The organism is Bacillus testis (assembly GCF_001243895.1).
Lineage (GTDB): Bacteria > Bacillota > Bacilli > Bacillales > DSM-1321 > Bacillus_AD > Bacillus_AD testis.
Genome location: NZ_LN851186.1, coordinates 215,316 through 272,986, shown reverse-complemented (window position 1 = coordinate 272,986; position 57,671 = coordinate 215,316). Strand labels below are relative to the sequence as shown.

At 43.4% G+C, this 57,671-nt stretch carries 56 protein-coding genes, 2 tRNA genes, 2 rRNA genes and 1 pseudogene (1 of these 61 only partly in view); 5 read left to right on the top strand and 56 right to left on the bottom strand.

The features are described 5' to 3' along the window. From BN1765_RS01825 to spoIIE, 20 genes are all read right to left on the bottom strand, one after another. A 16S ribosomal RNA gene (locus BN1765_RS01825) occupies positions 1-1,166 on the bottom strand (it extends 384 nt beyond the left edge of the window). 445 nt (positions 1,167-1,611) lie between these two features. Then, positions 1,612-3,096, bottom strand: coding sequence for a lysine--tRNA ligase (gene lysS / locus BN1765_RS01820; RefSeq protein ID WP_050613600.1), 1,485 nt, complete (start codon positions 3,094-3,096; stop codon positions 1,612-1,614). 228 nt (positions 3,097-3,324) lie between these two features. Then, complete coding sequence (gene dusB / locus BN1765_RS01815) at positions 3,325-4,320, bottom strand: tRNA dihydrouridine synthase DusB (RefSeq protein WP_050613599.1); 996 nt, start codon at positions 4,318-4,320, stop codon at positions 3,325-3,327. A 50-nt stretch (positions 4,321-4,370) separates the two neighbouring features. Then, positions 4,371-4,592 (bottom strand): helix-turn-helix domain-containing protein, encoded by a 222-nt coding sequence (locus tag BN1765_RS01810; protein WP_050613598.1) that lies wholly within the window; start codon positions 4,590-4,592, stop codon positions 4,371-4,373. Beyond that, positions 4,544-5,071 carry a 2-amino-4-hydroxy-6-hydroxymethyldihydropteridine diphosphokinase gene (gene folK / locus BN1765_RS01805; RefSeq protein ID WP_050613597.1) on the bottom strand — a complete coding sequence of 176 codons (528 nt, stop codon included), beginning with the start codon at positions 5,069-5,071 and terminating at the stop codon, positions 4,544-4,546. The genes BN1765_RS01810 and folK overlap by 49 nt, the downstream gene beginning before the upstream one ends. After that, positions 5,071-5,433: a dihydroneopterin aldolase gene (gene folB, locus BN1765_RS01800; RefSeq protein ID WP_050613596.1), complete on the bottom strand. Its 363-nt coding sequence runs from the start codon at positions 5,431-5,433 to the stop codon at positions 5,071-5,073. The genes folK and folB overlap by 1 nt, the downstream gene beginning before the upstream one ends. A 1-nt stretch (position 5,434) precedes the next feature. Beyond that, entirely contained in the window at positions 5,435-6,265 is an 831-nt protein-coding gene (gene folP, locus BN1765_RS01795) for a dihydropteroate synthase (protein ID WP_050616653.1), read from the bottom strand. A 22-nt stretch (positions 6,266-6,287) separates the two neighbouring features. Next, positions 6,288-7,145, bottom strand: a complete 858-nt coding sequence (gene pabC, locus BN1765_RS01790) for an aminodeoxychorismate lyase (RefSeq protein WP_050613595.1) — start codon at positions 7,143-7,145, stop codon at positions 6,288-6,290. After that, entirely contained in the window at positions 7,142-7,738 is a 597-nt protein-coding gene (pabA, locus tag BN1765_RS01785; protein ID WP_050613594.1) for an aminodeoxychorismate/anthranilate synthase component II, read from the bottom strand. The genes pabC and pabA overlap by 4 nt, the downstream gene beginning before the upstream one ends. Beyond that, entirely contained in the window at positions 7,722-9,161 is a 1,440-nt protein-coding gene (locus tag BN1765_RS01780; protein WP_050613593.1) for an anthranilate synthase component I family protein, read from the bottom strand. The genes pabA and BN1765_RS01780 overlap by 17 nt, the downstream gene beginning before the upstream one ends. A 267-nt stretch (positions 9,162-9,428) precedes the next feature. Then, a complete protein-coding gene (gene cysK, locus BN1765_RS01770) occupies positions 9,429-10,355 on the bottom strand; it encodes a cysteine synthase A (RefSeq protein WP_050613591.1) in 927 nt (308 codons plus the stop codon). 270 nt (positions 10,356-10,625) lie between these two features. Then, on the bottom strand, positions 10,626-11,501 hold the full coding sequence (locus BN1765_RS01765; protein ID WP_050613590.1) for a peptidyl-prolyl cis-trans isomerase: 876 nt from the start codon (positions 11,499-11,501) through the stop codon (positions 10,626-10,628). A 17-nt stretch (positions 11,502-11,518) separates the two neighbouring features. Then, a complete protein-coding gene (gene hslO, locus BN1765_RS01760) occupies positions 11,519-12,397 on the bottom strand; it encodes an Hsp33 family molecular chaperone HslO (RefSeq protein ID WP_050613589.1) in 879 nt (292 codons plus the stop codon). Between the two features lie 15 nt (positions 12,398-12,412). Then, on the bottom strand, positions 12,413-13,198 hold the full coding sequence (locus BN1765_RS01755; protein ID WP_050613588.1) for a type III pantothenate kinase: 786 nt from the start codon (positions 13,196-13,198) through the stop codon (positions 12,413-12,415). 216 nt (positions 13,199-13,414) lie between these two features. Beyond that, on the bottom strand, positions 13,415-15,466 hold the full coding sequence (ftsH, locus tag BN1765_RS01750) for an ATP-dependent zinc metalloprotease FtsH (RefSeq protein ID WP_082195393.1): 2,052 nt from the start codon (positions 15,464-15,466) through the stop codon (positions 13,415-13,417). A 112-nt stretch (positions 15,467-15,578) separates the two neighbouring features. Beyond that, entirely contained in the window at positions 15,579-16,124 is a 546-nt protein-coding gene (gene hpt, locus BN1765_RS01745) for a hypoxanthine phosphoribosyltransferase (protein ID WP_050613587.1), read from the bottom strand. 30 nt (positions 16,125-16,154) lie between these two features. After that, positions 16,155-17,528: a tRNA lysidine(34) synthetase TilS gene (gene tilS / locus BN1765_RS01740; protein WP_050613586.1), complete on the bottom strand. Its 1,374-nt coding sequence runs from the start codon at positions 17,526-17,528 to the stop codon at positions 16,155-16,157. 255 nt (positions 17,529-17,783) lie between these two features. Beyond that, positions 17,784-18,752: a protein kinase domain-containing protein gene (locus BN1765_RS01735; protein ID WP_315969823.1), complete on the bottom strand. Its 969-nt coding sequence runs from the start codon at positions 18,750-18,752 to the stop codon at positions 17,784-17,786. After that, positions 18,718-19,455 (bottom strand): vWA domain-containing protein, encoded by a 738-nt coding sequence (locus BN1765_RS01730; RefSeq protein ID WP_050613585.1) that lies wholly within the window; start codon positions 19,453-19,455, stop codon positions 18,718-18,720. The genes BN1765_RS01735 and BN1765_RS01730 overlap by 35 nt, the downstream gene beginning before the upstream one ends. Positions 19,456-19,522: 67 nt before the next feature. Beyond that, positions 19,523-22,000 carry a stage II sporulation protein E gene (spoIIE, locus tag BN1765_RS01725; protein ID WP_050613584.1) on the bottom strand — a complete coding sequence of 826 codons (2,478 nt, stop codon included), beginning with the start codon at positions 21,998-22,000 and terminating at the stop codon, positions 19,523-19,525. 354 nt (positions 22,001-22,354) lie between these two features. On the opposite strand from spoIIE, the gene BN1765_RS01720 reads away from it, so the two are divergent. The 3 genes from BN1765_RS01720 (at position 22,355) to BN1765_RS01710 (ending at position 23,085) form a co-directional block, all read left to right on the top strand. Then, positions 22,355-22,431, top strand: a tRNA-Met gene (locus BN1765_RS01720). A gap of 8 nt (positions 22,432-22,439) precedes the next feature. Next, positions 22,440-22,511 (top strand) — tRNA-Glu (locus BN1765_RS01715). A 151-nt stretch (positions 22,512-22,662) separates the two neighbouring features. Beyond that, positions 22,663-23,085: an organic hydroperoxide resistance protein gene (locus BN1765_RS01710; protein ID WP_050613583.1), complete on the top strand. Its 423-nt coding sequence runs from the start codon at positions 22,663-22,665 to the stop codon at positions 23,083-23,085. A gap of 239 nt (positions 23,086-23,324) precedes the next feature. Here the strand turns inward: BN1765_RS01710 and BN1765_RS01705 are convergent, their stop codons facing one another. From BN1765_RS01705 to metG, 25 genes and pseudogenes are all read right to left on the bottom strand, one after another. Continuing rightward, positions 23,325-23,780, bottom strand: coding sequence for a S1 domain-containing RNA-binding protein (locus tag BN1765_RS01705; RefSeq protein ID WP_050613582.1), 456 nt, complete (start codon positions 23,778-23,780; stop codon positions 23,325-23,327). A gap of 80 nt (positions 23,781-23,860) precedes the next feature. Further along, positions 23,861-24,247: an FtsB family cell division protein gene (locus BN1765_RS01700; protein WP_050613581.1), complete on the bottom strand. Its 387-nt coding sequence runs from the start codon at positions 24,245-24,247 to the stop codon at positions 23,861-23,863. A gap of 5 nt (positions 24,248-24,252) precedes the next feature. Further along, on the bottom strand, positions 24,253-24,897 hold the full coding sequence (yabQ, locus tag BN1765_RS01695) for a spore cortex biosynthesis protein YabQ (protein WP_050613580.1): 645 nt from the start codon (positions 24,895-24,897) through the stop codon (positions 24,253-24,255). Then, entirely contained in the window at positions 24,894-25,208 is a 315-nt protein-coding gene (gene yabP, locus BN1765_RS01690) for a sporulation protein YabP (protein WP_050613579.1), read from the bottom strand. Before yabP ends, yabQ begins: the two co-directional genes overlap by 4 nt. Before the next feature lie 73 nt (positions 25,209-25,281). Then, the gene (locus BN1765_RS01685) at positions 25,282-25,551 is read right to left on the bottom strand and encodes an RNA-binding S4 domain-containing protein (protein ID WP_050613578.1); all 270 of its coding nucleotides are present in this window, start codon (positions 25,549-25,551) and stop codon (positions 25,282-25,284) included. Positions 25,552-25,565: 14 nt separating this feature from the next. Continuing rightward, positions 25,566-27,026 carry a bifunctional methyltransferase/pyrophosphohydrolase YabN gene (gene yabN / locus BN1765_RS01680; protein WP_050613577.1) on the bottom strand — a complete coding sequence of 487 codons (1,461 nt, stop codon included), beginning with the start codon at positions 27,024-27,026 and terminating at the stop codon, positions 25,566-25,568. A gap of 10 nt (positions 27,027-27,036) precedes the next feature. Beyond that, complete coding sequence (locus tag BN1765_RS01675; protein ID WP_050613576.1) at positions 27,037-28,644, bottom strand: putative polysaccharide biosynthesis protein; 1,608 nt, start codon at positions 28,642-28,644, stop codon at positions 27,037-27,039. A 150-nt stretch (positions 28,645-28,794) separates the two neighbouring features. Next, positions 28,795-29,331 carry a stage V sporulation protein T gene (gene spoVT, locus BN1765_RS01670; protein WP_050613575.1) on the bottom strand — a complete coding sequence of 179 codons (537 nt, stop codon included), beginning with the start codon at positions 29,329-29,331 and terminating at the stop codon, positions 28,795-28,797. 193 nt (positions 29,332-29,524) lie between these two features. Next, positions 29,525-33,055 carry a transcription-repair coupling factor gene (mfd, locus tag BN1765_RS01665; protein WP_050613574.1) on the bottom strand — a complete coding sequence of 1,177 codons (3,531 nt, stop codon included), beginning with the start codon at positions 33,053-33,055 and terminating at the stop codon, positions 29,525-29,527. Positions 33,056-33,276: 221 nt separating this feature from the next. After that, positions 33,277-33,507 carry an anti-sigma-F factor Fin gene (locus BN1765_RS01660; protein WP_050613573.1) on the bottom strand — a complete coding sequence of 77 codons (231 nt, stop codon included), beginning with the start codon at positions 33,505-33,507 and terminating at the stop codon, positions 33,277-33,279. Positions 33,508-33,581: 74 nt separating this feature from the next. Then, complete coding sequence (pth, locus tag BN1765_RS01655; RefSeq protein WP_050613572.1) at positions 33,582-34,139, bottom strand: aminoacyl-tRNA hydrolase; 558 nt, start codon at positions 34,137-34,139, stop codon at positions 33,582-33,584. A gap of 183 nt (positions 34,140-34,322) precedes the next feature. Beyond that, a complete protein-coding gene (locus BN1765_RS01650) occupies positions 34,323-34,940 on the bottom strand; it encodes a 50S ribosomal protein L25/general stress protein Ctc (protein ID WP_050613571.1) in 618 nt (205 codons plus the stop codon). Between the two features lie 344 nt (positions 34,941-35,284). Next, positions 35,285-36,238, bottom strand: coding sequence for a ribose-phosphate diphosphokinase (locus BN1765_RS01645; RefSeq protein ID WP_050613570.1), 954 nt, complete (start codon positions 36,236-36,238; stop codon positions 35,285-35,287). A gap of 16 nt (positions 36,239-36,254) precedes the next feature. After that, positions 36,255-37,628 (bottom strand): bifunctional UDP-N-acetylglucosamine diphosphorylase/glucosamine-1-phosphate N-acetyltransferase GlmU, encoded by a 1,374-nt coding sequence (gene glmU / locus BN1765_RS01640; RefSeq protein ID WP_050613569.1) that lies wholly within the window; start codon positions 37,626-37,628, stop codon positions 36,255-36,257. Positions 37,629-37,908: 280 nt separating this feature from the next. Further along, positions 37,909-38,211 (bottom strand): septation regulator SpoVG, encoded by a 303-nt coding sequence (gene spoVG / locus BN1765_RS01635; protein ID WP_050613568.1) that lies wholly within the window; start codon positions 38,209-38,211, stop codon positions 37,909-37,911. Between the two features lie 306 nt (positions 38,212-38,517). Then, positions 38,518-39,342, bottom strand: coding sequence for a pur operon repressor (purR, locus tag BN1765_RS01630; RefSeq protein ID WP_050613567.1), 825 nt, complete (start codon positions 39,340-39,342; stop codon positions 38,518-38,520). A 57-nt stretch (positions 39,343-39,399) separates the two neighbouring features. Then, positions 39,400-40,269 carry a 4-(cytidine 5'-diphospho)-2-C-methyl-D-erythritol kinase gene (gene ispE, locus BN1765_RS01625; RefSeq protein WP_050613566.1) on the bottom strand — a complete coding sequence of 290 codons (870 nt, stop codon included), beginning with the start codon at positions 40,267-40,269 and terminating at the stop codon, positions 39,400-39,402. A gap of 482 nt (positions 40,270-40,751) precedes the next feature. Continuing rightward, positions 40,752-40,925 carry a small, acid-soluble spore protein, alpha/beta type gene (locus BN1765_RS01620; RefSeq protein WP_050613565.1) on the bottom strand — a complete coding sequence of 58 codons (174 nt, stop codon included), beginning with the start codon at positions 40,923-40,925 and terminating at the stop codon, positions 40,752-40,754. A 107-nt stretch (positions 40,926-41,032) separates the two neighbouring features. After that, positions 41,033-41,296, bottom strand: a complete 264-nt coding sequence (gene veg / locus BN1765_RS01615) for a biofilm formation stimulator Veg (protein WP_050613564.1) — start codon at positions 41,294-41,296, stop codon at positions 41,033-41,035. A 205-nt stretch (positions 41,297-41,501) separates the two neighbouring features. Next, positions 41,502-42,386, bottom strand: coding sequence for a sporulation peptidase YabG (gene yabG, locus BN1765_RS01610; protein ID WP_050613563.1), 885 nt, complete (start codon positions 42,384-42,386; stop codon positions 41,502-41,504). A gap of 270 nt (positions 42,387-42,656) precedes the next feature. After that, entirely contained in the window at positions 42,657-43,541 is an 885-nt protein-coding gene (rsmA, locus tag BN1765_RS01605; RefSeq protein WP_050613562.1) for a 16S rRNA (adenine(1518)-N(6)/adenine(1519)-N(6))-dimethyltransferase RsmA, read from the bottom strand. Next, entirely contained in the window at positions 43,534-44,094 is a 561-nt protein-coding gene (rnmV, locus tag BN1765_RS01600; RefSeq protein WP_050613561.1) for a ribonuclease M5, read from the bottom strand. The genes rsmA and rnmV overlap by 8 nt, the downstream gene beginning before the upstream one ends. A gap of 117 nt (positions 44,095-44,211) precedes the next feature. Next, positions 44,212-45,429: a G5 and 3D domain-containing protein gene (locus tag BN1765_RS01595; RefSeq protein WP_230199556.1), complete on the bottom strand. Its 1,218-nt coding sequence runs from the start codon at positions 45,427-45,429 to the stop codon at positions 44,212-44,214. A gap of 228 nt (positions 45,430-45,657) precedes the next feature. Then, on the bottom strand, positions 45,658-46,425 hold the full coding sequence (locus BN1765_RS01590; RefSeq protein WP_050613560.1) for a TatD family hydrolase: 768 nt from the start codon (positions 46,423-46,425) through the stop codon (positions 45,658-45,660). 279 nt (positions 46,426-46,704) lie between these two features. Next, a pseudogene (gene metG, locus BN1765_RS01585) lies at positions 46,705-48,669 on the bottom strand (methionine--tRNA ligase); the annotation flags it as partial. Between the two features lie 630 nt (positions 48,670-49,299). On the opposite strand from metG, the gene BN1765_RS01580 reads away from it, so the two are divergent. Further along, positions 49,300-49,584 carry an AbrB/MazE/SpoVT family DNA-binding domain-containing protein gene (locus BN1765_RS01580; protein WP_050613558.1) on the top strand — a complete coding sequence of 95 codons (285 nt, stop codon included), beginning with the start codon at positions 49,300-49,302 and terminating at the stop codon, positions 49,582-49,584. Positions 49,585-49,636: 52 nt separating this feature from the next. Here the strand turns inward: BN1765_RS01580 and rsmI are convergent, their stop codons facing one another. From rsmI to BN1765_RS01530, 10 genes are all read right to left on the bottom strand, one after another. Beyond that, positions 49,637-50,512, bottom strand: coding sequence for a 16S rRNA (cytidine(1402)-2'-O)-methyltransferase (rsmI, locus tag BN1765_RS01575; RefSeq protein ID WP_050613557.1), 876 nt, complete (start codon positions 50,510-50,512; stop codon positions 49,637-49,639). A gap of 23 nt (positions 50,513-50,535) precedes the next feature. Continuing rightward, entirely contained in the window at positions 50,536-50,802 is a 267-nt protein-coding gene (locus tag BN1765_RS01570; protein ID WP_050613556.1) for a GIY-YIG nuclease family protein, read from the bottom strand. Next, positions 50,792-51,529, bottom strand: coding sequence for a tRNA1(Val) (adenine(37)-N6)-methyltransferase (locus tag BN1765_RS01565; protein WP_050613555.1), 738 nt, complete (start codon positions 51,527-51,529; stop codon positions 50,792-50,794). Before BN1765_RS01565 ends, BN1765_RS01570 begins: the two co-directional genes overlap by 11 nt. Before the next feature lie 130 nt (positions 51,530-51,659). Next, a complete protein-coding gene (gene yabA, locus BN1765_RS01560; protein ID WP_050613554.1) occupies positions 51,660-52,031 on the bottom strand; it encodes a DNA replication initiation control protein YabA in 372 nt (123 codons plus the stop codon). A 14-nt stretch (positions 52,032-52,045) separates the two neighbouring features. Beyond that, positions 52,046-52,876 (bottom strand): competence/sporulation regulator complex protein RicT, encoded by an 831-nt coding sequence (locus tag BN1765_RS01555; protein WP_050613553.1) that lies wholly within the window; start codon positions 52,874-52,876, stop codon positions 52,046-52,048. Further along, positions 52,869-53,876 carry a DNA polymerase III subunit delta' gene (holB, locus tag BN1765_RS01550; protein ID WP_050613552.1) on the bottom strand — a complete coding sequence of 336 codons (1,008 nt, stop codon included), beginning with the start codon at positions 53,874-53,876 and terminating at the stop codon, positions 52,869-52,871. Before holB ends, BN1765_RS01555 begins: the two co-directional genes overlap by 8 nt. 19 nt (positions 53,877-53,895) lie before the next feature. Next, positions 53,896-54,336: a YaaR family protein gene (locus BN1765_RS01545; protein WP_050613551.1), complete on the bottom strand. Its 441-nt coding sequence runs from the start codon at positions 54,334-54,336 to the stop codon at positions 53,896-53,898. Between the two features lie 20 nt (positions 54,337-54,356). Next, complete coding sequence (locus BN1765_RS01540) at positions 54,357-54,686, bottom strand: cyclic-di-AMP receptor (RefSeq protein WP_050613550.1); 330 nt, start codon at positions 54,684-54,686, stop codon at positions 54,357-54,359. Positions 54,687-54,780: 94 nt separating this feature from the next. Then, complete coding sequence (tmk, locus tag BN1765_RS01535) at positions 54,781-55,422, bottom strand: dTMP kinase (protein WP_050613549.1); 642 nt, start codon at positions 55,420-55,422, stop codon at positions 54,781-54,783. A 33-nt stretch (positions 55,423-55,455) separates the two neighbouring features. Further along, positions 55,456-56,901: an aminotransferase class I/II-fold pyridoxal phosphate-dependent enzyme gene (locus BN1765_RS01530; RefSeq protein ID WP_050613548.1), complete on the bottom strand. Its 1,446-nt coding sequence runs from the start codon at positions 56,899-56,901 to the stop codon at positions 55,456-55,458. A 177-nt stretch (positions 56,902-57,078) separates the two neighbouring features. Between BN1765_RS01530 and BN1765_RS01525 the strand changes: the two genes are divergently transcribed. Then, positions 57,079-57,276, top strand: a complete 198-nt coding sequence (locus BN1765_RS01525) for a sigma factor G inhibitor Gin (protein ID WP_315969822.1) — start codon at positions 57,079-57,081, stop codon at positions 57,274-57,276. Between the two features lie 109 nt (positions 57,277-57,385). On the opposite strand, the gene rrf is transcribed toward BN1765_RS01525, so the two are convergent. Then, positions 57,386-57,501: ribosomal RNA gene (gene rrf, locus BN1765_RS01520) — 5S ribosomal RNA — on the bottom strand. Between the last annotated feature and the right edge of the window lie 170 nt (positions 57,502-57,671).

Sequence of the window (57,671 nt, the reverse complement as noted above, 5' to 3'; positions counted from 1 at the left end):
GTCACCTTAGAGTGCCCAACTGAATGCTGGCAACTAAGATCAAGGGTTGCGCTCGTTGCGGGACTTAACCCAACATCTCACGACACGAGCTGACGACAACCATGCACCACCTGTCACTCTGTCCCCCGAAGGGGAACGTCCTATCTCTAGGAGTGTCAGAGGATGTCAAGACCTGGTAAGGTTCTTCGCGTTGCTTCGAATTAAACCACATGCTCCACCGCTTGTGCGGGCCCCCGTCAATTCCTTTGAGTTTCAGTCTTGCGACCGTACTCCCCAGGCGGAGTGCTTAATGCGTTTGCTGCAGCACTAAAGGGCGGAAACCCTCTAACACTTAGCACTCATCGTTTACGGCGTGGACTACCAGGGTATCTAATCCTGTTTGCTCCCCACGCTTTCGCGCCTCAGTGTCAGTTACAGACCAGAAAGTCGCCTTCGCCACTGGTGTTCCTCCAAATATCTACGCATTTCACCGCTACACTTGGAATTCCACTTTCCTCTTCTGCACTCAAGTCCCCCAGTTTCCAATGACCCTCCACGGTTGAGCCGTGGGCTTTCACATCAGACTTAAAGGACCACCTGCGCGCGCTTTACGCCCAATAATTCCGGACAACGCTTGCCACCTACGTATTACCGCGGCTGCTGGCACGTAGTTAGCCGTGGCTTTCTGGTTAGGTACCGTCAAGGTACCAGCAGTTACTCTGGTACTTGTTCTTCCCTAACAACAGAACTTTACGACCCGAAGGCCTTCTTCGTTCACGCGGCGTTGCTCCGTCAGACTTTCGTCCATTGCGGAAGATTCCCTACTGCTGCCTCCCGTAGGAGTCTGGGCCGTGTCTCAGTCCCAGTGTGGCCGATCACCCTCTCAGGTCGGCTATGCATCGTTGCCTTGGTAAGCCGTTACCTTACCAACTAGCTAATGCACCGCGGGCCCATCTATAAGTGATAGCCGAAACCATCTTTCCTTCTTCCTCCATGTGGAGGAAGAACCTATCCGGTATTAGCCCCGGTTTCCCGGAGTTATCCCAGTCTTATAGGCAGGTTGCCCACGTGTTACTCACCCGTCCGCCGCTGACTTCCGGGAGCAAGCTCCCTTCTGTCCGCTCGACTTGCATGTATTAGGCACGCCGCCAGCGTTCGTCCTGAGCCAGGATCAAACTCTCCAATAAGTGTTTGACTTGCTCATAAAATAAAACTTGTGTGTTTCAACTCTGTTGAAACGTTTAGTTAGAATTAACGTTGACGTGTTGTCTTGTTTAGTTTTCAAAGAACATCTTGTTTTAAGAAACAGCTTTTTAATTTTACCATCTTTTCAAGTCGTTGTCAACAACTTTTTAAGAAGTTTTTTTCAGCCGTTCTTAAGCGACTTTATTATCTTATCATCTCAGTCGCAAAGTGTCAATAACTTTTTTCACTTTTTTCTTTTTCATTATAGTGTTTAAGTCGTTGTCCTTAACAACAGATATAAATATACCATCATTCTTTTATAGCTGCAATAGTTTTTTAGAAAAAGTTTTTTAGAATAACAAAGTTGGAATAATCATTCTTTTCTGCCTCTTGTGGCATTAAAAATAAAAAGGAAGCGACAGATTTCTGTCACTCCCTTTTTATTCATTATCGTTGACGCATATATGGGAAAAGCAATACATCACGGATAGACGGCGAGTTAGTCAGAAGCATAACTAAGCGGTCTACACCGATTCCCAAACCACCGGTAGGCGGCAGACCGTATTCTAATGCTTCGATGAAGTCTTCATCCATCTCATGTGCCTCATCATTTCCGGCTTCTTTCTCTTTCAGTTGCGCTTCAAAACGCTGTCTTTGGTCAATTGGATCATTCAGCTCAGTGAAAGCATTCGCATGCTCACGGCCCACGATAAACAGTTCAAAACGGTCTGTAAAGCGTGGATCTTCAGGGTTCTTCTTGGCAAGCGGCGAAATTTCGACTGGGTGGCCAAAGATAAAAGTAGGCTGGATCAGTGTTTCTTCTACTTTTTGCTCGAAGAATTCATTTACAACATGGCCAAATTCCATATGCGGAGCCACTTCAACGCCGTGTTCTTTAGCGATTGCCTGCGCTTCTTCCTTCGTCATATGCTTCCAGAAATCTACGCCTGTTTGTTCCTTGATGGCATCTACAATATGGATTCTCTTCCATCTAGGTGTAAGATCGACTTCATATTCTCCGTATTGAATGACAGTCTTGCCGTGTACCTCTTTCGTTACATGGGCAATCAGGCTTTCAGTCAAATCCATGATATCGTTATAATCAGCATATGCTTCATATAGCTCGATCATTGTAAATTCAGGATTATGGCGGGTTGATGTCCCTTCATTACGGAAGACTCTTCCGATTTCATACACTTTTTCTAAACCGCCGACAATTAATCGTTTCAAGTGAAGCTCAATGGCGATACGCATGTATAGAGTCATATCAAGCGCGTTATGGTGCGTGACGAAAGGACGCGCTGCTGCCCCTCCGGCTATTGTATGCATCATTGGCGTCTCTACTTCAAGATAGCCTTTGCTATCCAAATAACGGCGCATAGATTGAATGATCTTGCTTCTTGCGATGAATGTCTTCTTGCTCTCTTCGTTCGTGATCAAGTCAACATAGCGCTTGCGGTAACGTTCTTCAACATCCTTCAATCCGTGGAATTTATCAGGCAAAGGGCGTAATGCTTTTGTCAGGAAGGTAAACTCCTTCGCTTTTACAGAAAGCTCTCCTACGTTTGTAATAAATACGGTCCCTTTGATCCCTATAATATCTCCAAGGTCAGCATGCTTGAAATAGTCGTACGCTTCCTCTCCGACTTCATCTTTTCTTACATAGATTTGGATTTGGCCAGAAAGGTCCTGAATATGGGCGAATCCAGCTTTTCCTTTTCCGCGTTTCGTCATAATACGGCCGGCAATGGTCACTTCAGGTTTTTTCTCTTCTAAAGCTTCCTTTGTTTCCTCTCCGTATGTATCTAGAATTTGTTGCGCCAGATGCGTACGCTCAAAACGCTTGCCGAAAGGGTCTCTTCCTGCATCAATCATGTTTTGCATTTTTTCGCGTCTGACCAACAATTGATCATTTAATTCTTCATGACTCATCCTTACTCACTCCACTTTCTTTAACTTATATATGTCAGCTCATAGATCGAACCTGATTATCTTTACTTATTGTACACAAAGAAAGGCAGGAAAACATCTTTTTTCACATTTCAACCTCAATTAATGAGCTTAAGTCCTGTCTTACGGCCTATAAAAAAAACTGCCAGAGCGACTGGCAGCTTTTCAACAAATCGTATTATAGAAAAAAGCAATTGGAAAGTCAACCCATTAGACTGCTTGAATACAACTCTGCTTTTCGGTTTCTTCAAGCAGATTTTCCAATACCGCTACCATTTCCGCTCTTGTATTGCATTCATTGATTTCATTGCGGACTCTCGCGTTGCCTTTGATGCCTTTCAAATAATAAGAAGCATGCTTCCTCATTTCACGCACAGCGATGTATTCATTCTTCAGGTTGATTAATCGATCCAGATGAAGGATACATACATCGATCTTCTCCTTCGGTGTCGGCTCGTCCACCAACTCGCCTGTTTCCAGGTATTTGACTGTACGATAGATCATCCATGGATTACCGAGTGCCGCCCTTCCAATCATGACGCCGTCACAACCTGTTTCCGCCAGCATTCTCTCTGCATCTTGCGGAGTCATCACATCACCGTTTCCGATAATGGGAATATTGACTGCTTCCTTCACTTCACGGATGATGTCCCAGTTGGATGTACCTGAATACAATTGTACACGTGTACGGCCATGCAATGATACAGCCTGGCCGCCGGCACGCTCAACCGCCTGGGCGTTCTCGACAGCATAAATATGGTCTTCATCCCAGCCCATGCGCATTTTGACTGTTACTGGCTTATCGACTGCATCCACTACCGCAGCCACCATATCATAGATTTTATCCGGGTCCAGAAGCCACTTTGCCCCGGCATCTACTTTAGTGATTTTTGGTACTGGACAACCCATATTGATATCAATAATATCAGCAATTGAGTGTTTATCGACAAATTGCGCCGCTTCAACCAAGGATTTCTTTTCCCCGCCAAAAATCTGCAGGCTTAAAGGCTTTTCTCTTTCATCTATATATAACATATTCATGGATTTCTCGTTTTTGAAGATGATTCCCTTATCGCTGATCATCTCCGCGCATACAAGCCCTGCTCCGAATTCCTTAACAGTCAATCTGAAAGCAGAGTTGCAAACGCCTGCCATAGGCGCAAGCACTACGCGGTTTTTTATATCGACGTTTCCTATTCTAAACATCGGTATATCCTCCTTTGTTGAACTGGTTCGTTTTATCCCGTCCCCATTCCTTACAATGATTCCCCTTCTTCAGGAGGCTGCAGTTCCTCCAGCGGCACATCGAGCGCCGCCGCTATTTCCTGAAGAAATGCCTCAGATGGCATCCGGTTGCCCCGTTCAATCTCCCCAAGCAATGAGACCGATACCAGCAATTGCTTTGCCAACCCATCCTGTGTATATCCTTTTAATTTCCTAAATGCGCGAATGCGTCTTCCCCATTTTTCCGCTTCCATAATCGTACTCCTTCTTTATCAGGTATACGTGCCAACACGTCTTGCAAATTTTCTTCCCCCGATGGAAGCTTGATGTGTGGTTCTATTTCCAAAAGCGGAATGATGACAAATGCGCGCTCATGCATCCGAGGATGTGGAACAGAAAGGTCATCTGATTCAATATTGTCTTGATTATAGAGTAAAATGTCAAGGTCTATTGTCCGCGGACCCCATCTGATGATCCTTTTTCTTCCTAATTGCTGTTCAATATCCTGGCATACTTTCAGCAGTTCTTCTGCGGACAGAGCCGTATGCAGCTTCACTGCAAGATTCAAGAATTTACCTTGGTCTGTGTATCCGACCGGTTCTGTTTCATAGAGAGAAGAAACATTGGTGACTTCAATCTTGTCATGTTGCCGGAGAAGCTCAACAGCTTCCCGCAAATAGGACAACCGGTCATCCAGATTAGAGCCAAGCGATAAAAAGGCTAGGTTATCCATCAGCTACGCCCCCTCATAATTTCAACCGCAACAGATGCGTAGTGGCCAGGAATAGGCGGATCAGGTTTAATGACCTTCACACGGCATTGCGCAACCGCTTGGTAACGCGCCAACACTTCATCTGCAATTTTTTCCGCAACTGCCTCAATTAGTTGATAAGGTTTTCCCTCTACAATCTCGCGGCATGTTTGATAGAGCTCGGCGTAGTTGACAGAATAGCGCAGGTCATCTGTTTTCCCCGCCTGGGCTAAATCCACCTCCACCGTAAGATCGACCCTAAATCGTTGCCCGAGTCTCGTTTCTTCAGGCAAGACGCCATGGTAACCGTAAAACTCCATATCATTTACATAAATCTTATCCATTCTATTTCCCCTTTCCCATCAAAGCATCCATCACTCTTGCTGTTCTGGATATTTCCTTTACATTATGGACCCTCATTATTTGGCATCCTTTTTGGATTCCATAACAGACAGTGGCTGCAGTTCCTTCTACACGCTCATCGGGAGGCAGGTCCAAGATAGCACCGATCATAGACTTTTTCGATGTACCTAATAGAACCGGATAGCCTAACGCCACTAAGTGATCCAAATGGCGCATCATCTCTATATTCATCTCGAAATCCTTGGCGAATCCGATACCCGGATCGAGAATGATGTTCTCGTCTGTTACGCCGGCTTTTTTGACTGCTAGTATACATTCATATAAATCTGTATAGCTGTCGCGGATAAACTCCTTGTAATCCATATTGGCGCGATTATGCATAATAATATACGGAACATTAAGCTCGGCCGCTGTCTGGTACATACGTTCGTCTGCCTTGCCTCCCCACACATCATTGATGATATGGGCGCCCGCCTGGATCGCTTCTCTGGCTACATTCGCTTTATAGGTATCAATCGATAACGGCACCGCTACTTCCTCTTTAAGAGCTTTGATGACCGGGATCACCCTGCGCAACTCTTCTTCTTCCGTTACTTTGGCGGCTCCTGGGCGGGTCGATTCCCCGCCGACGTCAATTATATCCGCACCGTCAGCAACTAGTTTTTTCGCATGCTTAACCGCTGCCTCCACTTCTACATAAGACCCACCGTCTGAAAAAGAATCGGGAGTAGCATTAAGGATACCCATTATTAAGGTTTTTTTGCTGTAATCCAGCTTGTAATCTCCGCATTGTATGACTGTGCTTGTATTCATCTTTTTAGCCTCACCCATTCTTTTATAATGCATTGCCTTCCAGGAGTTCTTCCCGCTTGGCTTTATATAAATCATATAATCGCTGTACCATTTCTCCATCAGAGCCCCTATATACCCCGACACCTTTGATTCTGGAGATCGGCACGATTTCCTGGACGGAATTGGTCAGAAAGACTTCCTCCGCTTCGGATAGCTTCTCCAACGGGTAAAACCCCTCTTTGTAAGGGATGCCCAGTCGCTTTGCCATTTCTAGAATAAATTGTCTCGTAATCCCCGGCAAAATGCCAGTTTCCAGATTGGGTGTATATAGGATGCCTTCTTGCACCCAAAATAAATTAGATGTTACAGCTTCAGCTAACATGCCTTCTCTATTTAAATAAATCCCTTCCTCTTCTTCTGCCAGTTCCCTTGTTGCCGCCATATTATTGCCGTAATGATGGGACTTCAAGCGGTATGCCTGTTCAGGGGAATTCCGCCGCAACTCCAATATTTTTGCTTGCCGCTCGATGAGTTGTTCCGGCGCTGGCGGCAGGCCGCTCATGAACACGAGAATGTTCGGTTCCAGATAAGGGCCCTTCTGCAATCCGACCGGCCCAGGACCGGCTGATATATTCAGGCGGACCCTGGCATTTTTCAGTCCATTCAAAGACAGCAATCGGCTTACTATATCAGCGATCCTCTCTCCGTCCACATTGTATTCAATGTACATCGCATCAAGGCTCTTTTGCAAACGCCTCAAATGGTCCTTTAAAAGAAACGGATGGCCATTGTAGATCCTGAACGTTTCAAAAACGCCCATTCCATATAAAAAGCCATGGTCAAAAGGAGTAATGGCGGCATCTTGTTCCGGAATAAAGGCCCCGTTCTGATAAATCATCATGATTGTATCTCGCGCTTTCTATCTGTCTTATGCAAATGGAGAAATGCCTGCAGCATTTCCTTGCCGCATTGCGTCATAATGGATTCAGGGTGGAACTGTACCCCTTCAATCGGCAAATCGCGATGGCGAATAGCCATGATGTGCCCTTCCTTTGTCCAAGCTGAGACTTCCAGACAATCAGGAAGCGTCTTCCGGTCAACAATCAAGGAATGGTAACGTGTCGCCAAGAAGGGATTCGGAAGTCCCTCAAAGATGGTCCGGCCATCATGGTAGACCGGCGAGGTTTTGCCATGCATAAGTTCGGGAGCCTGTACGACCCGGGCCCCGAAAGCCTGTCCGATCGACTGTTGGCCGAGGCAAATGCCGAAAACAGGAATCTTTCCCGCAAAGTGCTCTATCGCCTCAAGGCTGATGCCTGCTTCATTGGGGCTGCAGGGACCCGGTGAAATCATGATATAAGAAGGGGATAATTGTTCTATTTCAGCAATCGTAATCTCATCATTCCTCTTCACAACCAGCTCTTCGCCCATTTCCCCCAAATACTGAACGACATTATAGGTAAAGGAATCGTAGTTATCAATCATCAAAATCAATGCGAGCCGCTCCTTCCACTTGATTATCTGCCAGATCCATCGCTTTCCAAACAGCTGCCGCTTTTTTCAGGCTTTCTCTGTATTCATAGATTGGCTTAGAGTCAATGACAACACCTGCTCCTGCTTGGATATGGCCAATTCCGTCCTGTGCAAACAATGTGCGGATGACGATATTCATTTCCAGATCGCCGTCAAAACCAATCCATCCGATTGAACCTGTGTACAGGCCCCGTCTTACCGGCTCCAGTTCTTCTATTACTTCCATGGTCCGTATTTTAGGAGCGCCTGTTATGGTTCCTCCCGGAAAGGCTGCCCGGACAGCATCATAGCCATCAAAACCTTCGGCAAGCTCCCCTTTCACGTTCGAGACAATATGCATGACATGGGAATACTTTTCGACCACCATAAATTCATCTACCGCCACTGTGCCATATGAACATACACGCCCAAGATCATTCCGTTCTAAGTCTACCAACATGACATGTTCGGCTCTCTCTTTTTCATTATCGAGAAGTTCTTCGGCCAACTGTTGGTCTTCTGTTTCATTTTTGCCGCGCGAACGCGTGCCTGCAATCGGCCTTGTACTGATTACCTTGCCTTTTTTCTTGAGGAGCAGCTCAGGGGAACCACTGACCACTTGGAATAGAGGTGTATGCAGATAACTCATATAAGGGGACGGATTTAGCGCTCTGAGTTCTTTATAAATCTCATAGGGGTGTGACAAAAGAGGTTTGCTTTGTCTTACAGAGAAGTTAACTTGAAATAGATCACCGGCAGCTATATAAGCCTGTATCCGTTCAACCGCATCGATGAAATCTGCTTCAGTCATTGAAACGGACACCGTTCTGTCGGCATGGGATCCAACCGGCGGAAATGGCGGCAGCTCTTTGTCTTTTGACTGAATAAAAGCAGCCGCCAACTCATCAAGCCGTTTCATACAGTCTGCTTTATAGGCTGCTTCGCCTATTTTCATCACATACAATTCGTTATCTTTATGGTCAAAGACTGCCATTTCCTCAAAGATGAGAAAATAAAGGGCCGGCACATCAAGGTCATTCCGGGAAATCTCCGGCAACCGTTCGATGGATCGGGCATAGTCATAGGACAAAAAACCGATGGCTCCGCCCTGAAAATCCGGCAAATCATTTCGGTGTTCGACTTTTCGGTCCGCCATCCACTCTCTCATAAGAAGAAGGGGATCTCCCTTTAGCTTTATGGGCTGCTTATGCCTTTCCTTTATTAACAAGCCATTCTCCGTTCCTTCAAGAATAGCCATAGGCGTTATACCGCAAATGGAATACCGGCCGCCTCGACCGCTTTCCAGCAGCACATGATTGTCTTCCTGGCGAGACAGTACACTGTATGCATGCATGAATGCTTCGTGGGTGAACGGCAATCGCTTACTGAAAATCTTGAGTCTCATACTATTTCACTCCTACTATGTTACTGTTCTCATTCTACCCCTTAGTGTACTATGAGCTCTATGCTTTTATATAGAAAATTTTTATCCATTCTATCCGAGAATAAGACTCTCACTTCAACGCCAGAGTGAAGACGAACAAATACAAGCGGCTGTGAGAACCATCGCTGGGGAGGAAACCCTCCACCGATCAAAGTTTCACTTGGTCCATTCTTTTCTGTATACAAAAAGGACACCCTCATAGAGGATGTCCTTCTTCCATCTCTTTGTTTATTTTTCAAAATTATAAAGAGGCGTACTTAAATATCTTTCCCCGTTGCTAGGAAGGATTGCCAATACTTTCTTACCTTTCCCTAGCTTTTTGGCTACCTGCAATGCGGCTGAAATGGCTGCTCCGGAAGAGATTCCTCCCAAAATGCCTTCTTCCTTGGCGGCACGGCGGGCATATTCGAACGCTTCCTCATTGTGGATTTGAATGATTTCGTCATACACATCTGTATTCAATACCTTAGGAACAAACCCAGCACCGATTCCCTGAATTTTATGAGGGCCCGGTTTGCCTCCTGATAGGACAGGTGAGTCTGATGGCTCAACTGCTACAATATCAATTCCTGGATAGGCTTCACGCAGTACTTCTCCCACTCCTGTGATTGTACCGCCTGTGCCTACACCGGCAATAAAAGCATCCAACTGTTCACCCATTTGCTCCACAATTTCCTTAGCCGTTGTTTGGCGGTGGACCTCAGGGTTAGCTCCGTTGTTGAATTGTTGAGGCATATAGTAGCCATGTTCTTTTGCAAGCTCTTCAGCCTTGCGGATTGCTCCTCCCATTCCATCCGGTCCAGGAGTCAAAACAATCTCAGCACCGTAAGCGCGCAGAAGATTTCTTCTTTCCATACTCATTGTTTCAGGCATCGTCAAAACGGCTTTATAGCCTTTTGCTGCAGCAATCATTGCAAGGCCGATCCCTGTGTTTCCGCTTGTAGGTTCAATGATGGTGGAACCTGGTTGCAGTAGTCCCTTTTCTTCCGCTGCTTCAACCATTGCAAGCGCAATCCGGTCCTTAACGGAGCTGCCCGGGTTCATATATTCTAATTTTAAATAAACATCTGCACTGTTTTCATCAACCAAACGATTCAATTTCACGATTGGTGTTTGCCCAACTAATTCTGTGATAGAATTTGCTACTTTAGCCACTCTTTACCCACTCCTCAATACCGAGTATTTTTATTGGTTTATTTACAATTTACATCCAGGTTTTCTTTTTGTCAATGAAATAAACGCCTATTTTCAGTTTATTCTTTCTCTTTTTTAATTATCCTTTTTATAAACTATTAAAACCCGATCGTTCGTTCGTAACTAGATGCTTGCTATTTCTCTGTTTGATCCGAAGCGTTTCTTCTGATCAGCTGTTCATGAAACGCACAACTATATAAAAAAAGATACAGCATTGACACTGTATCTTTTTTAGTACTTCCATTTCACATCACGTTCGTGCCAGAAATATTCGGCAGTAAGAGCCCCCGGCATTTCTGCTAAGGCAAGTTGGCGGGCAATCATTGATTTCACTTCTTTGAAAGGATATTGTTTTCCTTTGATTTTCTCGTGCAGATAGAGGATGCTGTATCCGCCATCCACCTTAAACGGCTTACTGTATTCACCCTTTTTCAATTGTGCTGCCTTTTGTATGTACTTCTCGTCATAATGTGTTTGTTTTTTTGTTAGATAGCCGATGTCTCCGCGTAAAGATGCGGAATGTTCATCTGTAGACTTCTCGCTGGCCAAGGCGCCGAAAGAAGCTCCTTCTTTCAATTCTTTTTCAATCTGTTTTGCTTCTTTTTTTGTATCCACCACTATATGGGCTAAATGATAGGTTGTCGGCACTTTGTAATCCTGCAGATTTTGATCATATGTCTGTCTGACCTTATCTTCGCTGACCTTCACATCTTTCACCAGCAACTTCTGAAGCAGGATATTGTTTTTAATTTGCTTCTCCCACTCTTTTTCATTTTGAGCTGCCTTCTGGTCATATGATCCGTACAGCGTTTTGATAAAGATAAGCTCTGTTTTTAATTCCCGGTCAGAAACAGTCACATCCAGCTCTTCGGCCGTTTGGCTGACTACTTCATGATTGACCAGCTGAGTCAATGTCTCTTTGCCGTACCGTCTCTCTAATTCCCTCCATAACTGCTCACGTGTAATCTTGGTTTTACCCACAGTTGCTACTTCTTCGTTTGCTGAATCGCCAAGATTAGATGAAAAAGGCTTTGTAGTTAAAAGAAGCGTTACAAGATTGGCGATCATAAGCAGTGCAATGATCGCCAGTAACTGTTTTTTTGACAACGGGATACGATCCCCTTTTACTGAGCGTCTTTTTCTAATTGTTCAAGCTCCTCCTTTGTAAAATGATATTTCGCATTACAAAAGTGGCAATTCGCCTCTGCTTGGCCGTCTTCCTCGATGATATTGCGTATTTCATCTTTGCCTAAGCTAATCAACGCATTTTCGAAGCGTTCTTTAGAACACTGGCAGACAAATCCAACCGGCATTTTCTCCAAAATTTGGACATTTCCTTTACCTAGTAATTCTTCGAGGATATTTTCCGGAGTCAATCCATCCTTGATCAATGCTGAAATGGGACGAATCGTTTTCAGGCGTTCTTCAATAGCTGAAATCGTCTCTTCCTCAGCCCCCGGCATTAATTGAAGAATGAATCCGCCAGCGGCAAGGATCGTATTATCCGGATTCACAAGTACGCCTACACCTACTGAAGACGGAACTTGCTCGGATGTCACTAAATAGTAAGTAAAGTCGTCTCCAAGTTCGCCTGATACGATTGGCGTCTGGCCGGTGAAATAATCGCGAAGCCCAATATCCTTTACTACAGTCAGCATTCCTTCCGTTCCGACCGCGCGTCTTACATCAAGTTTGCCATGTTCATTCAAATCAAAATGGGTTTGCGGATTCGTCACAAAACCACGAACTTCTCCTTTGGCGTTGCTATCTACAAGAATTGTGCCGATCGGGCCGCCGCCTTCAATTTTGATTGTCAATGTATCTTCACCTTTAAGCATAGCACCCATCATGACGCCTGCTGTCATGGCCCGTCCTAGTGCTGCAGAAGCTGTCGGCCATGTATAGTGGCGCCGCTGCGCTTCACCTACTGTTTCCGTTGTTGAAGCTGCATACGCCCTTACTTGTCCATTATATCCTAATGCTTTCACTAAATAGTCTTTCATCTATTGACACTCTCCTTATATATGTTTAGTCGATTGGTCTTTGTTCCGTTGATAAATCAGCTTTAAACCTTTAAGCGTTAAAAATGGATCGACGACATCGATGCTGTCTGATTCGCTCGCGATCAGCGATGATAGTCCACCCGTGGCTATTACTGTCGGCTTTTCTTTACTTTGTGCTTTCATACGGGAAACAATTCCTTCAACCTGTCCGACATAGCCATACAGGATGCCCGATTGCATGGCGCCAATGGTGGTCTTGCCGATAATGGATTCCGGCTTGGCCACCTCAATGCGCGGCAGCTTTGATGCTTTGGAGTAAAGAGCTTCCGTTGAGATGCCGATCCCTGGTGCAATCGCTCCCCCCATATATTGCTTCTTCTCGTTTATATAGCAATAGGTAGTGGCCGTTCCAAAGTCAACAATGATCAGTGGGCTGCCGTATTCATGAATGGCGGCAACTGCATTAACAATTCGGTCAGCTCCCACTTCTTTTGGATTATCATATTTTATATTTAAGCCTGTTTTAATGCCAGGTCCTACTATTAATGGTGTTTGTTTAAAATAATTAAGGCACATTCTCTCCAATACAGGCATAATCGGCGGCACGACGGATGAAATGATTATTCCGTCAAAATGACTGAATGACAACCCTACATGCTCAAGCAACAGCTTAATGGTCAGGCCGTACTCATCTTCTGTTTTGCTCCGGTTCGTTTCGATACGCCAATGATGCTTTAATTCATCGTGCTTATACACGCCGATGACTGTATTTGTGTTCCCTACATCCAAAACTAATATCATTTTCTCACCACTTTTAACGTTTTTCATCTTCACATCATAACACAATCGTTCTCATACAGATAATTTGAAAACCTAAAACAAAGATTCAACTGCTGCTCTTTTAAAGATCTTATTTCACGGCAATGCACAACTATATGTTGCTTTATCGTATATCCTCTTCAAGATGGCATTCAAAAAGCCGATCCCTCAATGGGACCGGCTTTCATTGAAATTGGCTTACTCTTTTTTATCAGTTGGGAAAGATATCGGTTTATCCTGCATGTTTCCTTCAGGGATGGATGGCGTTTCCTGATCAACATGTTTTTCGTCGATATCAGGTGTCTTGCCTTCATCCAGTGGCGGATTAACTGCTGGCTCTTCCTCTTTCTTGCCGATGTTTACTTTTACATCACCGTCTTCAGAATCAAGTTTGCCGTTCAATGTTTGGTATTTTCGTTCTGGCAATTTGCCGTTTTCGAAAAGGCTCTTGATTTGATCAGCATCCAATGTTTCTACTTTAAGCAATGTAGTGGCAATCAGATCAAGCTTGTCACGGTTTTCAGTAAGGATGGTCTTCGCTCTTTCATAAGATTCCTTAATGAAACGTTGTACTTCCAGGTCGATTTCATAAGCAATGGCATCAGAGTAGTTCTGTTCATTGTTGAAATCGCGGCCAAGGAATACTTGGCCTCCTTGAGTAGAACCGAATTGAAGCGGTCCAAGCTTGTCGCTCATGCCATACTCGGTGACCATGCTGCGCGCAATAGCTGTTGCACGCTGGAAGTCATTATGTGCACCAGTGCTGACTTCACCGAACACAATTTCCTCAGCAACACGTCCGCCAAGCAATCCGACAATTTTGTCCAATAGCTCCGGTTTTGTCATGAAGAAACGGTCCTCTTTCGGAAGCATAACAGCGTATCCGCCGGCTTGGCCACGAGGCACGATTGTAACCTTGTGGACTACTTCCGCTTCATCTAGCACCATACCGATGACCGTGTGGCCAGCTTCATGGAAAGCAACAATATTGCGTTCTTTTTTGGAAATGACGCGATTTTTCTTAGCCGGTCCCGCTATAACGCGGTCTGTGGCTTCATCAATATCGGCCATATCGATCTTTTTCTTGTTTTGGCGAGCGGCGACTAGCGCTGCTTCATTCAGTAAGTTTTCTAAATCCGCACCAGAGAATCCAGGCGTTCTTGTCGCGATTGCTTTCAAGTCGACTGTATCGTCAAGCGGCTTATTGCGGGCATGTACTTTAAGTACAGCTTCGCGGCCCTTGACATCCGGACGTCCCACTGTGATCTGGCGGTCGAAACGGCCAGGGCGCAATAAGGCAGGATCCAGAATATCCGGACGGTTTGTCGCAGCGATGATGATAATACCTTCATTCACTCCGAAACCATCCATTTCAACTAGCAATTGGTTCAGTGTTTGTTCACGTTCATCGTGTCCTCCACCTAAACCAGCTCCACGTTGACGTCCCACAGCATCAATTTCGTCGATGAAGATGATACATGGAGCGTTTTTCTTAGCATTTTCAAACAAATCACGTACACGGGAAGCACCGACACCGACAAACATCTCAACAAAGTCAGAACCTGAGATGGAGAAGAAAGGAACGCCTGCTTCTCCGGCAACTGCTCTTGCCAATAATGTTTTACCTGTACCAGGAGGTCCCACTAACAGTACCCCTTTAGGGATACGCGCGCCGACTTCGGCGAATTTACGAGGATCTTTCAGGAACTCAACGACCTCTACAAGCTCTTGTTTTTCTTCATCCGCCCCTGCAACATCCGGGAATCGGACTTTTTTCTTCTGATCGTCATAAAGCTTAGCTTTACTTTTACCGAAGTTCATCACACGGCCGCCGCCGCCTTGAGCTTGGTTCAATAAGAAGAAGAATAATACAAACATGATAATGAACGGGATGATCCCTGTCAGGAATGACACCCAGCCACTAGTCTCCTTAGCCTTAAGGATTTTCATCTCTGTATTTGTTTTATCAACTGCATCACGGATATCAGTCATCGTCGCATCACTGTTCACAACATATGATGAGAAAGTTTCGCCTTGCTTAGCGTCTTTAAGCTGTCCCTGCACCGCATAGACACCGCTCTCAGGCTGTAAGGTGAAGCTTTTGACTTTTCCTTCATCCAGGTAATTGATGAATTGATTTTGGCTTATATTTTTATCAGTCTCATTATTGTTGGTGAAAAGACTCACAATACCAATAATGACCAAAAGGATCAATAAATAGAAAATGGTATTACGGAAGATCCGATTCATTCCTTACCTCCTCCCACAGTCACGAATAAATAAAATGGTACCATAGTAACTCATCCTATTACAATTCATTTACATTCATTTCAGACTGTACATTTATATAAGTTCCATCCGCTTAGTTTTGGTATATTTCAGGCTTTAATACACCGATATACGGGAGATTGCGGTACCGTTCTGCAAAATCCAATCCGTATCCAACAACGAATGCATCTGGAACAATGAAACCAACATAATCTGCTTTAATGTCGCTCTTTCTGCCTGTCGGCTTATCAAGCAACGTCACAATCTTAATGCTTTTTGCTTTTCTATAACGGAATAGTTCCACCAAATAGCTCAGTGTTAAACCACTATCGATGATATCTTCCACAATTAAGATATCTCTACCCTCTACAGACGTGTTTAAATCCTTAATAATTTTAACTTCGCCTGAAGATACAGTTGAATTCCCGTAACTGGAAACATCCATGAAATCCATTTCCAGATGCGCATCGACTCTTTTAAACAAATCTGCCATGAAAGGCATAGCCCCTTTAAGGACACCGATTGCCAATGGAAACTTATCTTGGTATTCTTCCGTAAGCTGTTTGCCCAATTCACGGATTTTCGCTTGGATCTCTTCTTCGCTAATTAGTACTTCTTCAATTTCATTGTGCAAGCTCATTATACTGCTTTCCTCCTAGAAGAACGAATTCTACACATATTTTAACGTAATGAAAGACTTGTTTACCCCTGCGGCTTCTTGGTTTGATTTCTTCAAACCGGGAATCCAGAGAATTTCTTGGTTATCATCAACCACTATCGGCCAAAGAGCTCTGTCGGCCAAAGGGATTTTATGATCAATAAAGATATCTTTTACCTTTCTCGTTCCATTTAAGCCTTTCATTTTCATACGATCGCCATTTTTTCTTGTTCGGACTGTCAAGGGAAGTTGTGTACGCTCGGGATCTAACGTAAAAGTGTCGTTTCCCTGGGCAGTGCCGCCCTCGAATTGGTGGGCTTTGATCATACATCCATTCGGAAGTATAAGCTCTCCTGGGATATGTAAAGTGAAGGAATAAGGTTCTGACACTTGTTCACCGAATGCAAATGTGCAACTATCGTATGATTTGCGCACTTTAAGATTCGACGGCAAATGTATTTCACCGGATGGATGAGAATGATGAAAAAGGTTAATCACAGATTCAATATGAGCTGCGGATAGTTCTTCATGTCTTTCAAAATAAAGATAGTTTAATATTAGTTGAATCGCTCTTCTTTGTAAAGGCTTTGACATTTGAAGAAAAGACGGAATATCAATCTTTGATTCATTCGTGCCTTTCACCCACATTTTATCTAATTTTTCTTCAGCCAAAGAAAGGAGGAATGCTTCATCTTCCAGCAGCTCTTCACTAAAAAGTTGGAAATGTTCGTGCGCTTTCGGGTTTTCTTCCTTCAGAAAAGGCAAAACCCGATGCCGGAACCGATTGCGTGTATAGGCCAACTTATCATTGCTTTCATCCAAACGCGGGTTAAGGTGATGAATACGGCAATATTCGTCAATTTCCGCTCGGCTCGCCCATAGAAACGGCCGGACAACCTCATAGGAAGGAAAGCTGCGCTTGCTCGCAATGCCTGCCCTTGCGCTGCCGGCCGCTCCCCTGGTGAAGCGCATCAGCATCGTTTCCATTTGGTCGTCGCCGTGATGCCCAAGGACTAACTTATGTATATTATGCTTTTTCATGATGTCTTCAAAATGCGCATACCGGCATTCTCTCGCCGCAACCTGAGAACTTTTTCCTGTCTGTTCCATATAAGCCGGCACATCAATCCGGATGCCGTAGAAAGGGATCGCCAACCGCTCGCACCATTCCTTGACAAACAGATAATCCAGATATGACTCCTCGCCGCGGAACATGTGGTCGACATGCGCCACGCCTAATCGCAAAGAAAAGCGGTCTTTTATGCTGTCCATAAAATGAAGCAACGCCAACGAGTCCGGCCCTCCGGACACTCCAATCAGAACACTCTCTCCTTTTTGCAATAATTGATGCTTCTTGATGCTGTACAACGCCTTTTGAATTAACATGTTAAACTCCCTTTACCCTTGCAAATCGATCTTTCTTTCTAATTGTTGCCTTTATCTTATTTACACTTTTATTTTACTGTATAGAATCACTTTTTCCAAAAGAAAAGAAAAAAATTCAAATAAAGTAAAACTTGGCTTCTTACTGGCGATTGATCTCCCACTTATGCTTCTTCGCCTTCAGGCATCTTTTGGGATTATTGGCGCCAGTTAGAATGGGATAAATCGAAACCGATTCAGGCGCTGGTCATTTAGCCATCAGCCCAGCATATGTATATAAATATAGAGCCCATACAGACAGCAGACCAACACGACAAGAAAGAGCGTTTCAGCAAAACCGTTTCTTTTCTTCTTTTGCCTGTTCCCGGACCTCGTTCTGGTTGTTTTTTTGGCAGCGGGTACCGTAGAAGCCGATCCCGTTCTTTTTCTGACAACCGCTAGAAGATCGCCCCTCATCTGCTTTGCAGAAATATAGTTGCCCGCCAGTGCGTTTTCCAAGACTTCCTTGTACTCCCTTAAGCCAGGCGTCTGCCTGATTACCGTCTGCAACTGGCCGCTTTTCCCCGGCTGCTTATGAAAGCGATTGGGATGATAAACATTTATGACGATCATTGCGACAGAAAATAAATCATAAGAGGGCTCTGCCTTCCTAGATCCCATTCCCCAGTAGCCGCGGTCAAAGAACTCTGTAAATTCTTTTATGGCGCGGCCTGTGGGAGTAGTGCCGCCCACATCCACACATCTGATTTGATGGGCAGGCATGGTGACCAGCAGGTTCTCCGGCTTCAGATCGCCAAACACCCAGCCTGACGAATGTAAATGCTCTAAGTGTGTCAGCAGCTGCAATAACAGAGCTTCCATCCAATCCTTGCCTTTCCTTTTGACAAAAGGAAGAAGTTCTTCTCCCCGGATATATTCCATCACATAGAAAGGCATCGTGCCTCTATGGCTCACCCAATCATCTCCATGTAATAAATAAGGCCCGAGGGAAAACCCTTGGACCTTGGAAAAAGATTGTAAGACATTTATTTCGGAAGCAATCCCAGCATAATTATCGCTTACTTTCAATGCCACTTGTTTCCCATTGTAATCCGCCAAATAAACAATTCCATTGGCTCCAGATCCCAATTCTCTTATCACCGTATAATTATGCTTATTCCATTTGCCTTTAATCGTAGTTCCTGGTGCTATATTACATTGAATCCTCATAGAATGATTCTTCATCATTTGCTAGCAATCTCCTTAGAGAACGTTTTTTGCCGAAATACTGCAGGGCTTCGCTTAAAGCCGGACCTGTGGGCGTAATGCCCCGAGGTGTCAATTTTGTGAACACCTTCGTCAAGGAATCGAGCTTTGGCGTCCAATCCAGCATCTTCTCAACATCATTCTTTTTCCCGGGAAATAGGAAGACCGAAAATCTGTTCTCCCCCATTCTTGCATTCAAAGAAATAGAGAGATCGATCAGCGACTCTTTCACGGTAGGCAGCTTATGTTTCATACTAGCGCTTGTATCCACCAGGATCAGTACTTCCAAGGCCGAGACTTCGCTTAATTCATCCACTACTTCAATTACTTCGCCCCTTTTTTCAGGCGGCAAGTCTTCAATTGTGACATCCCTCCCTAGTATCTGCTTGAGTTCATTATTTACAACTCCCTGAATGGTTGTCGTCATTGCCTTCCTTGTCACCATTTGCACAGTTTGCGACAAGCTTTGCGAATAGACGACCTGGCTGACGCCTCCTCCTGCAGCTGCAATCGCTTCGATTTCCTGCATGCCCTGTTCATCGATTGAATCATTTTCTACTACGCCGATCACATTGACCGTAATGCCCTGCTCTCTCGCCAAAGCAGCCATAGCGGCAGGGTCTGGCCCTTGATTAGAGCAGCCATCCGTAATTAATAGTATTTGCCTTAATGTGCTTGGTTTCATGAAAATCACCCTTCCCTGACTTTGATAGTAGTAACCATCATCGCCAAAAAAGAGAGGAGCTAAACCATTACTGCGCCTTTTTCCGGATAGCCGAAACCGGGATGGATGACCATCTTGGCGTATTATGCTTTACTTTTGCCACAACCACCGTCATGTCGTCTTCAATTTCGCCTCTTGCGCGTATGACCTCCTCCAATATGCAATCAGCAATCGCCTGCGGATCGTCCGTCTCCAGTTCCTTAATTTTGCGTTTGATCCAAAACTCATTATTTTGGACGTTATGGGGCCCCTCGAATATGCCGTCACTCATCATAATCAGCAAATCTTCCGCTTTCAGCTGTTCGCAAACCACGTCCACGTCTAAATCTTCCATAAACCCGATCGGGAGGTTGCTCGATTCTATTTTAAATACACGGTCGCCTCTCTTTATGAAGCTCGGTGTAGAACATATTTTTAGAAATTTGGCTTTTGCATCTTGCAGATCGATCATTGCAAGATCGAGCGTCGAAAAAATTTCGTCCGTCGTCCGCAGAGATAGGATCGAATTCACAGACTTAATCGCAATTTTCTCTTCAATGCCCGATAAAAGGATTTTTTGCAAAAGCATCAGTGTCTCTGTACTTTCGATATGGGCTCTTTCTCCGTTGCCCATACCGTCGCTGATTGCTACGGCATACTTGCCGGCGCCTAGCTCCATGGTGGTGTAACTGTCCCCTGATACTAATCCTCCGCCCTTGGCCGCATGTGCAATCCCTGTTGAGACTGTGTATTTCTGGGCAGAACGGAAATTGGCAAAGCAGGAGCCTGCCACGCTTTCTGAGTCTTCTGATGTCACTAAAATGGTCTCTCCAAGAATATCCGATAGAATCGGCGCTATTATTTTTTCACATTCCCCCCGGTTTTGATAGTAAGGAAGTGTCATATCAATATCCACACTGCCCTGTTCCAGATTATAGATTTCCACGCTTCCCAATTGGACGCCAAAATCAGATATTGCTTCCAGGATCTGTTCCTCCTGCACATGATGGTTCTTTCTTTCTCTTTGGATTTCTTTTGCAAAATCACCCATCACTTCAGAAACGCCTTTCAATTGATCAGCAACCAACCGGCGGCTGTCCTTCACCTGTTTTTTTAATTTTTGGTTGGCATGATAGACAGACAACTCCTGCGAAATGGCGTCTATCACCTTCTTATGACGTGTTGTGCTGCATTTCTTGGCCCACTCCCTTTCTGTTCTGGCCGACAACTGCCTATCATTTGCGCTAAGCTCATTGGCAATATTCCTCATCCCTTCGTATGTGTCATTGAAATTCAGCGCCCAGCATTGCTCCTTTTTGGGGCAAGTCTGGCATGTTTTTTCGGTCACATTGCTTAGGAAAAAATCAAACTCCCTTACATCATCATCTTCACCATTCCATTCATCCATCTGTGAAAAGCTTTCCGATAAAGCTTCAAAGACATTGGAAAATTGAGCAACCCGCTGAGCGGTCACATCCCTCATCTTTCTCATATATTTCTGTTGTTCATTGGAATATTCCATTGTTCCCGGTATATGTTTGGCCACTCTTTCAATCAGGGAAGCAGGCGTCAGCAAAAAGAGGCAGATGGCGCCAATCGACTCGTATACAGTAACGATCAAGTTGCCGCTCCCATCCCCATACAGACCGATCAGAACAGTGCCGATCAATAACCCAGCGGCAGTCCCCGCCTTTTTGCCGTCCTTTAATAACCCCCCCAATAAACCGGAAAAAGCCAGTAAGCTCATCTGATATAAAGTGGATATGCTGGCCAAGCTAAAGATCAAACCAGTGACTACGCCGACTGTTGATCCAATCGCAGCTCCCCCTGCTAGAGAAAAGATGAGGACAAGATAGCGTGAGATAATATGTTCAAGCGATAGCCCATACAGTGACCAGCCGATGGTTCCTGTCAGGACGGAAGCCATCAGGATGATGATGCTGACCACTTCCTCCGTTTTGAGTGAACGAGTGCGTTTTTTCAAGGAAATAAGCGGTATGCATTGCATAAATATTAAGGTAAGTATAGAAGCGAGTCCGGCTTCAACCGCGATCATCATCCCATCATACGGGACAAGCTGGCGATTGGCCGCATAGTGGAGAGCCGTATTCGTAACGCCGAGCGAAATGAATACATAAAGCGAGGCCATTTTGAATTGATTGGCCAATGACGGCTCTCTTGCCTTATACAACAGCATGAAGATAATGGCACCCGCAAAGATGCTCACGCCGTTCATCATATGGACGGTGGCCGCTCCCGCCAAAAGGCCGATTAACGCATAGGGAGCCTTGTTTCTTCTCAGCATATAGACAGAAGCGAAGAATGGCAGCGCAAATGGGGCAAGCTGGGATAAGATAAGCGCCCTCCCCAGCAAGAAACCGATAATACTTAAAAAGAAGCCTCTCTGGATCAGTACATCCTCCACTTTCTTTAGAAATATAGACATCCATTTTTTAGCGCCCTCACCTGTATACGGCAACGGCATGTCATTCGTACGGTTCAACGTGTTTTGTCCAGCTTTCTCCATTCCTTTCACTCCTATCAAGATTACTTATCATGTTTTTCATTATAGAGAGACATGCCTTCTTTTTTTGTCGTAATGTAGAAATCACCCAATAAAAACGTTCGACGTAATTCTGTTAAATAAGGCAATTACGTACATAAAGCATGTCGGGCTGCCCAACAAATCATCTTTCCCTTTAAAAGAAAGAGTGAAAAATAGCCTTATTTAAAAGAAAAAGGCATGAATATTTTATAGACCGGTTTTATTTCGCATAACATGCCAAAAAGACAGAAATATTATATTTTTTATCTTTCCGTTGACAAATGGCATTTACCTAGGTAAGATATATCTTGTGCTTGAACAGCACGACAAAATAATGGCGGCGTAGCTCAGCTGGCTAGAGCGTACGGTTCATACCCGTGAGGTCGGGGGTTCGATCCCCTCCGCCGCTACCATATATGAAGGCCCGTTGGTCAAGCGGTTAAGACACCGCCCTTTCACGGCGGTAACACGGGTTCGAATCCCGTACGGGTCATCCTTTTGAAAACCATCAGATTATCTGATGGTTTTTTTATTTGCTTGATTGCCGAGAAAACAATCATTATGTTTGGCCGGATGAGTTATGTGGTAAAAAGCATGTACTAAGCACAGACTTCCAGTGCATTCCAGAAAGGATGTTGAATAGCATGTCTAACCTATTATTTACAGCAACCGCTACTACGATTGGCGGCAGAGAAGGATCGGTTAAATCATCTGACGGCGTGATTGATACAAATTTAGCCATGCCTGGCACCCCGCGTAAAGAAAAACTGCCTCAGGCAACAAATCCAGAGCAGCTATTCGCTTCAGGCTATTCAGCCTGTTTCGGAAGCGCCCTTGAAAATGTGGCAAAAAAAGATGGCGTAAAATTAGATCCGGAAGTAACAGCCAATGTCAGCCTGTTGAAAGATGAGAGCGACGGCGGGTTTAAATTGGCAGTCAAATTGCAAGTGAAAGATGAAAATACAGAGAAAAGCCAACTTGAAGAGCTTGTCAAAAAAGCCCATGAGGTTTGTCCTTACTCAAAGGCTACAAAAGGCAATATTGATGTAGAGTTGGAAGTTCTCTAATAAAGCGAAACGTTAAGGATTCTTACTAGCACTTGATCTTCCCAATTATACCGCTCGTCTTCACTTTCATATTGAAGTAAGAGCCCTAGGGATAAACAACTGCCAGCAGCCCCCATTCTTTGAATGGGGGCTTTTACTGTACAAAAAAATAGACAAGGCCTAAGGCACTTGTCTATTCATCGTACTACTACTCTATAGATTAAAGGAAAAACTGCCATCTATATCATCAGCAGCAAGTATTAGCCACGTCGGCCTCCGCGGCCTCCTCTTTTCGTTTCTGTGCTACGTTTTAGAGTTGATAAACGGTCTTCACTGTCTTTAAGGAAACGAGCCATTTTTTGCTCAAAGTTTTCTTTTACAGGGCCTCGAGAGTTATCCCGATGGCGATTATCTCTTGAACGGTTATCTCCTCTACCATGGCCATGGCGTTGTGGGCGAGGTTGATAAGATTGCTCAGGACGATCTTTAGCTTTTTTGATGGAAAGGCCGATTTTGCCGTCCTTCTCCACGTTGATAACCTTTACCTCTACTTGATCGCCGACTTTTAGGTGATCGTTAATATCTTTTACATAATTGTCAGCCACTTCACTGATATGCACAAGACCAGTAATACCCTCAGACAATTCAACGAACGCCCCAAATTTAGTAATGCCTGTTACTTTCCCTTGTAACTTGCTGCCTACTTCGATTGACATAAAAAAAATGTTCCTCCTTAAAAATGAAAAAAATCATACTTAGTTTATATTATAACGAAAGTGAAAAAACAGTGTCAACATTAGTCACTTCCATCTTCCTTTTTTGGAAGATTTAAAATGACTTCACCTTTTTGGGAAAGATAGTAGTCCCTTCTGGCAATTTTCGCAATGTAATCATCATCATTCAATTTGACGATTTCCTCTTCTAGCGACTGTTTCTGCTTTTTCAGATCGGCTAGTTTTTTTTCCACCTGCTGTTTTTCTTCTAGTTTCTTATCAATTGCCGCCGATTGGCTGAACAGTGTTGAAATCGCAAAAGCCGAAAGAATGCACGCGCCGATTCCAAAGACAGCAAGGCGTCGAAATAATCCGCGCTTCTTCTTGGTATGCAGCTGTTGGCTATACTCATGTTGCTGAACGAATTCCGATTGGATCTTAGCCACTTTCCTTTCTTTCAAGCTTCCCATTTCTTTCACTCCTTCTTATCCTTGTCCCCATTTTTCCATGTTCTATAAGTTCTTTGTATATAATTCTTCGTCCGCTTCAAAAATCCTCTACCTCGATTATATAACGAAATTGCTTTGGTAGTGAATGGTTTCGGCAATAATTTACATATTAGCCCCATTATCCACACAATTGGTGCAAAGAAAACCCGGATGATCAACCATATTATACGCAAAATAGTTCGAAAAAAAGAGAAAAGTAATCTCCCCAAAAAGGTCACAATCGCAACAATGGCCAAAAAAATGCCGACAATCGGTTTGACGATCAAGAGATGGAGCAACTTTTTCAAAAATGCATACGTTTCTTTTATGCATATAATAACGGCGTGCAAAACGAGCATGTACCCTTTTTTCAAAAGCGACTGGTAAGCAGCAAAGCCGCATACCAGCGCCAAAAAAGCATAAAAACGCAATTCTCCTTGATTAACGAACAGTAAAATATAGAAGACCGCAACCGCCTGGACCAGCCAAAAAAGGATATCATGAATAAAGACAACGACTCTGCCTCTTACCGGCCTTTTCAGGAATAACTGATACGTATCTAAAGAAGCTCCAAAGCAAGCTCCCATGCCAATCATGGACAGCAAAGTATACAACTGTGTAGTCAGCGTCATTTGAACAGCTTGCCAAAGAACCCTTTGGCTTTATCCCCTGATGGCTCATCCACATAAACCAGATCATAAATCTTCCCTTTGATCGATACAATTCCGCTATCGACATCGAGATTCTTCATCTGCAGATTTTCGCCTTTTATAGCCAGGAAGCCCATGCTTGTCTCCAATAAAAACTCTTCATTATCAAAGCTTTCAACCTGTTTGACACCTGTTATTTCAAGCAGCTTCCTTCCACGCATGACAACATCATGCTCCGGTGCTGTATTTCGCGTTCTATTCAGATCTGTTTGATCATTGAATTGGTTGTTCATCCTAAAGCCTCCTGTACACTCTTTTTGTACAAGTGTATGAATGCCGGATAGAAATTAGAACATGGCCCCAATCCTAGAAATCTTCGTGCTTCACTTTTTCTTCTTTCACAACACTATACATATCGGCAGCTTCTTCTTTCCTTACAGTCTCCTGTAATTTCTCGATACGGACTGTAACCAGCTTCTGGCCGAACTGAATGAACAGTTCATCGCCGACTTTTACATTTGAACTCGCTTTGGCAGGCAATCCATTTATGCTGATCCGTCCTTTATCCGCGACTTCCTTAGCCAGTGTTCTTCTTTTAATTAATCGTGATACTTTCAGGAATTTATCTAACCGCATGTTTTTTCCCCCTTTTATAGTCCTTTAAACTTCGCTTCGTTCCACCACTGATCAAGCTGCTCTAAAGAATATTCATTGAGCGGCTTTTCAGCGGCTTGTTCAATATAGCGGAACCGATTTAAAAACTTTCTGTTCGCTTGGTATAAGGCCTCTTCCGGATATAAGCCGTGGAAGCGCGCAATATTAACAAGCGAAAACAGGATATCGCCATACTCTAACTGCAGGGCATCCTGATTGTCGCCCTTCACTGCTTCTTGATGGAACTCTTCCATTTCTTCTTTCACTTTTTCCCATGCCTGTTGTGCTTCCGGCCAATCAAAACCGACTTTAGCGGCTCTTTTTTGGTATTCGTAGGCAATCAAAAGCTGCGGCAAGGATTGTTCCACTCCATCAAGGATGGAAGATGCTTCAGGACGTGAAGATGATTCTTGCTGTTTGATCGCATCCCAGTTCGCTTTAACCTCCTCGACGCTTGAGACAGTACGGTCGCCAAACACATGTGGATGCCTTCTAATCATTTTTTCGGACAATGACTCTATCACATCCTCGATACTGAACATCCCTTCATCCTCGGCAATTTGGGCATGCAGCAGCACTTGCAACAATACGTCACCCAGCTCGCCAATCATGCCGTCCGGATCATCTTGGTCAATCGCATCCAATAATTCATACGCTTCTTCCAATAGATATTTCTTCAAGCTCTCATGGGTCTGCTTCTGGTCCCAAGGGCAGCCGCCAGGACCGCGCAATGCGGCAATGATGCTTCGCGCTTGAGTGAATTCTTTTAGTAGCATTGTTTCCTCTTTAACCGGCGGAACATATACCGATGTCAAATTGCTTAGCTCCGCTTCCCGGTCCAATTCATACAGCGGAAGCCATTTTACTGTCTCTTTTGCGCTTCCTGCTGCTGTGACAAGCGCCACTTGGTAATCATCGCTGTATTTTTCCATCAGCGTCAATTTTACATTGGATGCAATGAACCCATCGTATACCTGGCCGATGATTAAATGCTGTGTCATTTGCAATTCATCCCGGTGAAGAGCCGTCCCATCAAGAAGCTGGAATCCATCGATAGGGTCCATTTTCACCGCTTGAAATAGAGGGTCGAGGAAACTTTGCCCTCCCTCAACCTTTATCTCTATACCCTGTTCGGGTCCTTTAGATAGCAACAGCTGCACGGTCATTTCAGCCACCATCGGATGGCCCGGCACCGTATAAACAATATCTTTCTCTTTTGCCAAAGAGATCAACGTATCGCTTATTTCATCATACACTTCCGGAAATGTATCATACTTCTCATAAACGGAATCAAAACTATGGAACTTAATTCCTTCTTCTTGCAACGTTTCAATAACAGGGTGATCGAGGGTTCTTGTCCAGCATGAGCCAGCGGCCTGTAGCTGCTTATAAACGCCCATCGTCAGCTGATCGATATCACCTGCACCCAATCCCAATATTTTAATAGTATGTGTCATGTGTTATCTCCTATTTCTTTTTTGGCAAAAAACGCGCTAGTTTGCCCCCTAAAGGCAACAACGCTAACTCCGCTTCCGATAGCAGTCGGCCGCGCAGAATGGCCGTAATATACACGAATGCGCCGGTAAGCACCGAGATGATGGCCTGTAGAAAAGACCACATCCGCCCGTCTCCTATGCTTTGCCCTATCTGATGGAATAAAATCCCTTCTCCGACTAAAACAATCGACATCAGAAAAACGGCCAATGCAATCACTTTTAATGATCTGCGAACGATTAAAGGCCGCCGGTAAAGATGCCCAAGCAACAACAAGAGGGCAAGAGCCATTACAACGAAGGAAGACGTTGTAGAGATAGCAGCCCCCATAATGCCGAGCGAAGGGATCAGCAAGAACATCAATATCCCTTTGAACACCAGTCCGGCTGCAATAATGCCGAGCGAATAAAATGATTTTCCCAGGCTTTGCAGAACGAACATGCCTGTCATCACAATTGAACAGAACAGGATGGAAACCACCAGCACCGAGAGCTCGACGCTACCGTTCCCATCTGTAAACAAAGCAATATTAACAGGTTTTACAATCCAAAACAAACCTACGGCTGCCGCTGTTCCGAGCATGAGGCTCAATCGGAATGTAAGCTCTGTGTAATAATGGACTTCCTTCCATCTATTCTGCTGCAAATACTTTGAAATCAGCGGGATGACTGTCAATGACAGGGCGATAATAGCGGAGGTTCCCAAGTGGAGAAGCGGCTGCCCACGGTCATAGATGCCCTTCATCTTTTGGGCTTCTGCTGGCTCGATGCCGGCAGATACGAGCTCCGGATATAAAATAAGGGCATCCAAAAACTGAATAAAGACTAAAATCAGCGAACTGACCGCAAACAGCAACCCCTGGACCATAATGGTCTTCATTAATGGAAAGGCGCGCTGAATCGACGGCATTTCGATTCTCGTATGCTCCACGGAGCGCTTTTTGGCATAATACCAAGCCAGAACCAGGCAACTGATGACACTTCCTGCCAAGCTCCCGAGATAGGCCCCTTGTGCTACCTCATATAATGTTAAGCTGTACTGGTAATAGACGATAGCCACAACTAAGATCAACCCGACACGAACGGATTGTTCCGCCACTTGCGAAACCGCGGTCGGGACCATTTCTCCCCTACCTTGAAAGAGGCCTTTCAGAATAGAAGTGAAAGGGATGAGCAGGAACAGAAAAGAAACCAGCTTAATGGATGGCTTCAAACCAGGATCATTCATCAGGCCTGCAATAGGCCCACTGCCGAAAAAGAAAATCAAAAATAGGGCCAGTGAAATAACAGCCGTTGTAAACCAAGAAGCCAGCACAATGTCGCCACGTGAATAGCCTTTTTGTTCTGGTCTGCTCTCTGCCAGCAATTTCGAAATAATTGCGGGAAATCCATATGTAGAAAGAACAAGCGCAAGCGAGTAAATAGGATACACTTGCTGATATATATAAAAACCGACATCTCCAACGATATTTTGGTACGGAACTCTATAAACCGCGCTCAACAGCTTTACGATGACAGCTGAAAAAGTAAGAATAAAAGCACCGCGCAAAAACGTTTTCGAAAGGTCTTGAGCTCTCTTCAAGCTGCGATCGACTCCCTTCCTTCAAGGAAAACATTCGCCAATAGTATACCATATCCAAGCTCTTCCCCTATATCAATGGCCCATCCTCCCTCTCCCCATATATAACAAAAAGGACAGCAACTGCCGTCCTTTTCCATACACGTTATTTGATTAAGATTCCATTTGGCGTGCAAGGAAACCAGCAGCTGTTTCAACAGCTTTGCGTTCCACTTCGCCAAGAGTACCTTCCTTGGAGAAAATAACGACAGCACCAATTGGATCGCCGTTCGCTACGATTGGAGCAATCGTATAAGATTGGATTTCTTCAGTGAAACCATCCACCAATGAAATTTGGGCTTTTTGCGTCTCCAATATAGGGTTGCGGTCTTCCATTACACTTTCAAGCAAATCAGAAATGCTTCTGTTCAAATAATCTTTTTTAGAGCCGCCTGCGACAGTGATGTATGTATCTCTATCGCAAATCAGCACCGGGTTACCAAGGCTGTCATATAGAGCTTCTGCATATTCCTTCGCAAAATCACTTAACTCAGAAATTGGAGAATACTTTTTCAAAATAACTTCTCCATCGCGATCAACGAAAATTTCCAATGGGTCTCCCTCACGGATACGAAGGGTCCTGCGGATTTCTTTAGGAATGACAACTCGTCCTAAATCATCTATACGACGTACGATACCAGTTGCTTTCATCTTATGTTGCCTCACTTTCTGCTATTTGTTTTTGGTTATAATACCAATATTAGTATAAGCATCCATAACCTCAGTAGACTTAGTATTTTTGTAAGCCCTACGTTCTATTCACCAGGAAAAATATTTTTGTAATATATTTTATCCTACTTATATTTCAACATGAATTTGTTCTCTCTGCAACCATAATTTAATATTACTGGTTAACTTTATCCTTTTTTACATCCTTCAGTCCCTTGACAAGGTTCTCTAACGTCTTCAACCAATCATTAGAGTCCACATTGCGGATTGGCAGCGTAATTTTAAGACGCTTCCCTTCCATCCCCAATCCTGCTCTCCGTTCGATTTTGCTTGTCACCTGAAAAACCTTTGGACCATCGATTTGGCCGCTTGCTTCCTCTGAAACTAAAAGGATGATTTCCTGTTTCACTTGTTTGATGGATTCCACATGCGCACGGTTGGCATGGACCTTAATGGCAGCGATTTTCAACAAATACTCGACTTCAATCGGATATTCGCCGAAACGGTCCATCAATTCTTCTCTCAATTCTTCTATTTCATCCAATGTTGTTAAGCCTCTGAAACGCTTATACATTTCAATTTTTTGATTGCCATCCACAATATATGCATCCGGAATGTAAGCATCCAATTGAACATCGATTTCAACCTGGTGATGCTGTTCTTCAGGAGCATCCTCCATCCGTTGGTCAATTGCTTCTTTAAGCATTTGCGAATAAAGATCAAAACCGACAGAATCAATGAATCCATGCTGCTCTGCACCCAATAGGTTGCCCGCTCCCCTGATCGATAAGTCGCGCATAGCAATTTTAAACCCTGAGCCCAGTTCAGTGAATTCCTTGATCGCCTGGAGTCTCCGTTCAGCTACTTCCGTTAGCACTTTGTCCTTGCGGTAAGTAAAGTAGGCATAAGCCACTCTGTTCGAACGCCCGACACGGCCGCGCAGCTGATAAAGCTGTGACAGTCCCATTTTATCCGCATCATGCACGATAATGGTATTGACATTCGGAATATCTACACCCGTTTCAATGATGGTCGTAGAGACAAGCACATCGTACTCACCCTCCAAGAAGCCAATCATAACGGTCTCCAGCTCCCGCTCTGTCATTCGCCCATGAGCATAGGCGACACGGGCATCGGGCACTAAAATGGAAATTTCTTCTGCTTTTCTTGCTATATCCTCTACCCGGTTGTATAGGAAGTAAACCTGGCCATCCCTTGCCAATTCACGCTCGATCGCTTCCCGGACAAGTACGCCGTTATACTCCATTACATACGTCTGCACAGGGAATCTGTTTTCAGGCGGCGTTTCAATAACCGATAAATCCCGGACGCCCAGCATGGACATATGGAGTGTCCGTGGAATAGGTGTCGCTGTCAATGTGAGAACATCGATATTAGCCTTCAACTGCTTAATTTTCTCTTTATGCGTCACGCCGAACCGTTGCTCTTCATCTATAATGAGCAATCCCAAGTCACGGTATTGAATATCTTTTGACAGTAAGCGGTGTGTTCCAATGATTAAATCGATTGTTCCTGCTTTCAGCCCTTTTAAGGTCTCTGTTTGCTCTTTTTTCGTTTTAAAACGGTTCAAGATATCAATTGTGATCGGGTAATCCTGAAAGCGCTCTAGTATCGTTTCATAATGTTGTTGGGCAAGGATTGTGGTAGGGACTAATAAAGCGACCTGCTTGCCGTCCGCTATCGCCTTAAAGGCTGCACGGATGGCTACCTCTGTTTTCCCATATCCCACATCTCCGCATAATAGCCGGTCCATCGGTCTCTCTCGTTCCATGTCCTTTTTGATTTCCTCGATGGAACGCAGTTGGTCCTCTGTTTCTTTATAAGGGAATGCCATTTCAAAATCCCTCTGCATATCGCCATCAGGAGAGAATGCATAGCCTTTGGATGCTTCCCGTTCGGCATATAGCTTAATCAAATCGTCAGCAATATCCTGTACGGACTTCTGTACTTTATTTTTCACACGTTTCCAGTCGCTGCCGCCCAATTTGTACAGTTTGGGTTCTTTTCCCTCGGAGGCTACATATTTTTGCACAAGGTCAATTTGGTCAACCGGGACATAAAGTTGGTCGGACCCTTGATAGCTTATATTCAGATAATCTTTATGCACGCCATTAATATCAAGCGTCTCAATCCCAAGATATTTACCGATCCCATGGTTGACATGCACTACATAATCGCCGACATTCAATTCAGAATAGCTTTTAATGCGCTCCGCATTTGAAATTTTTTGTCTGCGCGTCGATTTTTTTGTTTTCTTATTGAACAATTCCTGTTCGGTAATAACAGCCAGCTTTTGCATCGGCAATTCAAAGCCGGTATGCAGATTGCCCTTGGCTATCTGGATTTTCCCTTCGAGGATTTTACTCGAATCAGATAACTCTGCCGCTTCCACTTCATAGTCTTCGAGAACGCGTCTCAGCTTGTTCATTCGTTCTTCATCAGGGCCCAAGATGACAACGGAGTACTTACTCTTCTTCCACCGCTCGACTTCTGTCTTGAATACATTCATCTGTCCATGGAAATTCTGCATTTGCTTGCAGGTTACATTGATGATGTTTTGCGGGTTGGTATGTGGAACATGCCGCAGAAAAAGGGAAAGATAGATCATTTTTTTCGGCGAAGATGTAATCAGTTCCTGGAAGGAATAGGCCAACTTAACGTCATGAATGATTTCACCGTCACTTAACAGATTTGTGAACCACTCCATTTCTTCCTTCTCAAGACTGGATGCGATTTCTTGGATGCGGCTGATTTCATCCAGAAAAACTAAACCGCTTTCTGGTAAATAGTCTATTAAACTAGCTGGCTTCTCATAGGCCAGTGACGTGTATTTGAATAGATCATCCAAGCGGATTCCCGATTTGATTTTGTCGATCTCCGCTCCGATAGTATGCAACATACTATTCTTCGTTGCTTCATTTCGAACTTTTTTCAGGCTGCTGCGCAACCCATCATCCAGCAATTCGGTCATGCGGGACAAGTGCTCAGGCTCCAAAAGAAGCTCAGTGGCAGGGCCGATTAACACATGTTCAATTTTCTGCAAGGATTTCTGCGATTCGATTGAAAATGTCCGGATTGAATCAATTTCCGTATCAAACAACTCAATCCGGAAAGGATCGCTCTCAGTCAGTGGGAAGATATCAATGATGCCGCCCCGCACACTGAATTCTCCTGGTGCCGAAATCATTTCTGTCCTGCTATAACCCATAAGGACAAAATCATTGACTGCTGACTCCAAATCAATCTCGTCTCCCACTTTAAAGGAGCGCTGATATTTCTTCCATAATGCCTTTGGAGGCAGCAACTTACGGAATCCGCCCATCGGCACAATGACGACTCCCTTAGGATGCCGGGTCCAATAATCCAACACTTCAACCCTTTGGGATTTCATTTCAGGACTGGCAATGCTCAGCTCTGCTGCAATCAGCTCATTCGCCGGATAAAGAAGGACTTCATCTTCCGGGATGAACGAAGTCATGTCTTCGTATAATTTTTGCGCCTGCAAAAGATTATAGGTCACAACAAGGATCGGACGGTGCGTCTTTTGATAGACAGATGAAATAAACATAGCTCTTGAAGATCCCGAGAGCCCCGCAATTAATTGTTCATGCAGCCCCTCATCTAAGCCGTTCAATATAGACTGCATATCTTCATTTTGAAGTAAGACCTGGTTTAAAGCATTCATAGCTAATTTCCCCCTATAACAAAAGCGCCGGACGCACTGCTTACCACAGACTTAAACAACGCCGCTAAACAAAAGCCTTGGCGATGAAGAACTGGGATTTTGGCGTCCTGGGCTCGATCATGTACCATCTATTCAAATTTAATTAATATTTACAGTAATTTCTCTACGACCATCGTAGTACAAACGGAAAAATGCTTTGGAATCATTCCAAAGCTCAAAACTTATTGAATAATATATTCGTATCCATGTAAATTTGGATTAAAGCGCAAAGCTTCCTGGCAATCTTCACATATGACGGAAATAGAGATACTCCCTTGCTCATCATAGCTGATCAGATTATTCTGCTCTTCCGGCGACAACTGAAGGACGCCAAGTCTTTTAAAATCCACCTGTTCTGCAGGCAGAAAACCTAACCCCGTATGGCAGTGTCGGCATTCATATTTGATGACCATGCACAGAACCCCTTTACAGTTTTTACGGTTAGTATGCACTGCTTCAGGGGTATCTTATTCACTATATGCCAAAATTAATTATATATATTCATGACTTGCAAAAATGGCTTCTCTAAAAAAGCCTCACATGCTTCTCCGGACTTCTTGATGACAGGGGCAAGCTCTGCCCACTCTTCTTTCTGGAATCTTCCCAATACGTAATTGACAACGCTCATCCCATTCTGCGGACGGCCGATGCCTATGCGGATCCGGTTGAATTGCTGGGTACCCAGTTGGGAAATAATCGATTTAATGCCGTTATGCCCGCCAGCTCTCCCTTTTTGGCGCAATCTTAATTTGCCTACCGCTAAATCAAGATCATCATATAAAACAACCAAATCTTCCACATCGATTTTGAAGTAATCCATAACCGCCCTTATGCTTTCTCCCGACAGATTCATATATGTCAAAGGTTTAAGGAGAATGACTTTCTCACCGTTTACATAGCCGGCCCCGTATAGGCCCTTGTGCTTGGCTTCTGTCAAAGGGATATTCCATTCGCGCGACAATTCATCGATCACTTCAAAACCGATGTTATGTCTTGTTCTTTCATATTCTTTCCCCGGATTGCCCAACCCTACTAGTAGTTTCATGCTTTATTCTCACTCCAAAAGATCATTCGTATTGTTTAGTAATGCTAGTGTATGTCTATTTTACAATTGCTTATACCTATTATTTACAATGAAATAATCATCAATAGAAACAAAGACGTAACCTGTAAAAGTTACGTCTTTTTCATTATAACACGATTATACAATTTATGGCTTGATTGGCTATTAAGAGTTTACTTCTTCTGTTGGCTCTACAGCTGCCGCTGCTTCATCTTCCTCTGTATCCTCAGCCAAGCGAGGGGCAAGGACTGTGGCGATCACTTCTTCATCGTCATTGTTGATCTCTACAGAGACGTTTTTGCGGATATCGCCCACCGTTACAGTGTCGCCGATCGATAAGGATGAAATATCCACAGTGATGTTTTCAGGCAAATCAGTCGGTCTTGCTGTCACAGAGACTTCATAGAGAGTCTGTTGCAAGATGCCGCCTTCATCCTTAACGCCGCTTGCTGTTCCTTCAAGCACCAATGTAACATCGGCTTCCAATTTTTTATTGAGATTGACGGCTAAGAAATCAGCATGGATAAATTTGTTGTCCAAATAATCATACTGATAGTCCGTCAACATTACATTTTTCTTTTGGTTGCCCACTGCAAGTTCAATGACTCCGTTACGGCCCACAGCTTTAAGAGTCTTAGACAATTCTGTGGCATCCACTTCAACCGGCGTGCTTTCCATATTTGCGCCGTATACAACCGCTGGAATACTTCCTTTCTTGCGGATAGACACTACATTCGAATGTTTAAATTCTTTTCTCTCTTGCGCTTTTAGTGTTTCACTCATACAAAACACACCTTCCTGAAATTGATCTTTATATACTTCTACATTATTGACCTTCCCTTTATGGTGTAGTATCTAAACATAAAAATGAACATTATTGTTGTATTTTTTAAACAGCTATTCCGGAAGACCTCTTTGAGGGCGTCCAATAAGCGAACAAACCAAGGACAAACTCGTGATATTTGCAGAGTTTATTGCGGACCAAAAACAAGGGGCATATGAAATGCAGGCATGTGGCATCACTTCCAACAAACAATATCAAAAATAAAAAACAGGTGAAGAAAAACGATTCGTCTTTCTTCACCTGTTTTCATTTTAGGGCTATATTAAAGCCCACTTTTTATCAATCAACCGAATAAAGTGCTGACTGATTGATCTTCGTATACGCGGACAATTGCTTCAGCAAGCAATGGCGCAACAGAAAGCTCAACAACTTTATCGATTTTTTTCTCTTCAGGAAGCGCGATTGAATTCGTCACAACCAATTCCTTGATTTGGGAATTTTGGATGCGTTCAATGGCAGGGCCTGACAGGACAGGATGCGTACAGCAAGCATACACTTCAGCAGCGCCATTCTCCACTAATGCATTGGCAGCCAGCGTGATTGTACCAGCTGTATCGATGATGTCATCGATAAGGATTGCTGTCTTGCCTTCAATATTCCCAACGATATTCATGACTTCCGCCACGTTTGGTCTCGGACGGCGTTTATCAATGATGGCAATTGGCGCTTTCAGACGGTCAGCCATCTTACGGGCACGAGTAACACCACCGTGGTCAGGAGACACGATTACAATATCCTCTAGATTTTTCTTCTCGAAATAATCGGAAAGGATAGGAACACCCATCAAATGGTCAATCAGTATGTCAAAGAATCCTTGAATTTGTGGTGCATGCAAATCTAAAGAAATTACGCGATATGCTCCAGCAGTCTCTAATAAATTAGCGACAAGTTTTGCGGTGATCGGTTCGCGGGCGCGTGCCTTACGGTCTTGGCGCGCATAACCGTAGTATGGAATAACTACATTGATTGTCTTAGCTGAAGCACGTTTCAGGGCATCAATCATGATAAGTAGTTCCATCAAATGTTCATTTACAGGTTGGCTAGTCGATTGGATGACGAAAACATCGCAACCACGGATACTTTCTTCAATATTGATTTGAATTTCACCATCACTGAAGTGTGTAACAGAGCATTTCCCTAACTCCACACCGATGCATTTTGCGATTTCTTCTGCTAATCCGCGATTTGAATTCAGTGAAAACACCTTTAAATTCGGATCAAGATACTGATTTGACATGATGAACCTCCATAGTTTATTTATTATAATTTAATTTACTAGCGTAATTTTCTTTATTTACTTGGCGTGCGCGTGCAATTGACAGTGCATTGCCCGGTACATCGTCAGTGATCGTTGAACCTGCTGCGATATAGGCACCTTCACCGATTGTGACAGGGGCAATCAGATTTGAATTGCATCCAACGAATACACCATCTTCTATCTTAGTTAGGAATTTATTCTTCCCATCGTAATTAACTGTTATGGATCCGCAGCCTACGTTTACGCCTGCTCCGATTTCCGCATCGCCTAAATAGCTTAGATGGGAGGCTTTTGAGCCATGGCCTAAAGAAGCCTTTTTGATTTCGACAAAGTTCCCTACTTTTACGTTATCGCTTAGTTGCGATTGTGGTCTGATATGGGCGAAAGGACCAATCGTCACTTTCGATCCGATCACACTGTCATGGGCTACTGATTGGCAGATGGACGATGCATCTCCAACGACACAATTAGCAATTTCCGTATTCGGTCCGATGATGCAATCAGAGCCAATCTTGCTTCCTGCTTTGATGGTTGTGCCTGGATAGATGATGGTATCCTGGCCAATGACAACATCACTTTCAATATACGTATTGGCTGGATCAATCAGCGTAACGCCATTTCTCATATGGGCCGTATTAATTCGCTCTTTCATGATACTTTCAGCTTGCGAAAGAGCCACCCGGTCGTTAACACCTAATGTTTCTTCAAAATCGTCTGTTTGATAGGCAGAAACGATTTCGCCTTCAGACTTGAGAATTCCAATGACATCAGGCAAATAATACTCGCCTTGTGCGTTGTCATTAGAGACTTTCTTTAGAGCAGAAAAAAGAGCTTCATTGTCAAAACAGTAGGTTCCTGTATTGATTTCTCTCACTTCGCGCTCTTTCTCCGTGGCATCCTTATGTTCAACAATTTTTTCAACATAGCCTTGCTCATTGCGGATGATTCTTCCATAGCCTGTCGGATTTTCTATATGTGCAGTCAGAACGGATGCTTTCGCGCCTTGTTCTTCATGTTGCTGAATAAGGGCTTGCATGGTTTCAGGTTTAATCAACGGTGTATCTCCACAGATGACAAGAGTGGTGCCCGTTTTTCCTTCCAACAATTCTTCTGCCTGCATGACTGCATGGGCTGTACCCAATTGTTCGCTTTGCAGTGCGAAACGGGAAACACTTCCCAATTCAGCTTGGACCTTTTCGGCTCCGTGGCCAACAACTGTAACAATCTCTTGCACATCTAGCGAAGAAACATGATCAAGCACATGTTGAACCATCGGCTTGCCGCATACAGAATGAAGCACTTTATACAATTTAGACTTCATTCGAGTACCCTGCCCAGCTGCTAATACAACGGCGTAACGATTACTCATGACGTACCTCCCAGCATTTTGTATGCATTATTCCTAATATTTACAAATCATATTCATAATTATCCTTATAAAATATATCTTAAATAACAGAGGTTTTCAAGAATACACTACCATTATTCCGCTATTGTTAAATATTAACGGTTAAGCTTGGAAATTGGCGAAAGCCGAAAAAAGATGTTTTGAGGAGGAAAAGAGCGAAGGATTGATATCGAAAGGCAAAGAAAAAGAGCCTTACCAAAAAAGTAAGTAGGCTCCTGTTGTTTTGGTAGCTAGGTTTTAATTAGGAAGCTCCTGCTTCTTCTAATTCCACTGCTTCTAATCCTTCAACCTCACCAAGACGATGATATTCTGCTAAAACTGAATCTTGAATCTTTCCTCTTGTAGAAGAATTGATTGGGTGTGCAATGTCTCGGAATTCTCCATCTGGAGTTCTCTTGCTTGGCATTGCTACAAATAAACCATTGTTCCCATCGATCACTCGAATGTCATGAACTACAAATTCATTATCAAGTGTAATGGATGCAATCGCTCTCATTCGGCCATCTGTGTTGACTCTGCGTAATCTTACGTCTGTTACTTCCATCATGTACACCACCTTTAATTAATAAAAAACTTTAGAATACTATATTCAACGGTCTCTATTGAAAATCCTTCTAAAGTTGTAAAAAAATTTCTTATTTTTTCAAATAATTGTAAAAATAAGAGGTAAAGCTTAAAAACAAGGAATTATTATCCTATTTTACCATTGATAGAGCTTAATTTCTAAATAAAAGGGACAAAAATCAAAAAATTCTTTTTACTTCTTCTCTTTAATTCCAAAGAAGATACATTCTTAGCCTCAAAAAAAGAGCCCCATCTGTTCAAGATGGGGCTCTTCAAGGGGTGTGTGCTATTTCGTTCTTTCAAAATAGTTCCCTTCTGTAACCGTAATGCTTTTCTCTTTGACATCTACTTCCGCCAGCTTTAAAAGGGACAGGTATTGATCAATTAAACGTTCTTCCGTATCATCCGATTCAATCAATACAGCCACACCTGACACAGTAGCATTAAATTCCTCCAGAAGGCTTGTCATTCCATGAAGCGTTCCTCCTGCTTTCATGAAGTCATCGACCACAAGAACACGGGATCCAACCGCAAGGCTTCTTTTAGAAAGAAGCATGGTCTGTATGCGTTTGGAAGAACCAGAGATATAGTTGATGCTGACCGTCGGCCCTTCTGTCACTTTATTATCTCTGCGTACAATGACAACGGGGACATTCAAGTGATCCGCAACTGCATAAGCAATAGGGATCCCTTTTGTAGCCATGGTCATAACCACATCAATTTGGCTGTCGGCGTACGCCGATGCAATCAAGCGGCCCACTTTCTTCATGATTTGCGGGTTGCCAAGAATATCATTCATGTATAAATAGCCACCAGGCAACAACCGGTCAGGCTTTGCCAAAATTCCGCACATTTCTTCGATGAAATGCATGGCTTCCTCCTTGTTGGACCTTACGATATACTTTACGCCGCCAGCCGCTCCGGGCACAGTTATTAATGAACCGATGCCGCGTTGCTCAAATGTTTCTTTAATGATCGTTAGATCTTCACTGATAGAAGACTTAGCTGAACCATATCTTTCTGCAAAGAAAGTGAGTGGGACAAGCTGACTTGGGTGCTCTAATAAATAGTTAGTCATATCAACAAGCCGTTCACTTCGACGAAATTTCAACGCCACTCCTCCTAGTTTCCGAATATTATTATTATTATAGTACTTTAATATACGTGTTTATTCAAGTCCAGCCTGCTCACCGAGCAAACGGACCGCATGGACTTGCTCACAAAAACCTCTTAAACCGTTATAAACCCGATGAAGGCGGGAATCATACTCAACCAGCCCGAAAACTGTCGGTCCACTGCCGCTCATCAGGACCGCATCGGCTCCGAATCGCTCCATCTGGCTTTTGATATGTGAAACTTCGGGATACATCGGCAACGTGACGCTTTCCAGTACGTTTCCTACGTTTGCACAAACCTGCCGGTAATCCTGATTCTCAATTGCCTGGATCATCTTTTCCACATTGGGATGCTCTACCTTTTGAAGATCCAAACGCTTGTATACATCCGCCGTCGAAACGCCCATCACAGGCTTTGCCAATACCACCCAGCATTTAGGCGGGCTTGGAAGATGCTTTATCTTTTCTCCTCTTCCAGTCGCCAATGCTGTACCTCCATAGACACAAAAAGAGACATCCGATCCTATTTTTGAACCCAGCTCAGCTAATTCATCGAGGCTGAGGTTTAATTTCCATAGTCTATTTAATCCTCTTAACGTGGCTGCCGCATCGCTGCTTCCTCCGGCAAGCCCCGCAGCAACAGGAATATTCTTTTCTATTTTGATACCGACACCCTGTTGGATACCAAATGTCTTCTTAAGCAGCAAAGCTGCCTGATAGGCCAAATTCCGGTCATCATCCGGAACGTAACGATTATGGGAGAAGATTTTGATTTGATTATGCTTAAATTCCTCCAGCTCTATACGGTCAGCAAGATCTACCGTTGTCATGATCATCTCTACTTCATGGAATTGATCTGGCCGCTTATAGAGGACGTCTAGAGCTAAGTTAATTTTAGCCGGTGCCTTTTCCATTACCTTCACTTACGATCCACCTACTTTACGTTCTTAAAAAGTTCTTGTCCTATTTTACCATATCTACCTTTTAAAAGTGGTGTTTTTTAAAGCGGGGCTGCTTTATAAAGTGAAACTTTGATCGTTGGAGTTTTTATTCATCCCCCACCAATCGGATTCTTACGGTCGCTCGGTCTCAACTTACACTTCTTCGTTTTAATCAGTTGACATGGGGCCCTTAACGCCAATTAGAATGGGATAAAACCCATTTTCCTTTTCGTTCCGTTCATTTCCGTTATTAGTTATTACCATTTCCAAGCTATTTTTAACCCTATATGACCCCATCCGTAAAGAAGCTGACGCCATTTGCCTATCCGATATTCAACGCGGGTAGGCTTGCCTTGCTTTTGCCGTAACTCCCCAAGCATGCAACACAAAGAGCCAAAGCGTTTGCTTTGGCTCCGTTTACAGTATGATTGGTGTATTTGTTTTTACATGGATACGGCTTTGTATTAATTCTTGTTCGCCAGTTGTTGCTGGGCCATTTCAATCGCCCGTTTGACCATGTTTCCGGCATCCCTCGATTTAATTCCGCCCCAGCCTTCCTTTTGGACAACATCATAAAAACCAAGTTCTTTAGCGATTTCTGTCTTAAGCTGATCTGACATGATGCCTCTTCTACCCAAAAGCAAACATCTCCTTTTTCATACTGAAACAGTATTAGTATAAGCAAAGCCCCCGGAACTATGAATGCTTTTATAAGGCAAAAAAACAGTAAACCCAAGGTTTACTGTCAGTTTAAAGCTACCTTTCCTGCTGCTTCGTCAAAAAAGGTTAATTGTACAGTTTCTGTAAGCACATCTGCATAGCTGTAGGAGACTCTTTCGAATGCGTTCTCATCTTGGTCAAGCTCAATGACGAAAACAGACGGATAAGTTTCTGCTAGTGTCCCTAGACGCTCTACCGTTTTTCTTCTACCACCGTTCGCTTTTAAAAGGAGCCTTTTTCCTAGGTTGGAATCAAGGGCATGTTTAATATCAGCTAAAGTTTTTGGCATTTTTCGGTCCACCTCACTAAGTGTAGTATATCACATATCGGGACAAACCGTCAAACAAAATATAAAATTATATCAATATGTAATTTTGTTTGTCAATGGTTTTTGCGAATAAAATCTTTTTATATGACATTTTTTATCATCTCCACTTATCCCCAAAACTATGTGGCCGATCAAAAAGAAAGCACTCCTTGTATAGAAGTGCCATTCATATTTGATCCTCCTCCAACTGATGGAAAGGCATGCCTGTTCTCAAGACTCCCATGGTGTCGACTCCTCCAACTCCTTTTTCGCCAGTTATCGTATTACGGATGGCATCCCACACATGGATGCGCTCACTAAAAGGCGTAAAACAAACTTTGGCCACTATATAAGCGGGGTCTAAGGCATGTATATTCACCCTTGTAGGGGAACTTGCAAAATTGGCGCCCGCTGAAATAAGCGATTCAAAATGCGATTGGCAAGCCCCCGCAAAAATAACCAGTTGGTCAAGCTGCGGCACTTTTTTCCGTGCTTCCTTCACCGTTTGCATAAAATGCCAGGAATGGCGGTATGCTTGGATATCCATAATTTTGCCCTTTGCCTTCGTATAGGCATCATGGCCAGTGATGACCAAAATATCTGGACGATAAGCATCGAGCAAAGAGGAAATCCGTATAGGCATTTCTTTTTCATTGCAGTAAAGGCCGGTTACCGGTACACCTATTTTTTCATAGGCATCCATACATTTTTTTAAATAGGATGGATCACCGTCCAAATGGAGGACCCTGCCCGGCATTTGAAAGAAATCTCCCTGTTGCCTATAACCTGAACTTATGTCATACTTCCTCTTCTGCTCCAATAGCTCCATTTCCTGAGAAAACAAGGTTAAAGAACGCATTTCCCTGCTTTCGTTCTGTTTATGGTATTTTTCCCTTTCCAGCGATCCAACCTTCACTAAATCCTCAAAAGGGGCATCAGCAACCAAACGAACATCCTCCCCATAAAGAATAGCCATCTTTATGCCGGCCTGTTCTTTTATTTGGACCACCCGGAACAAAATATCACAGCCATATTTCTTTCGCCCGACAATATCACGGACAGCAATATCCATGTTCTTTTCACCTCGAGACAAAGCAGAATCCTTCGTCGCTATTTTCTTCTTGTTTAACGTATGCGAAAAGCAAATAAGATGTGAGAAGCGATGTCGTTTTCGAAAATGGCCCGTCGTGAAAAGTTGCGGGTTTTAGCCAGTACGCTTGTTAGTCTAAAAGTACAGGCGAGATTATAGCCGACATTCACAAATCCGCTTTTCAACCGGGCAACAAGTCTGCGAGCCCAAAGAAAAACGGCCTTTTTAATAAAAGGCCGTTATCACACCTATTTACGCTTTAAAATCCATGTATAGTTCGTCGCTTAACCGGCCGAATTCCTCGATGGATAATGTTTCTCCCCGGCGCTTTGGATCGATGCCGGCTCTTTCCAAGGCAGAAAGCAGCAAATCTTTCTTTTCCTTCCCATTTGGCAATCCGCTCGTCAAATTATTTTGGATGGTCTTACGGCGCTGGGCAAAGCTGGCGCGCGTGACAGTGAAAAAGAAATCTTCGTCTTTCACCTCAACTAACGGCTTTTCCCGTTTCGTCAACCGGATAACAGCAGAATCGACATTCGGTTGGGGAATGAAGACCGTTTTCGGAACAATCATGACGGTTTCAGCTTTCGTGTAATATTGGATGGCAATTGAAAGCGACCCGTATTCTTTTGTTCCCGGCTTGGCCGCAATCCGATCGGCTACTTCTTTCTGCAGCATGCAGACGATTCCCCGGATCGGCAGTTTTTCTTCCAACAGCTTCATAATGATCGGCGTTGTCACATAGTAAGGAAGATTGGCTACGACCATGACATCATCCAAAGCAGCGAATTCCTCCTCCATCACCTGCGCTACATTCGCTTTCAGAACATCCTCATGTATAACCTTTACATGGGGATAGGGCGATAAGGTATCCTCTAGGATTGGCAGCAGCCGTTGGTCAATTTCGAAGGCGACCACCTTTTTGCTGTTCTTTGCCAACTGTTCTGTCAAAGCCCCGATTCCCGGGCCAATCTCAATAGCGCCGCTTCTTTCCGGATCGAGTTCGGCAAAATCAATAATCCGCTGCAGGATATTTGTATCAATCAGGAAATTTTGCCCTAAACTTTTTTTGAATGAAAATCCGTATTTCTCCAATATCATTTTCGTACGGATCGGTGTTGCAATGTCTTTATGCATGGTCTTCCTCCTGGTTTATTTCGTTAACGGCCTTTATGAAGGCTTCTCTGCTGATTTGGAACATATTTAAACGATTGTATAATTGCTTTCCGTTAGCATACCCAATCCGTAGTTTAATGCCCAGTTTCTCTCTTCTTTCCTTCGCACCTTCCCCGCCTACCAAGCCGCACATCATCAAGTCTTCAGGCGAGATGACTTCGGAAAAATCCTCGTCGACTGTCTGCGCACCTTTCAGCGCTTCGCGGATGGCTTCAGGTGAAGCATGCTCTACACCGATCCCTTTGCCGTTCTTCGGTCTTGCTTCGGATTTTGGCAGAAAAGCATGCTTGCAGCCGCTGACCTGTTCAGATACAATCTTCCGGATTCTTTCTCCCGGATAATCAGGGTCGGTAAAAATAATAACCCCCCGCTTTTCTTGTGCAAGGCGGATTTTCTCTATGACAGCGTCTCCGATTGCCGAACCGTTCGTCTCGATGGTATCGGCATCCAAAGCGCGTTTAATCGCAGTCGTATCGTCTTTTCCCTCAACCACTATCATTTCTTTTATTTTCATAATTCCTCCGGTTTTGCAACGTTCTCTCCTGTTGCTTCGTCTAATATATAGAATCATTTTACATGATACTCTCTACTTTAACAAAAAAAAGCAGAGGTTTCTCCCCTGCTTTCCCGGTTAATTGATGATCCGTATCTTTACCGAACGTTTACCCCATTGGTAAGCCTTTGATTTGCTTGAGAAAAATACATCGATTTTATTCCCGCGTATGGCACCTCCGGTATCTGCAGCGATCGCATAGCCATAGCCTTCCACGAACACTTTCGATCCCAGGGGAATGACACTTGGGTCTACAGCGATGATTTTGGCGTTCGGATTGCTTCGCAGGTCATAGCCTGTCGCTGTCGTTCCCGAACAGCCATTGCACCCTGCCGTATAAGCAGTGGAGCTTACAATTATTTCGCGGCCGCCCGTCCCTGCATTTACATTTTTGCGATCCGTTAAGGAAACAGGCTCGGCAGACGCGCTTACTGATTTTGTACCTACAGCCACTATTTTATCTTGTTTTTCTTGGACTACCTTTTTTGCAACTAAGGATCTCTTAACTTCTTTGCCGTTCTCCGTTATTACTTCATACTCATGTGAAAGCAAGCCTGCTTTCCCTTCCGAAATCACTTTCTCGTTTCCTTCGGCTAAAGAATGATCTTTTCGGGAAACAACATCATAATTAATTGGTTCTTCCACTACATCGGTGACTTTTTTCACTCTCACAACATTCACGACGCTGCCTTCTTTCACAGAGTCGTATAATGATGGCTCAACACGGTCTAACGGCTGTAAAGAAATCCCTTGTTTCTTTAAAAAGTCAGCGACCGTAGTCGAAGTTGACCACACCTTTTTTGCTACGCCCCCATCAACCACATGTAGAATAAATGCTTTATTAATGGCTATTTCCATGTTGTCTTTAATAGTGGTTGATCCGGCTTGGGATATTTTGTCGTTAGCGTTGATGTCTATATTTTGTTCTTTCAGCATGTCTCCGACCGTTTTGGATGTTGTCCATATCTTTTTCTTGACCCCATCCTGGTTGATCGTGACTTCCTTTGCAGGCTTCCATGTAACCTGCAGTTCATTGCTTACTTTTGTGGTTCTCGCTGGATGTATATAATCATTTTTGTTTACAGATAAATCGAGTTCATCGAAGAGGTCTTGTATGGTGGAAGCGTGGGTTTTGACGACCTGTTCCTTACCGTCAAGCGCAAGTGCGACCGTCTTTTTTGTTCCTTGGTATAATAGCACTCCGGTTGCAATCAAGAAGACTATTAAACTAGTAATATATACAGCCATGCTCCTTCGTTTGAATACTTTGGCTGCGCTATTTTTTAAGGTTTTCATCACGATGACAAAAAACCTCCTTTCTCTCCGGTGATTATATAGACTTCCTCACATACTGTCAAATAAGGCTGTCTCACCAAACGTATTTACTATTATGCATAGCTGGTACGTTTTTGAAAAGAATAGTTTCTCGACAATTTCATCCCCCATTCGAAAAAAAAGCTGTAGAATGTCCGTTCATTCCATGAAAAGAAGACATACAATATGGGCATTCGACAGCTTTTTTTATCAATCTATGCCGAATAATTTCTTGGCATTGGCTGTGGTGATTTCTGCAATTTTTTCAAAAGGCACATCTTTCAATGCGGCTATTTCTTCGGCAACCAATTTAACATAGGCCGGTTCGTTCCGTTTTCCCCTGAATGGGTGCGGCGTAAGATACGGGCAATCCGTTTCCACTAACAAACGGTCTAATGGAATCTGGGCTGCTACTTCTTTAACATTTTTGGCATTTTTGAACGTGACTGGACCGCCGAATGAAATATAGAAATTCATTTTCATGCATTCTTTTGCGATTTCTTCGCTGCCGCTGAAGCAGTGCATAATGCCGCCAACTTCTTCGGCTCCTTCTTCTTTTAGGATGTCCATAACATCCTGTGTTGCCTCGCGGTTGTGGATGATGATCGGCAACTTCACTTTTTTAGCTAGCGCAATCTGTTTACGGAAGACCTCCTTCTGTATGTCTTTCGGTGATTTATCCCAGTGATAATCCAAGCCCATTTCCCCTAAAGCCACTACCTTTGGGTGGCTGGCCAATTCTTCGAGCCATTTTAGGTCCTCATCTGTCATGTCAATTGCATCTACAGGATGCCAGCCGACGCTTGCATACAAAAAGGGATATTTTTCTGCCAATTCAATTGCTCGTGTGATGGTTTCTGTATCGAACCCGACAACCACCATTGTTTTGACACCTTCTGCTTGCGCTCTTTCAATCACTTCTTCTAGATCTTCATTGTATTGTTCTGCATTCAAATGTACATGTGTGTCTATAAGCATGTTGAATCGTCCTTTCTAGCATTAGTTTATTATGGAAAAGAGATTTCATGTCTCACATTTAAGTAACATTTATATTACAAAAAGAGGACAAATAGATTACGTAATATGTCAAAAAGAATACCTAGTTTCTTCTATTGTAATAAATCCGTCTATTCTGGTTATTGTTCTATTTATTTCTCAGGAAAAGATGGATTCTATTGACCTACATTATTTGGCGAAAGAAAAAGGCACCCTAAAAATAAAGGAGCGTTTCACGTGAAACGTTCCTTTATTTACACATTATTTTACTCGTGCGCCATTCGGCAGTGATTCAGCTACTGTGGACAATGCCAGTTTTCCATCATGGCTTCCTGCCAGAATCATCCCTTGGGATAATTCTCCTCTTAGTTTCACAGGTTTTAAGTTGGTTACACAAATCACTTTTCTTCCTATTAACTCTTCAGGCTTGTAATGTTGGGCAATCCCGGATACCACTTGGCGCTTTTCATAGCCTAGATCCAATTGGAGTTTTAGCAGTTTATCCGCTTTTTTAACTGGCTCAGCTTCAAGCACTTCTGCTACACGCAAATCGACTTTCATGAAATCATCGATCGTGATTTCTTCAACTTCCTCAGCTTGCACTGCAGTCTCTTTTTGCTTTTTCTCTTCAGCAGGCGCGGCATTTCCTTGCATCTTCTCTTTAATGAAAGCTACTTCTTCTTCCATATCAAGTCTAGGGAAAATTGGCTCTCCTTTTTGGACAGTGGTTCCTTCAGGTATGATTCCGAATTGTGATAAACTTTCCCATGTTTTTAATTGTTCATCGTTGATTTGCAATTGTTGGAATATCTTTTCAGGCGTCTGGGTCAAGAATGGTTTTAATAATACGGCTGTTTGTCTTAACGACTCTGCTAAGTGGGCCATTACGCTCGCTAGCTCTTCCGTTTTCTCTTCTTTTGCCAAAATCCATGGTTGTGTTTCATCAATAAACTTATTTGTGCGGCTCACTAGCTGCCAAATAGTTGATAGAGCCACTGAGAATTCCATATGCTCCATCGCTTCTTCATATTTTAGGACTGTATCTTTGCTTACTTGTAGCAACTGTTGTTCAAATTCGTTTGCTGATTTTTTATAAGCTGGAATTTGTCCGCCAAAGTATTTTTGGATCATCGCTACTGTCCGATTCAATAGGTTCCCTAAATCATTGGCCAAGTCAAAGTTGATTCTTTCCACGAACCCTTCAGGCGTGAATACTCCGTCAGAGCCGAAAGGAACTTCGCGAAGCAGATAATAGCGAAGTGAATCCAAGCCATAACGATCGATCAGGGTAACAGGATCCACTACATTTCCTTTAGACTTGGACATTTTTCCGTCCTTCATCAATAGCCAGCCATGGGCAAATACCTTTTTAGGAAGCGGCAAGTCAAGCGCCATCAGCATGATCGGCCAATAAATCGTATGGAAGCGGACGATTTCCTTCCCTACTAGATGGACATCTGCCGGCCAGTATTTTTGGTATTTTTCATCATGGTCAGTGCCATAGCCAAGAGCTGTAATATAGTTAGACAAAGCATCAATCCATACATAGATTACATGCTTAGGATTGCCGGGAACCTGAATGCCCCAATCGAATGTTGTGCGGGAAACAGCCAAGTCTTCCAATCCTGGTTTAATGAAATTATTGATCATTTCATTTTTACGTGATTCCGGTTGGATGAAATCCGGGTTTTCTTCGTAGAACTTTAATAAGCGGTCTACATACTTGCTCATTTTAAAGAAGTAAGATTCTTCTTTCACTTTCTCGACCGGACGGCCGCAATCTGGACAATTTCCGTCTTCCACTTGGCGGTCTGTAAAGAAAGATTCACATGGCGTACAGTACCAGCCTTCATATTCATCCAGGTAAATATCCCCCTGCTCCAGCAGCCGCGCAAAGATTTTCTCAACGATTTCTTTATGGCGGGGCTGAGTGGTCCGAATAAAATCATCATAGGAAATGTCAAGCTTGCTCCATAAGTCTTTGATTCCGGATACGATATGGTCTACATATTGTTGAGGCGTCACACCATCTTCAGCTGCCTTGCGCTGAATTTTTTGGCCATGCTCATCCGTTCCTGTCAAATACATGACATCGAAACCTCTCATGCGCTTATAGCGTGCCATTGCATCACCGGCAACAGTTGTGTATGCATGCCCAATATGTAGATTGCCGCTTGGATAATAGATCGGTGTCGTGATATAAAAAGTGTTTTGATCTTTCATAGGTTCCTCCTCTTCATACTTCTATGGATAGATTGCCACCCACTGCATGATTGCTTTCCTTTTTCGTTCCAAATGTTTGAATACGTACTTACATTATATCAAGAAAATGTGCGAATTCATCTGAAAAGATTCTTTCCTGCTATCGGGAAGCAGCTAACTTATTATACTGTAAGCATTGCCTTGAAACCACTGAAGTTATACGTTCATGGTACATGATTTCACAAGGCTTAGCATATAAATAAACGTTTTTTAGGCCATGGGTAAGTCTCTATTTTTGCAAGAATATTCAATAGAGAGTATAATTAGAAAATATAACCTTATTTTCTTTATTTTCCTATCTCTTCAATCCTGTGATTCTCCATTATTTCTACAGATGTTTGTCGAATGCCGTCGAATACTATACCATCCACACTTATTCTATCCTTCATTGCTGTGTTTCCAGATCGTAACTATATAATGCAATTAACTTGTAAAACCTTGTTATTAAAGGAATTATTTAAATTTAAAGGATTAAAACAAAAAGATTGACGGATATGGGAATGGCTGGTATTATTAATTTATTACAAAAATTTTGTCGAATATTGACGAAAATTATATTTTTCAATCCAATCTATTGAGAGGAGCAGTTACATAATGAAATCTACAGGTATCGTTCGTAAAGTTGATGAATTAGGCCGCGTTGTTATTCCTATCGAACTTCGCCGTACTTTAGGAATTGCAGAAAAGGACGCTCTTGAAATCTACGTAGACGACGAGCGCATCATCCTTAAAAAATACAAACCTAATATGACATGTCAGATTACTGGTGAAGTATCAGATAATAACATGACATTGGCAGATGGCAAATTGATCTTGAGCAAAGAAGGCGCTGAGCAACTTCTTAAAGAAATCCAAGAGCATTTGGAAACATCTAAATAAGCATAAAAAAGAAACAGGAACCTTAGTCACCTGTTTCTTTTTTTGTGAAATATTATTCAATGTGATAAGCATGATACACATTGCGTTTTTGCAAGCCCCGGTCTTTAGCCGTTTCCTTTATGGCCTCTTTATTAGACAATCCCTTATCCTGCATATAGGCATTCACATGCTCAACCAAGTTCAATTCTTCCCACCATGGTTTCTCGTTCGGCATTTCTTCCTCTGAAGCGCCTTCCATAATCAAACAAAACTCCCCGCGTATCTCATTTTGCTGTGACCAAGCCACTATTTCGTCTACTGATCCGCGAATAAACTCCTCAAATTTCTTAGTCAATTCCCGGCAAAGGACAATGCGGCGATTCCCCACAATCGTTTGAATGGCAGCAAGTGTATCTTTCAATCGATGCGGCGATTCATACAGAATAACCGTTGCATCCATCCGTTTAAGCTTCTCAAGCTGCTTTTTCTTATTCTTGGCGTTTCTGTCCAGGAACCCGTAAAAATAAAAAGGCTGTGTCTGGATGCCAGATGCAATTAATGCTGTCAAAGCGGCATTGGCGCCAGGAAGCGGAATCACAGTAATTCCTTGCTCTAATGCGTCCCTTACTAATTCAAATCCCGGGTCAGAAATGGCCGGCATGCCGGCGTCGCTTACCAGCGCGACCGTTTGGCCATCCAATATCCGCTCAATGACATGTCTGCCGCTGTACTCCTTGTTATGTTCATGATAGCTGATAATGGGCGTATCAATTTCAAAGTAATTGCACAGTTTTTTTGTATTGCGGGTATCCTCCGCTGCTATAACATCCGCTTCTTTTAATATACGGATGGCTCTATAGGTCATGTCTTCCAGGTTCCCTATAGGGGTAGGCACTAGGTAAAGTACGCTTTCATGGCCTTCAAGGGCAAAGCTTCTCTGTTGGTGCATAGGATGACTCTCCTCCTCGATCATTATTCCTGTTCCCGTTTACCTTGTTTGATAATGGTTTCTTTTTGTGTGCGTGGTAATTGTTTAAACTGATATTCAGCTTTCATGGCTTCTTCTTTTGTTGGATAAGATACCTGATAGACTAGCGAAACAGGCGTTCTTCCCCTTGTGTACTTTGCGCCTTTTTCTTCATTATGCATGCGGATTCGATGCTCGAGGCGGTTTGTATAGCCGGTATAATAGGTGCCGTCGCTACACAACAGCACATACATGACATGCTCATTCTCCATAAAGGATTTTCCTTGCTTCTTCACTGTATTCTCTATCTTTTCCGTACACAATGAAAGGCGGCAGTATTTTCAAATCGGGACTGCCATCCTTGATGCCCTCAATCAGAATGGTATTCGCTTCTTTTCTTTCACTTGGATACACAAATTGAAGCCTTTTGGGCTCAAGACGATATTGTCTCATCAGTGTGAGGATGTCCATCAGGCGTCCTGGCCGGTGGACGAATGCCGCTTTTCCTCCCTGCTTCAACAATTGGGAACTGGCTTTGACCACATCCTCCAGATTGCACATAATTTCATGACGGGCAATTGCATAGTGGTGATTCTTATTATGCTCGTCTGCCTTGGGGGTTGGAAAATAAGGCGGGTTGCATGTGACCACATCATATTTACTATGGCCGATTTCTTTAACAATCTCCTTTAAATCGCCATGAATCATAGTAAGCTGTTCTTCAAGTTTATTGTATCCAATGCTTCGGACTGCCATATCATATAGCCTTTCCTGGATTTCAACCCCGATGATCTCTCCGCGCGTTCTCGTGCTTAGGAGCAAAGGGATCACGCCGTTTCCAGAGCATAAATCGACTAATTTCCCTTTCACAATCGGCACCGATACGAACCGTCCCAATAGGATGGCATCAAGGGAAAAGGAAAAAACAGATGGGCTTTGGATAATCCGCAGATCCTCTGCCAATAGATAATCTAATCGTTCATCACCTTGTAATAACACGTAGTTTTTGCACCTCAATCTTTCAGTTTCATCAATGGAACCCTATCATCTGCCGGCAGTAGTTGGCTTTTAGGGTCTATTATCTCTTTTTTATCCTATAAAAAAACCTCCCGTTTAAAGGGAAGGCTTCTTATTTTTTATTCAAGAAAGAGAGGCAGAAGAGGCAATCGCCTTCCTTACGAGGGCTGCCAAAATGCAAATTGCAAATATGGAATCCTTCCTGGTATAGGCGGGCAAGATTATCGTAACCCTCTCCTATATCGAAGCCTTTATCTTCCTTTGATTCATGTTGTGTCTTTCTTTTCTTTAGGGCTTTTTCCGGCTTCTTATTGGCTATATGCTGATCTAGGCGACGTCTGAGATGTTCATTCTCTACCATCAACATATTGTTTTCTTCCAGAATCTCAGCAACATGGTCTTTTAATTCACCGAGTTGCTTATATAATTGTCCGATTTGAGCCTCCATGCTGCTGACAGAATCAAATATTTCTTTCTTATCCATGTGCGCTCACCACCTTAATAATCTGTGGCTTGAATAGAAACGGCTCCCTCATTTAGAATTTCTTCCAAAGTGAACTCGACCACTTTCCCCGGCTCTGAAAGTTCCACTTGAAGTACTCTTTCTAGAATATTAAGCCCCACTACCTTGCCTGTTCCGTTCGGAGTTTTTATCATTTCTCCAAGATCAGGAAGCTGTTCTTTTGCAGTTTCGTATTCATCATTTTCATATTTTAGGCAGCACATCAATCGGCCGCATAATCCTGAAATTTTTGTAGGATTCAAAGATAAGTTCTGGTCCTTGGCCATCTTAATGGAAACCGGCTCAAAATCACCCAGGTACGTAGAACAGCAAAGCATTCTGCCACAAGGGCCAATCCCGCCAAGCATCTTTGCTTCATCCCGGACACCGATCTGGCGAAGTTCAATGCGCGTCCGAAAAATAGCGGCTAAATCTTTAACCAATTCCCTGAAGTCCACCCGGCCATCTGCCGTAAAATAAAAAATGACTTTATTTCGATCAAAGGTATATTCGACATCTATTAATTTCATGTCAAGCTCGTGTTCTTCGACCTTTTGACCGCACACTTCATAAGCTTCTGCTGCAGCTTTCTTATTCTCTTCAACAATCAGCCTGTCTTTTGAATCGGCAATACGCAGAACTTTTTTCAATGGCAATACAACGTCATGTTCTTCTACTTGTTTCCGGGCAATGACTACTCTTCCAAATTCTACTCCACGTGCTGTCTCGACAATCACGAACTCATCTTTTGGAATTTCGAAATCGCCTGGATCGAAGTAGTATATTTTACCCGCTTTTTTGAAGCGGACTCCTACTACATCAAACAAAGGATGATCCCTCCTGCAAATTCAACACTAGTTGCTCCATAACTAGTTGTGGATTTGTATTAGACATGAGTCTCCTTTTAGCCTCCAAGATTGCTTCCATATGCTCGGCAACCTTTCTTTGTTGGCTCTGAAGGGCATATCTTTCTAATTCAGATTGCTTAGACTTGAATACGACAGCATCCTTGTTGTCTAACTGTATATATAGTAAATCTTTATAGATAAGAAGTAATAAGTCTAACCCACGGTCAACCTGATCTTTATCTTTAAAAAAGCCAAACCATTCTTCCTGTAAATCGATTAAAGCCTTTAAGTAATCCTGGTTCAGTGCTTCATATAATTTTACCACTTTTCTTTGAGCTTGTGCAAACCAATCATCCAAACATATTTGCTTCGCTTCTTCAAAACTGTTAGTTAATAGGGAGGCAATTTGTGCACTCTGAGGGTCTGCTCCTTCATCTATGAGTTTTTTCAGAACCAGATGGGTTGGAAGCGGCTGAAAGGTAATGACTTGGCAGCGGGACAGAATAGTCGGAAGGATGCGTTGCGGTTGTTCTGTAATCAGTATGGCAACCGTATCTGCCAAAGGCTCTTCAAGGAATTTTAACAAGCTGTTGGCTGCCTGCACCGTCATTTTTTCTGCATGGGTGATCACGTAGAACTTCCGGTTTGATTCTACCGCTTTCTTTGTGAATTCATCCTGCAAATATTGGATTTGCTCCTTTTTGATAGAAAGTCCATCCGGTTCAATTATATGGACATCGGGATGATTGCCACTTACAATCCTGCGGCAGTTCGTGCATTCATTGCAAGGCTGCATGCTTTCATCCCGGTGTTCACAGAATAAGCTTCTTGCCAATAAAGACGCGCTGTCTTTCTTGCCTGTCGCTTTTTCTCCCTCAAATAGATACGCATGGGCAAGCCTATTCTTTGAGATACTATTCTGAAGCATGCGGGAGACTAGTGGCTGTATATCCGTAAGCTCACTCCATGTGTTTATCATATATATAGCAATCACTACCTTACGTATATAAATTAATCAATAATCCTTTGATTTCACCGATTTGGCTTAATATAGTGAGAGAATCCTTCTCTTGGCCCATTACATCCTCCGTTAACTGGACCAATTTTTCATCAATGGTCTGTACCGTCTTCAATGGGCGGCTTTGGCCGTATTGGTTCCAGCTTTGCGATTGTTTCAGGCCCATCCCGTAATCGACAGCTTCCTTTATAAACTTCTTAACTAGGCTTTTATATTTGGCCAAATCCTTAAATGTCCGCGAACGGCTTAAACGATCGCCTGCTCCTTCAATATCAGAAAGCAATTGATTTAAACTATTCATTTGCAGCTTTTGATCCTGTTTTTGGATAACCCCAGAGAAAGCTACACTTCCCTGGCTAGCCGGTTTAGGTTCTTTTGAGATCTTATCCATTTTAACAGGAAGGTCCTGATTTATTTTCATCCCAAACCCTCTTTTTTAAGTTAGAATTGATGGAACTGCTCGACTGGCAGCACAAATACGGTCGCTCCGCCAACCTGGACTTCTACCGGATAGGGGACATAAGAATCTGCATTGCCGCCCATGGGCGAAATCGGCGCAACAAATTGTTCTCTCGATTGGCAGCTGTCTTTAATCACCTGTAAGGCTTTATTCACCCGGATTTCTTCTGTACCAATCATGAATGTAGTATTGCCTGATTTAAGGAATCCGCCTGTTGTTGCCAGTTTCGTTGCCCGAAAATTATGCTCTACTAAAGCTGATGACAGCCGATTGCTGTCCTTATCCTGTACTACTGCAATGATCATCTTCATGGCCCTGTTCCTCCTCATATTCATCCATTGAATCTTTTCTCTATATTATAGCAACACTTGAAAAATTTTTCTTGTTTTTCCTTAATTATACTTGTCAGTCCTTCAATTGCTCACATGCCTTCTGCACTACTTCATACGCTTTCGCCAATACGTTTTCTATATCAAGGGATGCATCAATCACTTTGATTCGGTCTGGGAACTTTTTCACCAGCTGTAAATAACCCTCCCGAACTTTTTGGTGAAAAGCCAAATCCTCGGCATCCAAGCGATTCACTTCCCTGTCACTGTTCGCTTCAATACGCTTTAAGCCTTCCTGTGAAGTGATATCAAAATACAATGTGCAATCCGGCATGGTATCATCGATGGCAAATTGATTTATTTGAAAGACAGCTTCCATTCCTAACCCTCTTGCATACCCTTGGTACGCCAAAGAGCTGTCTACAAAGCGGTCGCATAATACTATATAGCCTTCTTGCAGAGCAGGCACAACTTTTTCTACAAGATGCTGTCTTCTGGCCGCCGCATATAGCAGGGCTTCCGTCCGCTCATCCATTTCCGTATTGTTATTGTTCAGCAATATCTCACGGATCTGCTCGGCAATCGAAATCCCGCCCGGCTCTCTGGTAAGCAAAACTTTTTTCCCTTCATTCAACAACTGTTTGTGCAACAAAGAAAGAATGGTCGTTTTCCCTGCACCATCCGGCCCTTCTGCACTTATAAAAATTCCGCGCTCCATCTGTTTTCCTCCATTATGTCTACAATCGTTACCTTATATTTTATCATATACTGCTATCTTTTTTTGGGCTTCATCCTTAAAACCGTGGAAATGGGTCCCTGCCTCGACCAATTCCTGCAGCTGCTTTAATTTGCTCTCCGAAAGCCTTTCCCCTTTTATAATGAAAGGAATGCCGGGAGGATAAGGAATAATCGTTTCGGCAGCGATGAATCCGGCACTTTCTGCAAACGGCAAACTGCGCTCCTTGCGTGACGCCATTTCATCATAGGTAAGTGCCAATGTTGACACTTTGGCATCTTCATCTACTATTACTTTTCCAGATTGGATGGATTCTTGCGTTTTCGATCTTCGCACAGCCTTTTTGCAGGCCAAGACCATCTGCTCAAATGGGTAATCCTGTCCTGCTTTTAAAATCGGCAATACAAGCAACACATTGCGGATATCCGCCAATTCCGTATAAATATGTTCTTTTCTAAGCTCTTCTTGCAATGTGAAACCACTATAGGTCCCATCACTTTGAAGGACTGCCTTTAACAAATCAGCGCTGCCTCGTGCCGGTTGGAGCAATTTTATTCCTTCCAATGCGCTAAGTTCTTTTTTGAATGCCTCTATACATGATTTTGTATAATCCAAGTCCTCTTTAGTGAGCGTCCCGAGAAACGAACGTGCAAGGTCCAGTGATGCCATGATTGGATAAGATGGGCTGCTGCTTTGCAGAATCTGAAGATATTCCTTTATATTGTGGGGGAAGCGGCAATTTTGGCCAATATGCAGATAAGACCCCATTGTCATGGCCGGCAATGTTTTATGCGCTGACTGCACCACATAATCTGCTCCCATCGCTAAACTGCTTTTCATAAACGGCTCACCTGCAATAAAATGTGCACCATGTGCCTCATCAACCAACACTTGGACACCATGTTCATGCGCAAGGTGAATCGTTTCAGTCAAGTCCTCCCCGATCCCATAATACGTCGGATAAGTTAGAATCAATGCCTTTGCATCCACATAGGTGTCTAAGGCAGATTGTACGGTTGTGAACTCTACCTCTTCAGCCGTCCCCCACTCGTCATTGTAGCGGGGCGATAGGAATACAGGCTTCACTCTCGCCAATTCAAGCGCGTTCATAATGGACTTATGGCAATTCCTTTGAACAAGTACTGTATCTCCCGCTTTACAGGTTCCAAGTACCATCGCCAAGTTTCCCACAGTCGAGCCATTCACCAAAAAGAAGCTTTGCTGTGAATCGTAGAGAGCAGACAACAGCTCCTCGGCTTCTTTAATCACGCCTTCCGGTTCATGTAAATCATCAAGGCCTTCCAACTCAGTGCCGTCTAGCTTTAATATCTGTCCGAAATAATCATTTCCTTTATCTAAAAAAACCTGTCCGTTCTTATGGCCTGGCACGTGGAAAGAGACGGGTTTCTCGTCCGCGAACCTTTTTAGAGCGTCATATAAGGGTGTATGTTCTTGCTTCATTTACCTTGATCATCCTTTTCATTTCGTCTGTATCCACAGTTTAGCAAATATAAGTTCTTTGTAGACATACACGAAAATCTTTCTTCTTACATATACTTAGAAAACCTGTTGAAACTTATTATTCAGAAATATGTATGTGTTTTGTCAAAGTGGACAGAATGGATTTATGGAGGTGTCATGATGAAAAACAGTGAGAGCATGTTTCAGTCCTGCATCATATGCGAAGAAGAGAAAAAACAAGGGATTTTCCTTTATACTTCATTCATTTGCCAAGAATGTGAAACGGGTATTCTTCAGACAGAAACCTCAGATCCCATTTATCATTACTACTTGGATAAATTAAAGATGATCACACTTCCTCAAAGTTTTTTATAGTCCTCCTTCTTCACAAAATGCCTTCAAAAGCACAAGGCATTTTTTATTTTGCCCAATCCCCCTTTTTTACTGCATAAAAAAAGACCAGCACTCGGCTGATCTTTCGTTTGCCTGGCAACGTCCTACTCTCGCAGGGGGAAACCCCCAACTACCATCGGCGCTGAAGAGCTTAACTTCCGTGTTCGGAATGGGAACGGGTGTGGCCTCTTCGCCATCATTACCAGACATGTATTTTTTTAAAAGGTTTATTCCTTCAAAACTAGATAACGGAAGGAGTAAGATTTTTATTCAAACACGTAATCCAGCTACGGCTCCTAGCTTTTCGGTCGTTTCGGTTCGCCACTTCAAATCCAAAATCGGGATTTGTAGTGTCAACCCTCCAACGCCGTCAAAGC

Coding starts and splice junctions, on each gene's coding strand:
- spoIIE (WP_050613584.1), bottom strand. CDS start 22,000: ATGGAGAAAGCTGGACAAAACACGTTGAACCGTACGAATGACATGCCG.
- BN1765_RS01700 (WP_050613581.1), bottom strand. CDS start 24,247: ATGGGAAGCTTGAAAGAAAGGAAAGTGGCTAAGATCCAATCGGAATTC.
- spoVG (WP_050613568.1), bottom strand. CDS start 38,211: ATGGAAGTAACAGACGTAAGATTACGCAGAGTCAACACAGATGGCCGA.
- yabG (WP_050613563.1), bottom strand. CDS start 42,386: ATGGATATTGCTGTCCGTGATATTGTCGGGCGAAAGAAATATGGCTGT.
- BN1765_RS01755 (WP_050613588.1), bottom strand. CDS start 13,198: ATGATATTAGTTTTGGATGTAGGGAACACAAATACAGTCATCGGCGTG.
- tilS (WP_050613586.1), bottom strand. CDS start 17,528: ATGTTAATTCAAAAGGCGTTGTACAGCATCAAGAAGCATCAATTATTG.
- lysS (WP_050613600.1), bottom strand. CDS start 3,096: ATGAGTCATGAAGAATTAAATGATCAATTGTTGGTCAGACGCGAAAAA.
- BN1765_RS01525 (WP_315969822.1), top strand. CDS start 57,079: ATGATGAAAAACAGTGAGAGCATGTTTCAGTCCTGCATCATATGCGAA.
- yabA (WP_050613554.1), bottom strand. CDS start 52,031: ATGGATAAGAAAGAAATATTTGATTCTGTCAGCAGCATGGAGGCTCAA.
- pth (WP_050613572.1), bottom strand. CDS start 34,139: ATGAAACTACTAGTAGGGTTGGGCAATCCGGGGAAAGAATATGAAAGA.
- BN1765_RS01730 (WP_050613585.1), bottom strand. CDS start 19,455: ATGAAACCAAGCACATTAAGGCAAATACTATTAATTACGGATGGCTGC.
- BN1765_RS01705 (WP_050613582.1), bottom strand. CDS start 23,780: ATGTCAATCGAAGTAGGCAGCAAGTTACAAGGGAAAGTAACAGGCATT.
- BN1765_RS01595 (WP_230199556.1), bottom strand. CDS start 45,429: ATGAAAACCTTAAAAAATAGCGCAGCCAAAGTATTCAAACGAAGGAGC.
- mfd (WP_050613574.1), bottom strand. CDS start 33,055: ATGAATGCTTTAAACCAGGTCTTACTTCAAAATGAAGATATGCAGTCT.
- BN1765_RS01545 (WP_050613551.1), bottom strand. CDS start 54,336: ATGAAAATAAATCAGGACCTTCCTGTTAAAATGGATAAGATCTCAAAA.
- tmk (WP_050613549.1), bottom strand. CDS start 55,422: ATGGAGCGCGGAATTTTTATAAGTGCAGAAGGGCCGGATGGTGCAGGG.
- spoVT (WP_050613575.1), bottom strand. CDS start 29,331: ATGAAAGCAACTGGTATCGTACGTCGTATAGATGATTTAGGACGAGTT.
- BN1765_RS01780 (WP_050613593.1), bottom strand. CDS start 9,161: ATGAGACTCAAGATTTTCAGTAAGCGATTGCCGTTCACCCACGAAGCA.
- BN1765_RS01650 (WP_050613571.1), bottom strand. CDS start 34,940: ATGAGTGAAACACTAAAAGCGCAAGAGAGAAAAGAATTTAAACATTCG.
- BN1765_RS01645 (WP_050613570.1), bottom strand. CDS start 36,238: ATGTCAAATCAGTATCTTGATCCGAATTTAAAGGTGTTTTCACTGAAT.
- pabC (WP_050613595.1), bottom strand. CDS start 7,145: ATGATGATTTATCAGAACGGGGCCTTTATTCCGGAACAAGATGCCGCC.
- BN1765_RS01710 (WP_050613583.1), top strand. CDS start 22,663: ATGTCTAACCTATTATTTACAGCAACCGCTACTACGATTGGCGGCAGA.
- BN1765_RS01570 (WP_050613556.1), bottom strand. CDS start 50,802: ATGGAGAATGAGCATGTCATGTATGTGCTGTTGTGTAGCGACGGCACC.
- BN1765_RS01530 (WP_050613548.1), bottom strand. CDS start 56,901: ATGAAGCAAGAACATACACCCTTATATGACGCTCTAAAAAGGTTCGCG.
- BN1765_RS01735 (WP_315969823.1), bottom strand. CDS start 18,752: ATGATGAAGAATCATTCTATGAGGATTCAATGTAATATAGCACCAGGA.
- BN1765_RS01660 (WP_050613573.1), bottom strand. CDS start 33,507: ATGGTCATCAAATATGAATGCCGACACTGCCATACGGGGTTAGGTTTT.
- dusB (WP_050613599.1), bottom strand. CDS start 4,320: ATGTTTAGAATAGGAAACGTCGATATAAAAAACCGCGTAGTGCTTGCG.
- rsmI (WP_050613557.1), bottom strand. CDS start 50,512: ATGCACCAACAGAGAAGCTTTGCCCTTGAAGGCCATGAAAGCGTACTT.
- veg (WP_050613564.1), bottom strand. CDS start 41,296: ATGCCAAAAACTTTAGCTGATATTAAACATGCCCTTGATTCCAACCTA.
- BN1765_RS01685 (WP_050613578.1), bottom strand. CDS start 25,551: ATGCGGTTAGATAAATTCCTGAAAGTATCACGATTAATTAAAAGAAGA.
- yabP (WP_050613579.1), bottom strand. CDS start 25,208: ATGAACAACCAATTCAATGATCAAACAGATCTGAATAGAACGCGAAAT.
- ftsH (WP_082195393.1), bottom strand. CDS start 15,466: ATGAATCGGATCTTCCGTAATACCATTTTCTATTTATTGATCCTTTTG.
- folP (WP_050616653.1), bottom strand. CDS start 6,265: ATGAATACAAGCACAGTCATACAATGCGGAGATTACAAGCTGGATTAC.
- BN1765_RS01540 (WP_050613550.1), bottom strand. CDS start 54,686: ATGAAGATGATCATTGCAGTAGTACAGGATAAGGACAGCAATCGGCTG.
- folB (WP_050613596.1), bottom strand. CDS start 5,433: ATGGATAAGATTTATGTAAATGATATGGAGTTTTACGGTTACCATGGC.
- BN1765_RS01580 (WP_050613558.1), top strand. CDS start 49,300: ATGAAATCTACAGGTATCGTTCGTAAAGTTGATGAATTAGGCCGCGTT.
- rsmA (WP_050613562.1), bottom strand. CDS start 43,541: ATGCATAAAGACATTGCAACACCGATCCGTACGAAAATGATATTGGAG.
- holB (WP_050613552.1), bottom strand. CDS start 53,876: ATGATAAACACATGGAGTGAGCTTACGGATATACAGCCACTAGTCTCC.
- BN1765_RS01590 (WP_050613560.1), bottom strand. CDS start 46,425: ATGCTTATAGACACACATGTACATTTGAATGCAGAACAATACAATGAA.
- hpt (WP_050613587.1), bottom strand. CDS start 16,124: ATGAGCTTGCACAATGAAATTGAAGAAGTACTAATTAGCGAAGAAGAG.
- hslO (WP_050613589.1), bottom strand. CDS start 12,397: ATGAAAGACTATTTAGTGAAAGCATTAGGATATAATGGACAAGTAAGG.
- rnmV (WP_050613561.1), bottom strand. CDS start 44,094: ATGAAAATAAAAGAAATGATAGTGGTTGAGGGAAAAGACGATACGACT.
- BN1765_RS01810 (WP_050613598.1), bottom strand. CDS start 4,592: ATGGAAGCGGAAAAATGGGGAAGACGCATTCGCGCATTTAGGAAATTA.
- yabN (WP_050613577.1), bottom strand. CDS start 27,026: ATGACACATACTATTAAAATATTGGGATTGGGTGCAGGTGATATCGAT.
- yabQ (WP_050613580.1), bottom strand. CDS start 24,897: ATGACGCTGACTACACAGTTGTATACTTTGCTGTCCATGATTGGCATG.
- glmU (WP_050613569.1), bottom strand. CDS start 37,628: ATGAGTAATCGTTACGCCGTTGTATTAGCAGCTGGGCAGGGTACTCGA.
- folK (WP_050613597.1), bottom strand. CDS start 5,071: ATGGATAACCTAGCCTTTTTATCGCTTGGCTCTAATCTGGATGACCGG.